Annotated in this window: 49 protein-coding genes and 1 pseudogene; 26 read left to right on the top strand and 24 right to left on the bottom strand. The window is 67.7% G+C overall.

The genetic code is table 11. The features are described from left to right. Positions 1–305, top strand: a pseudogene (locus DT074_RS11370) (DEAD/DEAH box helicase); the annotation flags it as partial. Between the two features lie 18 nt (positions 306–323). Here the strand turns inward: DT074_RS11370 and DT074_RS11365 are convergent. After that, positions 324–1,061: a sulfite exporter TauE/SafE family protein gene (locus DT074_RS11365; RefSeq protein WP_162914825.1), complete on the bottom strand. Its 738-nt coding sequence runs from the start codon at positions 1,059–1,061 to the stop codon at positions 324–326. A gap of 126 nt (positions 1,062–1,187) precedes the next feature. Between DT074_RS11365 and DT074_RS11360 the strand changes: the two genes are divergently transcribed. The 9 genes from DT074_RS11360 (at position 1,188) to lepA (ending at position 9,087) form a co-directional block, all read left to right on the top strand. Beyond that, positions 1,188–1,838 (top strand): hypothetical protein, encoded by a 651-nt coding sequence (locus DT074_RS11360; protein ID WP_119419964.1) that lies wholly within the window; start codon positions 1,188–1,190, stop codon positions 1,836–1,838. 203 nt (positions 1,839–2,041) lie between these two features. After that, positions 2,042–2,284: an Lrp/AsnC ligand binding domain-containing protein gene (locus tag DT074_RS11355; protein WP_119419963.1), complete on the top strand. Its 243-nt coding sequence runs from the start codon at positions 2,042–2,044 to the stop codon at positions 2,282–2,284. A 135-nt stretch (positions 2,285–2,419) separates the two neighbouring features. Continuing rightward, positions 2,420–4,009 (top strand): GMC family oxidoreductase, encoded by a 1,590-nt coding sequence (locus DT074_RS11350; RefSeq protein ID WP_119419962.1) that lies wholly within the window; start codon positions 2,420–2,422, stop codon positions 4,007–4,009. Next, the gene (gene radC, locus DT074_RS11345; RefSeq protein ID WP_119419961.1) at positions 4,006–4,698 is read left to right on the top strand and encodes a RadC family protein; all 693 of its coding nucleotides are present in this window, start codon (positions 4,006–4,008) and stop codon (positions 4,696–4,698) included. The genes DT074_RS11350 and radC overlap by 4 nt, the downstream gene beginning before the upstream one ends. Positions 4,699–4,724: 26 nt before the next feature. Continuing rightward, entirely contained in the window at positions 4,725–5,477 is a 753-nt protein-coding gene (locus tag DT074_RS11340; RefSeq protein ID WP_119419960.1) for a dienelactone hydrolase family protein, read from the top strand. Positions 5,478–5,488: 11 nt separating this feature from the next. Beyond that, positions 5,489–5,794: a DUF6295 family protein gene (locus DT074_RS11335; protein WP_119419959.1), complete on the top strand. Its 306-nt coding sequence runs from the start codon at positions 5,489–5,491 to the stop codon at positions 5,792–5,794. Between the two features lie 30 nt (positions 5,795–5,824). Beyond that, a complete protein-coding gene (locus DT074_RS11330) occupies positions 5,825–6,787 on the top strand; it encodes a D-2-hydroxyacid dehydrogenase (protein ID WP_119419958.1) in 963 nt (320 codons plus the stop codon). 43 nt (positions 6,788–6,830) lie between these two features. Then, positions 6,831–7,238, top strand: a complete 408-nt coding sequence (locus tag DT074_RS28045; protein ID WP_162914824.1) for a PaaI family thioesterase — start codon at positions 6,831–6,833, stop codon at positions 7,236–7,238. A 46-nt stretch (positions 7,239–7,284) separates the two neighbouring features. Beyond that, positions 7,285–9,087 carry a translation elongation factor 4 gene (gene lepA, locus DT074_RS11320; protein ID WP_119419956.1) on the top strand — a complete coding sequence of 601 codons (1,803 nt, stop codon included), beginning with the start codon at positions 7,285–7,287 and terminating at the stop codon, positions 9,085–9,087. Here lepA and DT074_RS11315 read toward each other — a convergent pair. The 5 genes from DT074_RS11315 to DT074_RS11295 form a co-directional block, all read right to left on the bottom strand. Then, positions 9,068–9,370 carry a hypothetical protein gene (locus DT074_RS11315; protein ID WP_119419955.1) on the bottom strand — a complete coding sequence of 101 codons (303 nt, stop codon included), beginning with the start codon at positions 9,368–9,370 and terminating at the stop codon, positions 9,068–9,070. The genes lepA and DT074_RS11315 overlap by 20 nt on opposite strands. 6 nt (positions 9,371–9,376) lie before the next feature. Beyond that, positions 9,377–10,366 carry a glutathione S-transferase family protein gene (locus DT074_RS11310; protein WP_119419954.1) on the bottom strand — a complete coding sequence of 330 codons (990 nt, stop codon included), beginning with the start codon at positions 10,364–10,366 and terminating at the stop codon, positions 9,377–9,379. Next, positions 10,363–11,394, bottom strand: coding sequence for a glutathione S-transferase family protein (locus DT074_RS11305; RefSeq protein ID WP_368744612.1), 1,032 nt, complete (start codon positions 11,392–11,394; stop codon positions 10,363–10,365). Before DT074_RS11305 ends, DT074_RS11310 begins: the two co-directional genes overlap by 4 nt. Positions 11,395–11,398: 4 nt before the next feature. Further along, positions 11,399–11,839 carry an SPOR domain-containing protein gene (locus tag DT074_RS11300; protein WP_119419953.1) on the bottom strand — a complete coding sequence of 147 codons (441 nt, stop codon included), beginning with the start codon at positions 11,837–11,839 and terminating at the stop codon, positions 11,399–11,401. Positions 11,840–11,900: 61 nt separating this feature from the next. Then, positions 11,901–12,680 carry an enoyl-CoA hydratase gene (locus tag DT074_RS11295; protein WP_119419970.1) on the bottom strand — a complete coding sequence of 260 codons (780 nt, stop codon included), beginning with the start codon at positions 12,678–12,680 and terminating at the stop codon, positions 11,901–11,903. A gap of 220 nt (positions 12,681–12,900) precedes the next feature. Here DT074_RS11295 and DT074_RS28490 point away from each other — a divergent pair, with 220 nt between their 5' ends. Then, a complete protein-coding gene (locus tag DT074_RS28490) occupies positions 12,901–13,035 on the top strand; it encodes a hypothetical protein (RefSeq protein ID WP_368744611.1) in 135 nt (44 codons plus the stop codon). A 53-nt stretch (positions 13,036–13,088) separates the two neighbouring features. On the opposite strand, the gene DT074_RS11290 is transcribed toward DT074_RS28490, so the two are convergent. Continuing rightward, entirely contained in the window at positions 13,089–13,346 is a 258-nt protein-coding gene (locus DT074_RS11290) for an usg protein (RefSeq protein ID WP_119419952.1), read from the bottom strand. Between the two features lie 266 nt (positions 13,347–13,612). Here DT074_RS11290 and DT074_RS11285 point away from each other — a divergent pair, with 266 nt between their 5' ends. From DT074_RS11285 to DT074_RS11275, 3 genes are all read left to right on the top strand, one after another. Then, positions 13,613–13,930 carry a co-chaperone GroES gene (locus tag DT074_RS11285; RefSeq protein ID WP_119419951.1) on the top strand — a complete coding sequence of 106 codons (318 nt, stop codon included), beginning with the start codon at positions 13,613–13,615 and terminating at the stop codon, positions 13,928–13,930. A 39-nt stretch (positions 13,931–13,969) separates the two neighbouring features. Beyond that, positions 13,970–15,610 carry a chaperonin GroEL gene (gene groL, locus DT074_RS11280; protein WP_119419950.1) on the top strand — a complete coding sequence of 547 codons (1,641 nt, stop codon included), beginning with the start codon at positions 13,970–13,972 and terminating at the stop codon, positions 15,608–15,610. A gap of 90 nt (positions 15,611–15,700) precedes the next feature. After that, positions 15,701–16,912, top strand: coding sequence for an adenylate/guanylate cyclase domain-containing protein (locus DT074_RS11275; protein WP_162914823.1), 1,212 nt, complete (start codon positions 15,701–15,703; stop codon positions 16,910–16,912). A 16-nt stretch (positions 16,913–16,928) separates the two neighbouring features. Here the strand turns inward: DT074_RS11275 and DT074_RS11270 are convergent, their stop codons facing one another. Further along, positions 16,929–17,645, bottom strand: a complete 717-nt coding sequence (locus DT074_RS11270; protein ID WP_119419948.1) for a GGDEF domain-containing protein — start codon at positions 17,643–17,645, stop codon at positions 16,929–16,931. Positions 17,646–17,859: 214 nt separating this feature from the next. On the opposite strand from DT074_RS11270, the gene DT074_RS11265 reads away from it, so the two are divergent. Then, positions 17,860–18,666 (top strand): cell envelope integrity EipB family protein, encoded by an 807-nt coding sequence (locus tag DT074_RS11265; RefSeq protein WP_119419947.1) that lies wholly within the window; start codon positions 17,860–17,862, stop codon positions 18,664–18,666. Here DT074_RS11265 and DT074_RS11260 read toward each other — a convergent pair. Together DT074_RS11260 and DT074_RS11255 are read right to left on the bottom strand one after the other, a co-directional pair. Then, positions 18,581–19,945: a DNA polymerase IV gene (locus tag DT074_RS11260; RefSeq protein ID WP_119419946.1), complete on the bottom strand. Its 1,365-nt coding sequence runs from the start codon at positions 19,943–19,945 to the stop codon at positions 18,581–18,583. The two genes, DT074_RS11265 and DT074_RS11260, sit on opposite strands and share 86 nt — an antisense overlap. Next, positions 19,921–20,826 carry an ROK family protein gene (locus DT074_RS11255; RefSeq protein ID WP_119419969.1) on the bottom strand — a complete coding sequence of 302 codons (906 nt, stop codon included), beginning with the start codon at positions 20,824–20,826 and terminating at the stop codon, positions 19,921–19,923. The genes DT074_RS11260 and DT074_RS11255 overlap by 25 nt, the downstream gene beginning before the upstream one ends. A 136-nt stretch (positions 20,827–20,962) precedes the next feature. Here DT074_RS11255 and DT074_RS11250 point away from each other — a divergent pair, with 136 nt between their 5' ends. The 5 genes from DT074_RS11250 to DT074_RS11230 all read left to right on the top strand — a co-directional run bounded on the left by DT074_RS11250 (position 20,963) and on the right by DT074_RS11230 (position 25,810). Next, positions 20,963–22,501, top strand: coding sequence for a DegQ family serine endoprotease (locus DT074_RS11250; RefSeq protein WP_119419945.1), 1,539 nt, complete (start codon positions 20,963–20,965; stop codon positions 22,499–22,501). 79 nt (positions 22,502–22,580) lie between these two features. After that, on the top strand, positions 22,581–23,255 hold the full coding sequence (locus DT074_RS11245) for a response regulator transcription factor (RefSeq protein WP_119419944.1): 675 nt from the start codon (positions 22,581–22,583) through the stop codon (positions 23,253–23,255). Beyond that, complete coding sequence (locus DT074_RS11240) at positions 23,252–24,679, top strand: sensor histidine kinase (RefSeq protein ID WP_119419943.1); 1,428 nt, start codon at positions 23,252–23,254, stop codon at positions 24,677–24,679. The genes DT074_RS11245 and DT074_RS11240 overlap by 4 nt, the downstream gene beginning before the upstream one ends. Positions 24,680–24,755: 76 nt before the next feature. Next, positions 24,756–25,211 (top strand): FecR family protein, encoded by a 456-nt coding sequence (locus DT074_RS11235; RefSeq protein WP_162914822.1) that lies wholly within the window; start codon positions 24,756–24,758, stop codon positions 25,209–25,211. Further along, the gene (locus DT074_RS11230; protein WP_119419941.1) at positions 25,208–25,810 is read left to right on the top strand and encodes an OmpA family protein; all 603 of its coding nucleotides are present in this window, start codon (positions 25,208–25,210) and stop codon (positions 25,808–25,810) included. The genes DT074_RS11235 and DT074_RS11230 overlap by 4 nt, the downstream gene beginning before the upstream one ends. On the opposite strand, the gene DT074_RS11225 is transcribed toward DT074_RS11230, so the two are convergent. From DT074_RS11225 to DT074_RS11210, 4 genes are read right to left on the bottom strand one after another with little or no spacing between them, the layout of a single operon-like run. After that, entirely contained in the window at positions 25,797–27,896 is a 2,100-nt protein-coding gene (locus DT074_RS11225) for a SpoIIE family protein phosphatase (RefSeq protein ID WP_119419940.1), read from the bottom strand. The two genes, DT074_RS11230 and DT074_RS11225, sit on opposite strands and share 14 nt — an antisense overlap. A gap of 6 nt (positions 27,897–27,902) precedes the next feature. Beyond that, complete coding sequence (locus tag DT074_RS11220; RefSeq protein WP_119419939.1) at positions 27,903–28,865, bottom strand: MBL fold metallo-hydrolase; 963 nt, start codon at positions 28,863–28,865, stop codon at positions 27,903–27,905. A 10-nt stretch (positions 28,866–28,875) separates the two neighbouring features. Then, positions 28,876–29,235, bottom strand: a complete 360-nt coding sequence (locus DT074_RS11215) for an STAS domain-containing protein (protein WP_119419938.1) — start codon at positions 29,233–29,235, stop codon at positions 28,876–28,878. A gap of 3 nt (positions 29,236–29,238) precedes the next feature. Then, positions 29,239–29,724, bottom strand: a complete 486-nt coding sequence (locus DT074_RS11210; RefSeq protein WP_162914821.1) for an ATP-binding protein — start codon at positions 29,722–29,724, stop codon at positions 29,239–29,241. A 99-nt stretch (positions 29,725–29,823) separates the two neighbouring features. On the opposite strand from DT074_RS11210, the gene DT074_RS11205 reads away from it, so the two are divergent. After that, entirely contained in the window at positions 29,824–30,042 is a 219-nt protein-coding gene (locus DT074_RS11205) for a hypothetical protein (protein WP_162914820.1), read from the top strand. Positions 30,043–30,057: 15 nt separating this feature from the next. On the opposite strand, the gene DT074_RS11200 is transcribed toward DT074_RS11205, so the two are convergent. The 3 genes from DT074_RS11200 to DT074_RS11190 form a co-directional block, all read right to left on the bottom strand. Beyond that, the gene (locus DT074_RS11200) at positions 30,058–30,663 is read right to left on the bottom strand and encodes a PAS domain-containing protein (RefSeq protein WP_119419935.1); all 606 of its coding nucleotides are present in this window, start codon (positions 30,661–30,663) and stop codon (positions 30,058–30,060) included. Between the two features lie 135 nt (positions 30,664–30,798). Then, complete coding sequence (locus DT074_RS11195; protein WP_119419934.1) at positions 30,799–31,677, bottom strand: prephenate dehydratase; 879 nt, start codon at positions 31,675–31,677, stop codon at positions 30,799–30,801. Next, positions 31,661–32,416, bottom strand: a complete 756-nt coding sequence (locus DT074_RS11190; RefSeq protein WP_119419933.1) for a 3-deoxy-manno-octulosonate cytidylyltransferase — start codon at positions 32,414–32,416, stop codon at positions 31,661–31,663. Before DT074_RS11190 ends, DT074_RS11195 begins: the two co-directional genes overlap by 17 nt. Positions 32,417–32,610: 194 nt before the next feature. Between DT074_RS11190 and DT074_RS11185 the strand changes: the two genes are divergently transcribed. Genes DT074_RS11185 through DT074_RS11175 form a run of 3 tightly spaced genes read left to right on the top strand, consistent with a single transcriptional unit; the run spans position 32,611 to position 35,834 of the window. After that, positions 32,611–33,159 carry a c-type cytochrome gene (locus tag DT074_RS11185; RefSeq protein ID WP_119419932.1) on the top strand — a complete coding sequence of 183 codons (549 nt, stop codon included), beginning with the start codon at positions 32,611–32,613 and terminating at the stop codon, positions 33,157–33,159. 3 nt (positions 33,160–33,162) lie between these two features. Continuing rightward, positions 33,163–33,945 (top strand): histidinol-phosphatase, encoded by a 783-nt coding sequence (hisN, locus tag DT074_RS11180; protein ID WP_119419931.1) that lies wholly within the window; start codon positions 33,163–33,165, stop codon positions 33,943–33,945. Between the two features lie 56 nt (positions 33,946–34,001). Then, positions 34,002–35,834: an extracellular solute-binding protein gene (locus tag DT074_RS11175; RefSeq protein WP_119419930.1), complete on the top strand. Its 1,833-nt coding sequence runs from the start codon at positions 34,002–34,004 to the stop codon at positions 35,832–35,834. A 6-nt stretch (positions 35,835–35,840) separates the two neighbouring features. Here DT074_RS11175 and DT074_RS11170 read toward each other — a convergent pair whose 3' ends face one another. The 4 genes from DT074_RS11170 to sfsA all read right to left on the bottom strand — a co-directional run bounded on the left by DT074_RS11170 (position 35,841) and on the right by sfsA (position 40,205). Then, a complete protein-coding gene (locus tag DT074_RS11170; protein ID WP_368744609.1) occupies positions 35,841–37,124 on the bottom strand; it encodes a M16 family metallopeptidase in 1,284 nt (427 codons plus the stop codon). A 44-nt stretch (positions 37,125–37,168) separates the two neighbouring features. Further along, positions 37,169–38,527 carry a M16 family metallopeptidase gene (locus DT074_RS11165; RefSeq protein WP_119419928.1) on the bottom strand — a complete coding sequence of 453 codons (1,359 nt, stop codon included), beginning with the start codon at positions 38,525–38,527 and terminating at the stop codon, positions 37,169–37,171. A gap of 69 nt (positions 38,528–38,596) precedes the next feature. Then, positions 38,597–39,448, bottom strand: a complete 852-nt coding sequence (gene map / locus DT074_RS11160; RefSeq protein WP_119419927.1) for a type I methionyl aminopeptidase — start codon at positions 39,446–39,448, stop codon at positions 38,597–38,599. 13 nt (positions 39,449–39,461) lie between these two features. Then, positions 39,462–40,205: a DNA/RNA nuclease SfsA gene (sfsA, locus tag DT074_RS11155; protein ID WP_119419926.1), complete on the bottom strand. Its 744-nt coding sequence runs from the start codon at positions 40,203–40,205 to the stop codon at positions 39,462–39,464. A 119-nt stretch (positions 40,206–40,324) separates the two neighbouring features. Between sfsA and DT074_RS11150 the strand changes: the two genes are divergently transcribed. Continuing rightward, positions 40,325–41,116: a competence/damage-inducible protein A gene (locus DT074_RS11150; protein WP_119419925.1), complete on the top strand. Its 792-nt coding sequence runs from the start codon at positions 40,325–40,327 to the stop codon at positions 41,114–41,116. 74 nt (positions 41,117–41,190) lie between these two features. After that, on the top strand, positions 41,191–41,445 hold the full coding sequence (locus tag DT074_RS11145; RefSeq protein WP_119419924.1) for a Rap1a/Tai family immunity protein: 255 nt from the start codon (positions 41,191–41,193) through the stop codon (positions 41,443–41,445). Here the strand turns inward: DT074_RS11145 and DT074_RS28040 are convergent. The 3 genes from DT074_RS28040 to DT074_RS11130 form a co-directional block, all read right to left on the bottom strand. After that, positions 41,417–42,088: a TetR/AcrR family transcriptional regulator gene (locus tag DT074_RS28040; RefSeq protein WP_162914819.1), complete on the bottom strand. Its 672-nt coding sequence runs from the start codon at positions 42,086–42,088 to the stop codon at positions 41,417–41,419. The genes DT074_RS11145 and DT074_RS28040 overlap by 29 nt on opposite strands. After that, entirely contained in the window at positions 42,085–42,750 is a 666-nt protein-coding gene (locus DT074_RS11135) for a TetR/AcrR family transcriptional regulator (RefSeq protein WP_162914818.1), read from the bottom strand. Before DT074_RS11135 ends, DT074_RS28040 begins: the two co-directional genes overlap by 4 nt. Before the next feature lie 160 nt (positions 42,751–42,910). Further along, positions 42,911–43,576, bottom strand: a complete 666-nt coding sequence (locus DT074_RS11130) for a dienelactone hydrolase family protein (RefSeq protein WP_119419922.1) — start codon at positions 43,574–43,576, stop codon at positions 42,911–42,913. Positions 43,577–43,634 lie beyond the last annotated feature (58 nt).

Raw genomic sequence — 43,634 nt, 5'->3', positions numbered from 1 at the left:
AGCCCGAGCAGGTCGAAGCGCCGCCGCCGCCGGCCGTCGTCGAGGCTGCGCCGCGCAGCGAACGTCCGCGCCGCGAACGGCCGCGCAAGGAGCACCGCGAGCCGGCCGCCGCCGCGCCGGAACCGATCCGCCAGCATCCGCCGCAGCAAGGGGCCGAGCCGATTCCGCTCCGCCCGCGCCAGAACCAGCCGGACGCTCGCCCCGAGCATCGCAGCCGCCGCGACGAGGCCCGCGAGCCGCGTGTCGTCGGCCTCGGCGACCACGTGCCGGCCTTCCTGCTCCGCCCGGTGCGCGCGGCCGGCTGAGCCGCCGCGCATTCCGCGTCAGCCGAGCAGGCTGCCGATCGCCACCGCCACCAGGATGCCGAGCGCCACCTTCCGATAGAGCGCGTCATGCGCATGCCCGAAGGCGCGCGCACCGAGCCAGGCGGCAAGCAGATAGATCGGCGCCAGCACCAGCACGTCGTAGGCGAGGTCCCAGCCCATCGCGCCGGCAATGCCCAGCGCAATCAACGCGCCGGCATCGACGATGGCGAAGAACACGACCGTGCTCGCCCGCACTTCCGCCGCCGCATAGGGACCGGACAGCAGAAAGAACACGACCGGCGGCCCCGCCATGCCGACCACGCCGTTGAGGAAGCCGGAGAGCAGGCCGGTGCCTGCCGTCGCCAGATCGGTCGGCTTGCCGGTATAGCGCCAGCCGAAGGCCAGCACGGCGACGAAACTCAGTATCAACGCCGACATGGCGATGCGGATCGGCAGCGGCGGCACCAGCAGCAGCGCCGCGACGCCGAGCGGCAGGGCCGCGAGACCGGCCACGGAGAGCAGCGCCATGCGCCGCCAATCCACCTGGTGGCGTACCGCCGGCACGAAGGGCAAGGACAGCACGATCTCCAGCAGCAGGCCGAGCGGCACCGCCCGCGTCGGACCATAGAGGACGGCCAAAGCCGGGATCATGATCATCGCCGATCCGAAGCCGGCGAAGCCGCGCACCAGCCCGGCCAGACCCACCGCGCCGGCCGCCAGCCAGAACCCCTCGCCGATTTCCCCCAATCCAGACACGCCCTGCTCCGCCGCCGCTCCTTCATGCCGAAGTCGCGCGCCCAGGGGAAGCGCTCGCAATTTGCGAGCATTGCAATTTTTGCTGATTTGCGCTAAACTAGAAGACTTTCATCAAGGGATGTCGCGATGACCCTTCTCAACACCACCGGAAACGCCCACACAGGCGATACCGGCCCGGCCGAAGCCGAAGACGGCAGGCTCGAAGCCGCCAGCCGGCGGCCAGACCTCGCCATGATGACGGAGGCCGAGCTGACACGTCACCTCGAAGCCGCCCTCGCCGCGGAAGTCGCCGCCGAGGCCGCACGACAGCCTACGGTCCTAGCGCTTGATACAAATATTTCGGCAGATCCCAAAGCACCGCCCGCCCCGGCCGGCATCACCCGGCGCGGCACGCCGCGCATCCGCCGGCGCGATGTGAAATGGCGGCACGCCGCTGTCATGATCGCCCGCGGCGTCGGCGTCACCGAGATCTCCTATGAATACGGCGTCTGCGAAAGCCAGATCCTGCGCAATCTGCGCCGGTCGGCCCGGTTTCGGCAATGGATCCGCGAAGCCGAGGCCGCGGTCGAGGCCGATGCGGCACGGCACGCCGCCTGGCTCCGCCTCCGCGCGGCAGCAAGCCTCGCCGACAAGGCCGAGGGCCGCGACCCGAAGACGCTGGAGCTCATCGCCCGGCAAATCGCCGAACTCGCCCGCAACCGAATCGGCGAGGCCGAAACGCGCCCCGAAGCGGCCTATGCACGGCTATCTGGTTTCACCAAAAAGGATTTCCGCTGAGCGGGCCCGGCGCGCCATAGGATGCCATAGGATTCCATAGGCAATCATTGGCTCCCATAGGCTCCCATTGGCAATCATAGGCCCCCATAGGACGCCATAGGCAGCCATAGGCAGCCATAGGCCGCAAACAGGCGCCGCGGCGGTTTGCTTCCGTGCCCGAAACGCCGCATCCTCCGCCGCCAAACGGCCCTCGGGGAGCGGCGATGCAGACGATTTTCGTGATGGTGAAGTGCGATCTCGGCAAGGCCTACGATGTGGCCGCCGAGGCGGTCGAGACCATGGAGCAGGTCTCCGAGGTGCACTCGACCTCCGGCCAGTATGACCTTCTGATGAAATGCTATCTCAACGACGGCCAGGACATCGGCCATTTCGTGGTGAGCAAGCTGCAGACCATCCCCGGCGTGAAGGACACCTTCACCCTGATCACCTTCAAAGCCTTCACCTGAGGCCAACGTCGGACTCACCGCCAAGAACGCAAAGAGCGCGAAGGAACGCGAAGCGAAGAAAGAAATCCTTGGCGCGCCTTGGCGCTCTTTGCGCCCTTCGCAGTAAGGAAGAGAACACAGCATGGGGGAAGCTGAATGCCAGGCTATGACTACGTGATCGTCGGCGCGGGGTCGGCGGGCTGTGTTCTGGCCAACCGGCTGAGCGCGGACGCGGCCGCCAAGGTGCTGTTGATCGAGGCCGGCCCGCCCGACAAGTCGCCCTTCATCCACATGCCGGCCGGCATCACCAAGCTCCGCGATATCGGCGTTACGTGGCAGTTCGAGACGGCGCCGCAGGCGGCGCTGAACAACCGCCGGCTCTACTGGCCGCGCGGCAGGACGCTCGGCGGGTCCAGCTCGATCAACGCCATGATCTATATCCGCGGCGTGCCGCAGGATTACGACCACTGGCGCCAGCTCGGCAATACGGGCTGGGGCTTCGACGACCTGCTGCCCTATTTCAAAAAGGCGGAAGCCAACGAACGCGGCGCCGATGCGCTGCACGGCGCGGGCGGCCCGCTCAACGTCGCCGACCTGATCTCGGCCAATCCGCTGTCGAAGCTGTTCGTCGAAGCGGCCAAGCAGGCGACCGGGCTCGGCGACAATCGCGACTTCAACGGCCCGGCCCAGGAAGGCTTCGGCCTCTACCAGGTGACGCAGCGCGGGGGCAAGCGCTGGAGCGCCGCGACCGCCTATCTGAAGCCGGCCATGAGGCGGCCCAACCTCACCATCGTCACCGATGCCTATACCAACCGCGTCATCGTCGAGAGTGGCCGCGCCCGCGCGGTGGAGTACCGCAAGGGCAGCGAGACCGTGACGGCCGAGGCGGCGCGCGAGGTGATCCTGTGCGGCGGCGCCGTCAACTCGCCGCAGATCCTGCTGCTCTCCGGCATCGGCCCGGCCGACGAGCTGCGCCAGGCCGGCGTCCGCGTGACGCACGATCTGCCCGGCGTCGGCAAGAACCTGCAGGACCACCTCAACATCAATCTCATCACGAAATGCACGCAGCCGATCACCTATGACGGTCTCGACAAGCCCCTGCCCTCGATCAAGGTCGGCCTGCAATACCTGCTGTTCAAGAAGGGCCCAGGAACGACCAATGTCGCCGAGGCCGGCGGCTTCTGGAAATCGGATGCCGCCGCGGCGACGCCGGACCTGCAGTTCCATTTCATCCCGGCCTATGTGGTCGATCATGCACGGACCAAGATGGAGGGGCACGGCCTGACGCTCGATACCTGCCTGCTCCGCCCGCGATCGACCGGCGAGATCAGGCTCGCCTCCGCCGATCCGGCGGCGGCGCCGCATATCGATCCGCGTTATCTCTCGGACCCCGCCGACCTCAAGCCGCTGGTCGAAGGCTTCAAGATGGCGCGCGAGATCTTCGCCTCGAGCCCGCTCAAGCCTTATGTCGGCGCCGAGTACACGCCGGCGAGCAACCCTCGCAGCGACGCCGAAATCGGCGACTTCGTGCGCGGCTGCGCGGAGACGATCTATCACCCGGTCGGCACCTGCAAAATGGGCGTCGACGCCATGGCCGTGGTCGATCCGACGTTGAGAGTACGTGGGCTGGAGGGGCTGCGCGTGGTCGACGCCTCGATCATGCCGGCCGTGGTCTCCGGCAACACCAACGCGCCCACCATCATGATCGCGGAGAAGGCGGCCGACTTGATCCGACGCGTGGCATGAACGACGCGGCGCCGCCGGAGAAGCCGCACCACACGGGCCACCGGGCCCGTCTGCGCGCGCGCTTCCTGGAGGCGCCGAGCGCCGTGCCGGACTACGAGATCCTGGAGATGATGCTGTTCGCCGCCAATCCGCGCGGCGACATGAAGACGGAGGCAAAGCGCCTGCTCGGCCTGTTCGGCAACAGCTTCGCGCGCCTGCTCAATGCCGACCGCGCGGCGTTGCGCGCGGCCGGGCTCACGGAAGCGCAGATCGGGCCGATCGTGCTGGCACGCGAGGCGGCGACACGTCTCACGCGCGCCGACCTGGCGGAGAAGCCGATCCTGTCCAACTGGCAGGCGCTGCTCGACTACGTCCAGGTGGCCCAGGGCGAAGCGCCGGTCGAGCAGTTCCGCGTGCTCTTCCTCGATCGCAAGAACGCCCTGCTCAAGGACGAGCTGCAGCAGCAAGGCACCATCGACCAGACGCCGGTCTTCCCGCGCGAGGTGGTGAAGCGCGCGCTGGAGCTCGGCGCCTCCGCGCTGATCCTGGTCCACAACCATCCGAGCGGCGACGTGAAGCCCTCCCGCGCCGATATCGAGATGACCAAACAGGTGCGCGACGCCGCCAAGGCGCTCGGCATCAACCTGCACGACCATGTCATCGTCGGCCGCGGCAGGCACGCCAGCTTGAAGTCGATGGGGTTGATCTGATGCCCCCGCCACATGGAGGATGACCGATGCCTTTCTATCGCGATATGACTTGCGAGAACGTGACCATCAAGGGCGACAAGGGAACCCCGATCACCGCCTATGTGGCCAGGCCGTCCGGCGCCGGCCCTTTTCCCGGCGTCGTGCTGATCCACCATCTGCCCGGCTGGAGCGAGCTCTACATCGAGACGACGCGGCGCTTCGCGCATCACGGCTATATGGCGATCTGCGCCAATCTCTATGAGCGCGAGGGCGGCCAGGCCAATCCCGACGACGTCGCCGCCAAGGTGCGGGCCGAGGGCGGCATCGCGGATGCCCAGATGGTCGGCGATACCGAGGCGGCGGTGAGATGGATGCGCGCGCAGCCGAACCACAACGGCAAGGTCGGCCTGTTCGGCTCCTGCTCCGGCGGCCGGCACGCCGTCATCTACGCCTGCCAGCGGAACGACGTCGATGCCTGCGTCGACCTCTGGGGCGGCCGCGTGGTGATGGGCCCGGAGGAGCTCAATGCCAAGACGCCCGCTGCCCCGATCACGATGACCAAGGATCTCTCCTGCCCGCTGCTCGGCCTGTTCGGCAACGACGATCGCGCGCCGAGCCCCGAGCAGGTGAACCAGCACGAAGCCGAGCTGAAGAAGCACGGCAAGGCTTATGAGTTCCATCGCTATGACGGCGCCGGCCACGGTTTCTTCTACTGGCACCGGCCGCTCTATCGGCCCGAGCAGGCGATGGACGGCTGGAGCAAGGTGTTCGCTTTCTTCGGCAAGCATCTCGCGAAGTAGGAGGCAAGCGCATGTGCACCTCGATCATCGAGATCGCGCCCGCCGAGGGCATGGCGAAGCGCGGCGATGCCTGGTTCCCGCTGTCGCAGGCGGTGGTCGCTTATGACCATGCCCGCCATGCCCCGCACGGCGACGTCGTCACGCTGGACTTCATCAACGCCGCTCTCGACCCCGGGGCCCGGGCCGGAATCGAGATGACGCTCGCAACGGCCAAGGAGCTCCGCGCCGCGCTCGATCGCGTGATCGCCGCCGCCGAGTTCGAGGAAGCGGAAGTGAGAGGCCGCGGCGCCCCGCTCAGGATTGTCCGGAGCGCCTGACATGCGTGGAAGTCAGTTGAGAGTTCAGAAATGGAATTGCTGATCTACGAGAACGCCCATCGGCGCATCGGCAGCCTGCTCGGAGACGTCAGGCTGGTGCGCGTGCAGTCGGACGGGCGCCTCGTCCGCGACGGCACGGCGGTCGAGGCCGAAGCACTCAGCCTCGATGCCGCCTATGCCAGCCCCGACATCTTCCGCATCCCCGAAGCCGCGCGCGGCTTCTTCCGGGCGGTGCTGAAATCGTCGACGGTGCGCTGGCTGCAATCCGGCGCCGCCGGCCTCGACGACGCGGCGTTCCAGCGTGTCGCGGCGAAGGGCGTCGCCATCACGGCAAACGACGCGGCCTCGGTCCCGATCGCCGAATACGTGTTCGCCGAGGTGCTGTCGGTGTTCCAGAACCAGGCGGCCCGCCGCAAGGCGCAGGCCGAGCACCGCTGGGACCGCCTCGCCTTCCGCGAGATCGCCGGCACGACCTGGCTGATCGTCGGCCTCGGCGCCATCGGCAATGCGGTGGCGAAGCGTGCCAAGGCCTTCGAGGCTACGGTGCTCGGCATCCGGCAGGATCCGGCGAAAGGCGGCATGGCCGACGAGGTCGCCGGCATGGACGCCCTGCCCCGCTTCCTGCCGCGCGCCGATGTGGTGGTGATCGCGACGCCGCTGACCGAGGCCACCGCGCACCTCGTCGATGCTGCCTTTCTCGACCGCCTGAAACCGGGTGCCGTGCTGGTCAATATCGCTCGCGGCAAGGTCGTGGACGAGGCAGCGCTGCTGGCCGCACTCGACCGGGGCCGGCCGGCCCATGCCGTGCTCGATGTCTTCGTGGACGAGCCGCTGCCGCAGGAGAGCCCGTTCTGGGCGCATCCCGGGGTCACCGTCACCGCGCATGCCGCGGCGCGCGGCGACGGTTTCATCGCCCGCGGCGATCGGCTATTCCTCGACAACCTCGCCCGCTTCCGCGCCGGCGAGCCGCTCCGCAACCTCGCCCGGCTCTGACCCCGCCATGACCACCCTTCCCCCCGGTTTCCGGGAACTCCCGGTGACCGAAGACTTCCTTGCCGTCAACGGCCCGCTCTATGCCCGCCGGGACGGCAACCAGCTGGCACTCGGATTCCGGGTCGAGCAGCGCCATTGCAACCCGGCCCAGAGCTGCCATGGCGGCATGCTGATGACCTTCGCTGACATGCAGCTTGCGATCGGCGCCAATTTCGCCGGCGACCTCAAGCGCTTCCTGCCGACCGTGTCGCTGACCTCGGACTTTCTCGCCCCCGCGCCGCTCGGCAGCTGGGTCGAGGGCCGGGCCGAGATTGCCCGGCAGGCCCGCACCCTGGTCTTCGCCCATGCGCTGATCAGCGCCGACGGAAACCCCGTGGTGCGCGCCAACGGCATCTTCCAGATCAGGGGCGAGCCGGACCCGCGTTTCGACATCCGGGCGCTTTTCGCATGAGCCGCAGGCTTTCAACTCCAGCCGCAGGCGTGTAGAAGCCCCCGCCATGACGCCGCTTTCGCGCCTCCGCAACTTTTCGATCATTGCCCATATCGATCACGGCAAGTCGACGCTCGCCGACCGCCTGATCGAGCGCTGCGGCGGGCTGGAAAAGCGCGAGATGCAGGCCCAGGTGCTCGACAGCATGGATATCGAGCGCGAGCGCGGCATCACCATCAAGGCCCAGACGGTCCGCCTCGAATACAAGGCGCGCGACGGCGAGACCTATGTGCTGAACATGATCGACACCCCGGGCCATGTCGATTTCGCCTACGAGGTGAGCCGCTCGCTCGCCGCCTGCGAGGGCTCGCTGCTGGTGGTGGACGCCAGCCAGGGCGTCGAGGCGCAGACCCTCGCCAACGTCTACCAGGCGATCGACAACAACCACGAGGTCGTGCCGGTCCTCAACAAGATCGACCTGCCGGCGGCGGAGCCCGAGCGCATCCGGGCGCAGATCGAGGAGGTGATCGGCATCGACGCCTCCAACGCGGTGCTGATCTCGGCCAAGACGGGTCTCGGCATCGACGAGGTGCTGGAGGCGCTGGTGACGCGCCTGCCGGCGCCCAAAGGCGATGCCGAAGCGCCGCTCAAGGCGCTGCTGATCGACAGCTGGTACGACGCCTATCTCGGCGTCGTCGTGCTGTTCCGCATCATGGACGGCAGCATGAAGCGGGGTCAGAAGATCCGCTTCATGTCGACCAAGGCGCCCTATGTGGTGGAGCGGCTCGGCGTGTTCACGCCGAAGGGGGTTATGGTCGACGAGCTCGGCCCCGGCGAGATCGGCTTCATGACCGCCTCCATCAAGGAGGTGGCCGATACCAAGGTCGGCGACACCATCACCGACGACAGAAAGCCGGCCGAGGCTGCGCTGCCCGGCTTCAAGCCCTCGGTGCCGGTCGTGTTCTGCGGCCTGTTCCCGACCGACGCGGCGAATTTCATCGAGCTGCGCGAGAGCCTGGCCAAGCTCCGCCTGAACGACGCCAGCTTCCAGTTCGAGACCGAGAGCTCGGCCGCGCTCGGCTTCGGCTTCCGCTGCGGCTTCCTCGGCCTGCTGCATCTGGAGATCATCCAGGAGCGGCTGGAGCGCGAGTTCAACCTGGACCTGATCACCACGGCGCCGTCGGTGATCTACAAGGTGCACATGTCGAGCGGCGAGGTGATCGAGCTGCACAACCCGGCCGACATGCCGGATGCCTCGCGCATCGAGAAGATCGAGGAGCCCTGGATCAAGGCCACCATCATGGTGCCGGACGAGCATCTCGGCTCGATCCTCAAGCTCTGCGAGGAGAAGCGAGGGCAGCAGGTCGACCTCACCTATGCCGGTAACCGTGCCATGGTGGTCTACCACCTGCCGCTCAACGAGGTGGTGTTCGACTTCTACGACCGGCTGAAATCGGTCAGCCGCGGCTATGCCTCGTTCGACTACCAGATCGAGGAGTACCGCGAGGGCGACCTGGTGAAGATGTCGATCCTGGTCAACGGCGACCCGGTCGATGCGCTCGCCATGATCGTGCACAAGAGCCGGGCCGAGCAGCGCGGGCGCCAGCTCTGCGAGCGGTTGAAGGACCTGATCCCGCGCCAGCTGTTCAAGATCGCCGTCCAGGCGGCGATCGGCGCCAAGGTGATCGCGCGCGAGACGATCAGCGCGCTGCGCAAGGACGTGCTGGCCAAGTGCTATGGCGGCGATGTCAGCCGCAAGCGCAAGCTGCTCGACAAGCAGAAGGCCGGCAAGAAGCGCATGCGCCAGGTCGGCAATGTCGAGATCCCGCAGGAAGCCTTCTTGGCCGCCCTCAAGATCGGCGAGCAGTGAGGCCTGCGAGGATCAGCAGCACGAGGCCGAGTCCGCCGAGTACCCCCCAGGCGGGCCAGGTCAGCACGGTAACCACGCCCGGCTCCCAGATCTGCGGCGCGAGATAGCGCTGGATCAGTGCCTGGGTCAGGTTGAGGCTGCCGGGGCTCAGGTCGTACCAGAGCTTGCCGAGCGGAATCACCGCCCACTTGCCGGCCCCGAAGCTGCGCGCCATCTCGATGCCGGCAACGATCACGGCGGCCGCCACCAGCAGCAGGCCGACAATCCGGACGACGAACCGCATCGCTTGCTACCCCGCGAGCCAGCTGTGGCAACCCGTTCGCTCCGCCAGCCCGCGCGCAGCCGGGTCGGCGGCGGCGTAGCGCTGTCTGAGCGCCGCGAGCGAGCGGGCGTGGTACTTCTGCGGCACCTGCGCAAAGGGCTCGCCGCGCAGCAGCACCTCGAAGCGCTCGCCGCCGCCCTCGATCGCCCGTGCATTGGCGGAGCTCCAGGGCAGGAACACCTCCGCCACCTCGTCGGCGATCAGCGGCTCGAGCGTCGGGGCAAGGCTCTTCCAGGTCTCGAACGAGCCGTCGGCGCTCGGCGCCAGCATGCGCTCGCACCAGGCGAGCACGCGCGGCGCGCGGAAGCGAATCAGCGCGCCGGGCGTGGGATCGGTCGAAGCCTCGTAGACTTGCGCGAACAGGCCGAAATCGCCGAAGGCCGGACGCGCGCCGAACAGGAACGGCCGGCTCGCCAGATGCGCGTTCAGATGATCGAGCAGCCGGGCGAAGGACGCCTCGATGGCACCGCGCGTCTCCGGACCGGAGCCGACAAAGCCGAGCCGCGGCACCATCCGCTCACGCACGGCTGCTGCCGCCTTCTTCAGCGCTGGCCCTTCGGCGGCGAAGCGGCTCCTGGCGATGCGGGTCGCGGCCGAGACCTGGTCTGCCTCATAGGTCCAGCGGTAGTGGAACATCGGCTTGTTGACCCACTCGTCGCCGTATTCCTCCAGCAGCGCCGAGGCAAACGCCGCCGTCGGATCGGACGGGTGGATCGAAGGATCCGGGTGCCGCGCCTCCAGGGCCTCGATGATCGGCGTGGAATCCTGCAGCGCGGTGCCGTCGGGCGCGACGACAAGCGGGATCAGCGGCAGCTTGGCGTACTTGGCGAATTCCGCCTCGTTGGCAGGTCCCCGCACGATCCATTCATGCGGCAGCCGCTTGTAGCGGAACCAGGACCGCACCTTCACCGAATAGGGCGAAAGCTCGGAGCCGAATATGCGGTAGGTGTCGGTCATGCGGCAGCGCCCTGATGCAGCGGTTTGGAGAGTAAATTCAGACAGCCGGCGGCCGAAAGCAGCGGTTCCAGCCGCCGGCGCGCGTCGGTGGGAAGCGCAGCGAAACAATGCCGCAGCGTGTCGAGACACTTCACCTGGTAGCGGAAAGTGCCCTGCCGATACGGATGTCCGTCCAGCTCGACCTCGAACGCCTCGCGTCCTTCCGCGAAGGCCGCCGCATTGGCCGCCAGGAACGGCAGATAGCAGCGGCCGACGAGATCCAACAGATCGGTGGTCGCCCGCGACGGCGTCGGCAGCCACGCGCCGTCATGGCCCGAAAGATCGTCGAGCCTGAGCAGCCACGGAAGCAGCGACGGCGCCTCGGCTCGCATGACCGCCGCCGGGGTCGGATCGGTCGCCAGGATCATCAGCTGACCATACAGGGCGAAATCGGCAATCGATGGCCGGGTCCCGAACAGGAACGGCTGATCCTCGAAGCCGCGCTCCAGCACCGCCAGCAGCTGGCGATAGCCAGCCTCGATCAGCGGCCGGTTGCCGGCGGTGCAGCCGACCAGGGCCATCCGCCCGACCTGGCGATCGTTGAAGGCCGCGCCCGCCGCTTCGCGCTCGGCCCTGGGGGCGCCGAGCAGACGGTCGCCGATCACCCAGCCGGCGGCAAAGCGTCGATCCGCCTCGTACCACCAGCGATAATGGAACATCGCCTTGGTGACCCATTCGTCGGCAAAATCCTCGATCAGCAGCGCGAGGAAGGCCTGCGCGGGATCTTCGGGCAGGATCGACCGGTCGTTCACGACCCGCCGCTCGAGCTCGAGCGCCATCGGCGTCGAGTCCACCAGGTATTCCCCATCCGGCGTCTGCAGCACCGGGATGACGGCGGGCCGGATATGGGCGATCTCACGGCTTGCCGCCGCGTCGCGCCGCACCCACAGAAACGGGATGCGGCGATAGCGCAGCATTGCCCTTACCTTCACGGAATAGGGCGATGAGTTGATGCCGATCAGCCGGTAGCAGCCGCCCGCGTCGGACACGGCGTCAGATCGTCTTCAGCGGCGCACCCTGCAGCGGGAGCAGCACGCAATAAAGCTTCACCGACTTTGCCCAGTCGCAGAACCGCCGCGCTTCGTCGTCGCTGTCGAAGCCGGCGGCGAGCAGCCGGGTATAGGTGCGTCCGTTCACCTGCGTCTCGCTGGTCCGCGGCTCCAGCTTGGCGAACATGTCCTTGTATTGCAGCCGGAGCTTGGCCCAGCCGCGCATCGCATCGGCAAGCCTGCCGTAAGAGGCGACATGGGCCACCACCGGCGCCGGCTTCGGCTCCTGCTTTGGCATCGTGACCGGCGGCGGCATGGCGGCAACCGGACCGGCCGCAGGCGCGATCTCGCTCCCGGCCGCGGCATCCTCCTCCGCAGCGCAGGCCGCCAGCAGCGCAGCCGCAGCCAAGCCGAAGACCGGCAACGATCGACCGCATTTCGGCATGCCGCGCCTCCCTTGGCACCCTTCGAAGTTTCGCAAGTGTAGCCGAGCCGGTGGGCGGCGCCTAATGCCGGCGGCCGGCGGCGAAAGGCGCCGCCATCCGGTTCGGTTCGCCGGTCGCGAAGGAGGCCCGGAATGCGCCGATTCCCGCCCGGACCGCCTGGTCCAGGGTCAACGTCTCCCATTGCCGCATCAGCGATTTCTGCAACCGCACCGCTTCCGGCCCGGCCGCGAGAATCGAGCCAAGCCATGCCTCGACCGCGGCGTCGAGCGCTTCCGGCGCCACCACTTTCTCAACAAGTCCGATCCGGTGGGCTTCGGCAGCGTCGATATTCTCGCCCAGCAGCAGCATCTCGCTCGCCCGGCCCCAGCCGATCAGCCGCGGCAGCAGTGCCGCTTCGATCACCGAAGGCATGCCGATCTTCACTTCCGGCATGCCGAACACCGCATTGGCCGACGCGATGCGCAGGTCACAGCCGGCGGCCACTTCCAGGCCGGCGCCCAGGCAATAGCCGTTCACCCGTGCGATCACTGGGACCGGCAGCGCCCTGAGCGCCGCAATCGCCCGGTGGATCGAGGTGATGAAGGCTTCCGCTGCCGTCGGGTCGAGCCCGGCCATGACCTTGATATCGGCCCCGCCAATGAAGGCCTTGGGCCCGGCCCCCGTCAGCACCACGGCGCGCAGCCCGGCCTGGTCGCGCAGACCGCCGGCGGCCTCGGTCAGGGCAGCGATCGCCTCGGGGTCCATGGCATTCAGCTTCTCCGGCCGCTGAATGGTGAGCCACGCAACCTCTCCGTCATCCCGTTGCTGGATCCGGACCCCGACCCGAGAACTGATGGCCATGATTCCACTCCGCTTTTCCTGCCATGCCTTCGGCGCAGGTTTGTAGCGGAGCACGGTCATCCCTGCCATCGGCGATCCGCGGCGCCAATTCCGCACGGTTTTGTGACGAGGGTCACCGGAATCAGGCCACCCGCCGGCATTTACGTTGTTGACGTGCTAACGCCCCTATGACATATTCTCGTCCGTTATATGGCAATACGGAGTGAGCACGGAGAGGGCTATGACACGTGAGGCCGAATACCAATACGAACATCCGGATTATGCACCGCAGCACCTGTCGGCGGTGTCGGCCTTGGGTGGACTGAGCCTGTGGTTCGCTGGCCTGGTCGGCCTCGCCGTCTTATGGCTCGCCTGAGGCGGGCCGAACACGCGGCTTTCGGCGCCATCTCGGCTCAGCGCCATCTCGGCTCAGTGCAGCCGGAGCTCCGTCGGCGTCCGGACATTGCCGGGATGGACGATGCCGCAGCTCGCCACCCGGACCGAATGCAGGCGCCCCTCCAGGCTGCTGTGCCAGAAATCCAGGAACTTCCGCAGCACCGGGAATTCGGGTGACAGGTCAAGATCCTGCCAGATGTAGCTCTGCAGCAGCTGGGGATGATCGGGCATGTGATACAGGATCTCCGCCGTGGTCAGGCGGTAGCTCTTGAGTTGACGCACAAGCTCCATGGACAGGCTCCACGCATGCACTGGCGACTCAGGTAACTATTCGAGCTTGCCGTTGGCTCCTTAAAAGTCAATGAAATCAGACTGTTAGCACTCACAAGCAGCGAGTGCTGCCACACCTCTTGAACTCCCCCTTTTGCCTTCCCACATCGCGGGCGGTTTCGGGGGGCGGCGTCGCGCGCCGTATCGCCGCTCCCGGGCTACCGCCGGCAGCGGAGAAGGCTTCCTGCCGGCCCGTCGAACGAAGATGGACAGCTTGGAGGAAGACCATGAGGTTCAAGCCATTGCATGACCGCGTGCTGGTCCGCCGCCTGGAGGAGGAAGAGAAGACCAGGGGCGGGATCATCATCCCCGACACCGCCAAGGAGAAGCCGATGCAGGGCGAAGTGATCGCGGCCGGCCCCGGCGCGGTGGACGAAAAGACCGGAAAGCGCATCGCGCTCGATGTCCGGGTCGGCGATCGGATCCTGTTCGGCAAGTGGTCCAGCACGGAAGTGAAGATCGACGGGCAGGAGCTCGTGATCATGAAGGAATCCGACATCATGGGCGTCATTGAGGACGCCGCGGTGACGCGGAAGGCCGCCTAACCCATCAAACCCAGACAGCAGAATTCGGAGGTCGTAGATATGGCTGCGAAGGAAGTCCGCTTCAGCGCCGATGCCCGCCAGCGCATGCTGCGCGGCGTCGACATCCTGGCCGACGCGGTGAAGGTGACCCTGGGCCCGAAGGGCCGCAACGTGGTGCTCGACAAGTCGTTCGGCGCGCCGCGCATCACCAAGGACGGCGTGACGGTCGCCAAGGAGATCGAGCTCGCCGACAAGTTCGAGAACATGGGCGCCCAGATGGTGCGCGAAGTGGCCTCGAAGACCAACGACACCGCCGGTGACGGCACCACGACGGCCACGGTTCTCGCCCAGGCGATCGTGCGCGAGGGCGCCAAGGCGGTGGCCGCCGGCATGAACCCGATGGACCTGAAGCGCGGCGTCGACAAGGCCGTGGAGGTCATCGTCGAGGACCTCAAGAAGCGCTCGAAGAAGGTGACGTCGAACGACGAAATCGCCCAGGTCGGCACCATCTCGGCCAACGGCGAGAGCGAGATCGGCGCCATGATCGCCAAGGCGATGCAGAAGGTCGGCAACGAGGGCGTGATCACGGTCGAGGAGGCGAAGAGCCTGGAGACCGAGCTCGACATCGTCGAGGGCATGCAGTTCGACCGCGGCTATATCTCCCCCTACTTCGTCACCAATGTCGACAAGATGCGGACCGAGCTCGAGGATCCCTACATCCTGATCCACGAGAAGAAGCTCTCCGGGCTGCAGCCGATGCTGCCGCTGCTGGAATCCGTCGTGCAGACCGGCAAGCCGCTGCTGATCATCGCCGAGGATATCGAGGGCGAGGCGCTGGCGACCCTGGTGGTGAACAAGCTGCGCGGCGGCCTGAAGGTCGCGGCGGTGAAGGCGCCGGGCTTCGGTGATCGCCGCAAGGCGATGCTGGAAGACATCGCCACGCTCACCGCCGGCCAGGTGATCTCCGAAGATCTCGGCATCAAGCTCGAGAACGTCAGCCTGCAGATGCTCGGTCGCGCCAAGAAGGTCACCATCGACAAGGAGAACACCACCATCGTCGACGGCGTCGGCAAGAAGAAGGACATCGAGGCGCGCTGCGGGCAGATCCGCCAGCAGATCGAGGAGACGACGTCGGACTACGACCGCGAGAAGCTGCAGGAGCGGCTGGCGAAGCTCGCCGGCGGCGTGGCGGTGATCAAGGTCGGCGGCGCCACCGAGGTCGAGGTGAAGGAGCGCAAGGACCGCGTCGACGACGCGCTCCACGCGACCCGCGCCGCGGTCGAGGAAGGCCTGCTGCCGGGCGGCGGCGCCGCGCTCTACTACGCGACCCGCGCGCTCGCCAACCTCAAGGGCGACAACCACGACCAGCAGGTCGGCATCGATATCGTGCGCAAGGCCCTGCAAGCCCCGGCGCGGCAGATCGCCGAGAATGCCGGCACCGACGGCTCGGTCGTGATCGGCAAGCTCGCCGATTCCAAGTCGACGACCTGGGGCTTCGATGCCCAGGCCGGCGAGTACACCGACCTGGTGAAGGCCGGCATCATCGACCCGACCAAGGTGGTGCGCAGCGCGCTGCAGGATGCCGCATCCGTCGCCGGTCTCCTGATCACCACCGAGGCGATGGTTGCCGAGAAGCCGGAGAAGAAGGCCGCGATGCCGGCCATGCCGCCGGGCGGCGGCATGGGCGACATGGACTTCTGATCCGTCCATCGCGTTACCCCGGGGAAGGGCCGCCTTGCGCGGCCCTTTCTTTTTCCGCCGCTCTGGCCGAACGAGGCAGAGCGGCGCTATATGCCGGGGATGCCACTGACCGACATCGACCGCCTGGGACCGATCCGCGACTGGCTCATCGCCACCAGTCTGAGCGGGCTGCCGATCGAGGAGCTAGTGACCGGCCTCGCCCGCCAGCTTAACGCCCTCGACCTGCATGTCGGGCGGATCAACATCGCGACGCGCGTGCTCAATCCTCTGATCCGCGCCGAGAACTGGATTTACGAGCGGCGCACCGACCGGACCATCGCCGAGCGCTTCGCCCATGCCCCGGATGCGCCGGAAGTGTTCCGCGCCAGCCCGTTCAGCTACATGGTCGAGCATCAGGCGCTGCGCATGCATCGCTATCTGCAAGGGCCGGAGGCCCAGCTCGACTTTCCGGTGCTCGCCGAATTCGCCCGGCGCGGCTACACCGAATGGAAGGCCTGCCTGATCGGGTTTCGCGTGCTGCCCGACGAGCAGCCCGGTGACACTCTGGGCTTCGTCGCCTCGCTCTGTTCCGACGCGCCGGCCCCCTGGACCGCGGCGGAGCACGCGGCACTGGACTCGCTCCTGCCCATGCTCGCCAATGCCGTGCAGGGCCGGCTGTTCGCCAGCCTGGCTCAGGGTCTGCTCGGCACCTATCTCGGCACGGACGCCGCCAGCCGCGTGCTGCGCGGATCGATCCTGCGCGGCGACGTCACCAGCATCCGCGCCGTGCTCCTCTACGCCGACCTGCGCGGCTTCTCCGGCCTTTCGGAGACCTTGCCGCCGGAACGCCTGGTCGAAGCGCTCGACCGCCATCTCGAATGCGTGGTGGAGCCGGTGGAAGCCGGCGGCGGCCAGGTGCTGAAGTTCCTCGGCGACGGATTGCTCGCCACCTTTCCGACCGAGCGCTTCGGCGAACGCGATGCCTGCCGCAAGGCGATCGCGGCGGCGCGCGAGGCGCTGGCACGAATCGCCGCCCTTTTATCGGAGAGCGGCCCGGTGCTGCCGATCGACATCGCCGTGCATCTCGGCGACGTGCTGTACGGCAATGTCGGCAGCGGCGCCCGGCTCGACTTCACCGTGATCGGACCGGCGGTCAACGAAGCGGCGCGGATGGAGCTGCTGTGCAAGGCGGTCGGCGTTCCGATCACCATCTCGCGCGCGGTCGCCGATCTGCTGCACGGCGACGGCATGGCGCTCCGCTCGCTCGGCCGGCATGCCCTCCCGGGCCATAGCGGCTTGCGCGAGATCTACACCCTGTCCTGAGCGGCGATGCTGCCGGTCAGGCGGTCTTGAGCGTTGCCGGCCGCGCCTCGCGGCGGACCTGCTTGGCCTCGTACATGGCGTGGTCGGCGCTGGCGAGGATGTCTTCCACGGTGACGCCGCTGCCATAGCAGGTTGCACCGAGGCTCGCCGAAACCTTGAGGCGCCGGTTGCCGTGGCGGAAGCTCACGCTGTCGAGCTGGGCGCGCAGCCGCGCGACCAGCTGGCTGATGCGGCGCGGATCGGAGCGGGCCAGCAGCACCGCGAACTCGTCGCCATGCAGGCGCGCCACCAGATCGGTCGTACGCACCGTCGCCTGCAGCGCCCGCGCGACCGCTTCGATGGCGGCATTGCCGGCGGCGTGGCCATGCGCGTCGTTGATCCCCTTCAATCCGTCCAGATCGACGAACACCACCACGCCGGCATCGCCATAGCGCCCGGCCTCGGCGACCGAGCGGCGGATGGCGTCGACGAAGGCGCGGCGGTTCGGCAGTCCGGTCAACTCGTCGGTGGCCGACAGCTCCTCGAGCTCGGCAATGCGCCGCTTCTGATCCGCAATGGTCTGTTCGGCCTCGGCGGCGAGGGTGAGAAGACGGGCCAGCAGGCTCGCGCTCTCGCGATCGAGCGCCCGGCCGGTGAACCGCCGCCGCAAGCCGCTGGCGATGGTGTTGAGAAGCGCACTGGCCTCCGCTCCGGCCAATGCAGGCTGCTGTTGTGCCAATGCCGCGTGTGCCATGTCCGTCCTGCCCACCCGCTTCGGGGGATCTGGACGGCTCCTCAGCAATTCACGCGCCAATCGTTAAACCACTGATTTATCTGATAATTATCGGCAATGGCATCGGCAATTCCTGCCCTGTGCGGCAGGAATTGCCGGCAACCTCCCGGCCGCGTCACGGCTCGTGTAGCATCGGCCGGCGCAGTCATGCGCACTCCAGGAGCCCGTTCAGTCGATGCCCATCCGGTTACGCGTTGCGTTCGTGCTTGCCCTGATATCGCTGCCGGCCGCCGTGTCGCGTGCGGCGGATTCCCAAATCGTGCTGGCGCCGCATCGTGCCGTCTATGAGCTGACGCAGAGCCGCGGCGATGCCAGTGCCGCCGTCGCGGTGCGCGGCCGCCTGGCCATCGAGGTGCAAGACACCTGCGAAGGGCACACCACCAACCAGCGGTTCTGGACCGAGATGCAGAACGCCGAGGGCACCACCTCGATCAGCGACTTCAGCTTGAGTTCCTGGGAATCCAAGGACGGCAAGCGCTTCCGCTTCCAGATGCGCAACGAAGTCGATGGCGAGACGATCGAGGAATATACCGGCACGGCGGAGCGAAGGCCGGACGGCACCGGCGCCATCGAGATGAGCAAGCCGGCGACCGCCACGATGGAACTGCCCGAAGGCACCGTATTTCCCAATCATCATCTGATCGAGCTGATCCGGCACGCCATCGCCGGCGACCGTTTCGTGTCCATCCGCGTGTTCGACGGCTCCGGCGAGGATGGGCTGTTCGAGACCGGCGGCAGCATCGGCAAGGCCCTGCCGCCGGAAGAGGGCAGCGGCCCGATCCTGGCGCCGCTCAAGGGACTGCGCTCCTGGCCGTTCCGCGTCGCCTTCTTCCCGCTGCTGACCAAGGCGGAGGAGCCGCAATATGAGATCGGTTTCCGCATGTACGAAAACGGCGTCAGCGCCGATCTCGTGCTGGACTATTCCTCGTATGCGCTGAAGGGCGAGCTGGTTCGGCTGGAGATGTTGCCGGGCGGCTGCTGACCGGCGGACCCAGCTCGAGGCCGCGGCCCTTCCCGATCGATGCCTCGCCGAACTTGGCCCGCACCTTGTCGATAGCCGTTTCGATGGCGCGGACCTGGCCGGGCCGGCGGTCCAGCAGGTCGGGCGGATCGGCGAGCTCCGGCGGATCGAAATGCGACAGGCCGACGCCGATCAGGCGGAAGGCGGTGCCATCGGCCTCCCGGGCCAGCAGCTCGCGGGCATCGCGGTAGATCACCTCGGCGAGCTGGGTCGGGTGCGGCAGGCTTTCGGCCCGCGTCCGGATGTGAAAGTCGTCGGTCTTCAATTTGAGCGTCACCGTGCGTCCGGCCAGCCCGGCCGCCTTGAGGCGGCGCGAGACCTTTTCGCAGAGCGGCCAGAGCTCGTGCTCCAGCTCGTCCAGCCGGCGCAGATCCTCGTTGAACGTCGTCTCGGCAGAAACGCTCTTGGTCTCGCCTTCCGGATCGACCGGGCGGTCGTCGTCGCCGACCGCAAGCCGCGCCAGCCGCGCGCCCATGGCGCCGAAACGGCGCATCAGATCCTCCGGCGCCTCGCGCTGCAGGTCGCCGATGGTCTGCAGCCCGGCATCGGCCAGCTTCGCCTGCATCGCCTTGCCGACGCCGAGGATGGTGGCAACCGGCCGCGGCGCCAGGAACTCACGGATGCCGGCGCGGCCGATCACCGCGAAGCCGCGCGGCTTGTCCAGTTCGGAAGCCTGCTTGGCCAGGAACTTGTTGAACGAGAGGCCGACCGAAACGGTGATGCCGATCTCGCGTTCGATCCGCGCGGCAAGGCGCGCCAGCGTCAGCGCCGGGCTTGCATGCATCAGGCGTTCGGTGCCGGAGAGGTCGAGATAGGCCTCGTCGAGCGAGACCGGCTCGACCAGCGGCGTCAGCGACCGCATCATCTCCCGCACCTCGCGGGCGACGCCGGCATAGATCGACATGCGGGGGCGGATCACCACCGCCTGCGGGCAGGCGCGCAGCGCCTTGAACATCGGCATGGCCGAGCGCACGCCATAGAGCCGGGCGACGTAGCAGCAGGTCGAAACGACGCCGCGCCGGCCGCCGCCGACGATGACCGGCTTGTCGCGCAGGCTCGGATCGTCGCGCTTCTCGACCGCCGCATAGAAGGCATCGCAGTCGATATGCGCGATGCTGAGCCGGTCGAGCTCGGCATGGCGCAACATGCGCGGCGATCCACAGGCGCCGCATCGGGCCGCTTCGCCCGGTGCGAAGCACTCGCGGCAGAAACCGCTCACCCCCCGGCCTCCTCGGGCCACAGCCAGGCGGCGCCGCGCACACCCGAGCTATCGCCATGAAGCGGCGGCACCAGGCGCGTCGCCACCGCATCGGAGAACACGTACTCGCCCCAGATCGCCGGCACGTCGGCATAGAGGCGCTCGATGCGCGACAGGCCGCCGCCCAGCACGATCACCTCGGGATCGAGCAGGTTGATCACATGCGCCAGCGCCTTGGCGAGCCGCCGTTCGTAACGCCGGAGCGTGGCTTCGGCGGCCGCCTCGTTGCTGGCCGCCGCGACAATGACTTCGGCACTCTTCCGCCCGGCGCCTGACCGCGCATGATCGGCGGCAAGGCCGGGACCGCTGAGGAAGGTCTCGATGCAACCCTGCTTGCCGCAATAGCAGGCCGGACCCGGCCGCTCCTCGGCGTCGGGCCAGGGCAGCGGGTTGTGGCCCCACTCGCCGGCAATGGCGTTCGGCCCGGTCAGAACCTGCCCGCCGACGACGACCCCGCCGCCAACGCCGGTGCCGAGGATGACGCCGAACACCACGTCGGCACCGGCCGCGGCGCCGTCGGCGGCCTCCGACAGGGCGAAGCAATTGGCGTCGTTGGCAAGCCGGACCGGGCGGCCGAGCGCCGCCTCCAGGTCGCGGTGGAGCGGACGGCCATTGAGGCAGGTGCTGTTGGCGTTCTTGATCAGGCCGGTGGCCGGCGAGATCGCCCCGGGCGTCCCGATGCCGACCCGGCCGCGGCGGCCGATTCCAGCCTCGATCGCCGCGACCAGGGCCGCGACGGCCCGGACCGTGCCCTCGTAGTCCCCCTGCGGCGTCGGCACGCGGCGGCGGGCAAGCTCGGCCCCGCCAGTGTCCAACGCCACGGCTTCGATCTTGCTGCCGCCGAGGTCGATCCCGATCCGCATCGCGTCCTGTTCGGCCTCCGGCACATCCGACCCGGCAGATGAAGGGAATTTCATTCACCGGCAAGGCCGGCGGAACCGCCGCTCGCCTACATCATTCCCGAACATTGCGACCTTCAGACGCAACGGAGCAAGCACCATGAACGCCGAGAATCCCACGCCCCGCCGCCAACCGAGCTGGCACCGGCGCCTCGCGCTGGGCCTCGCCACCACGACCGTGCTCGCCGGCATGGGCGGCTACTATCTGGGCGGCGGGGCGCGACCGGACAATCCCTTCGTGTCCCCCGCTTTTGCCGCCCCCTCGATCTCCTCGGAGATCCAGGGCGGCAACAGGGCGATGCCGGCCTCGTTCGCGGATCTGGTGGAGCGCGTCGAACCGGCTGTGGTGCAGATCGTCGCGACCCAGGTCGAGAAGGCCGAGAGCAATCCGGTACCGCCCGAATTGCGAGGCACGCCTTTCGAGGAATTCTTCCGACGGTTCGGCGCGCCCCAGGGGCCTTCGACCCGGCGCGGGCACAGCCTGGGCTCGGGCTTCATCGTCGACCCGGCGGGCTACATCGTGACCAACAATCACGTGGTCGGAAACTCCGACGAGGTCAAAGTCAGCCTCACCAACGGGCAGAGCTATGACGCCAAGCTGATCGGACGGGACGACAAGACCGATCTCGCCTTGCTCAAGGTCGAGCCACGCGGCGAGCTGCCCTACGTCACCTTCGGCGGCGACGACCAGATCCGCGTCGGCGACTGGGTAATGGCGGTCGGCAATCCGTTCGGACTGTCGGGCACGGTGACAGTGGGCGTTTTGTCGGCGCGCGGCCGCAATATCGGCGCCGGGCCGTACGACGACTTCCTGCAGATCGACGCTCCGATCAATCGTGGCAATTCCGGCGGCCCCACTTTCGACCTGCAAGGTCGGGTGATCGGCGTCAACACCGCGATCTTCAGCCCGAGCGGCGGCAATGTCGGAATCGGGTTCGCCGTTCCCGCCTCGCTCGCCAAGCCCGTGATCGAGCAGCTGAAGACCAAGGGCGTGGTCGAGCGCGGCTGGCTTGGCGTGCGCATGCAGCCGCTGACCGATGAACTCGCCAAGGCCATGAAGCTGAGCCAAGCGGAAGGGGCCTTGATTGCCGGCGTCGATCCGGATTCGCCGGCCGCCAAGGGCAACCTTAGGCAAGGCGATGTCATCGTCGAGTTTGCCGGCCACAAGATCGGGGAGCCCCGCGACCTGGCACGCGCCGTCGCCGAAGCGCCGATCGGCAAGCCGGCCAAGGTGGTGGTCCAGAGGGAAGGCGAGAGAACGACACTCGAAGTGCGTCCCGGCCAAGCGTCCAGGCAACAGCAGGCAAGTGCCGGCGGCGAAAGCGGCGCCGAGCAATCCGGCGCAACCCTCGGCCTCGCCCTGGCACCGCTCGACAGCTCCGCCAGGGCACGGTTCGGCCTGCAGGATGACGTGAAGGGGGCGGTCATCACGGGCATCAAAGACGACAGCCCTGCCGCGGAGGCCGGCCTGCGGCCCGGTGACGTCATCACGAAGGTCGGGTCGACCGCCGTCGCGTCGCCCTCCGACGTGGCCGACGCGGTGCAGCAGCATAAGAAATCCGACAACAAGGCAATCGCCCTGCTGGTGCTGCGGAGGGGCGTCTCCCAGTACGTCGCCTTGCCCCTCGACGATGCGTGAGCCAAGCATATCCGTGGACACACGGGGCCGGGAGGCCTACGGGCTCCCCGGCCCCCTCGACTCTGACTAAGCTCGACACATGCGCATCCTGCTGATCGAGGACGACAAAGAGGTCGCCCAGTTCGTCCGCAAGGGCCTGACCGAGGCGGGCCATGCGGTGGACCATGCCGGCACCGGGCGGGACGGCCTGTTCCTCGCTGCCGGCGAGCCCTATGACGTGGTCGTGGTCGACCGCATGCTGCCGGGCGGCATCGACGGCCTCGGCATCGTGCGGGCCTTGCGCGAGAGCGGCAGCCGCGTGCCTGTGCTGTTCCTCACCGCGCTCGCCGATATCGACGAGCGGGTGCGCGGCTTCAAGTCGGGCGGCGACGACTACCTGACCAAGCCCTTCGCCTTCGCCGAGCTGCTGGCGCGGGTCGAGGCGCTGGGCCGCCGCGCCTCGCAGAGCACACGCGAGACGGTGCTCCGCGTTGGCGATCTCGAACTCGACCTGCTCGCCCAGAAGGCGGCACGCGCCGGCCAGCCCATCGACCTCAAGGCGCGCGAGTTCCGCATCCTGGAATACCTGATGCGCCATGCCGGCCAGGTGGTGACCCGCACCATGCTGCTGGAGGCGGTCTGGGACTATCATTTCGATCCGCAGACCAACGTGATCGACGTGCATATGAGCCGGCTCCGGAGCAAGATCGACAAGGGCTTCGACAAGCCGCTGATCCACACCGTGCGCAACGCCGGCTATATGATCCAGGCGTGACCGACGCCCTGCCCGACCGCGCGGAGGCTGCCGCTATCGACGATGCGCCGGCGCAACTTCGCCACCATCCCGGCCTCGCGCTGATCCGCTCGACAGGCTTCCGGCTTGCCGCGCTGTTTGCCGCATTGCTGGCGATCTCCTCGCTCGTCGTGATCGGCTACATCCGCTTCGCCACGACCGAAAGCCTGACGCGGGCCACCGACGCGGCGGTCCGCGCCGATGTCGACAGCCTGGCCGAGCGCTACCGGAGCGAGGGCCTGCCGGGCCTGGTGCTCCTGATTCGTGCCCGGGTGCGCGACAACGAACGGATCGGCGCCGTCTACGCGGTGGCCGACCCGTCGGGCGAGATCCTCGCCGGCAACCTGTCGAGCTTCCCGCCGGTACAGGCGAGCGACGACGGCTTCCTGGAGTTCCCGGTGGCGCGCAACGGCCATCGCAGCGTGATCCGGCTGCGCCTCTATGCGCTGCCCGGTGGCTTCCGCTTGTTGGTCGGGCGCGACGCGGAGGAGCGGATCGAGCTGCGCAAGCTGATCAACGAGACATTGCTGACCAGCCTCATTCTGACCACCCTTCTCGCCGTCGCCGGCGGCTGGCTGCTGCGCCGCATGGTGCTGCGTCGCGTCGACGCGATCCGCCGAACGACCGAAGCCATCGTCGCCGGCGACATGTCGCGGCGCCTCGCCCATCGTGACACGCCGGACGAATTCGATCTTCTGGCCGAAACCATCAACGACATGCTCAACCGGATCGAGCGGCTGATGGACGGCGTGCGCGATGTGTCCAACGCCATCGCCCATGACCTGCGCACCCCCCTCGCCCGCATTCGCGGCCGGCTGGAAGAGATGGCGCGCGTCTCCGCCCCATCAGAATCCGACACGACCCCGTTCGATCCGGTGCTCGACGATATCGACGAGCTGTTGCGGACGTTCAACGCGCTGCTGCGCATCGCCGAGGTCGATGCCGGTGTCAGGCGCAAGACGTTCGAGACCCTGGACCTGGCCACCGTGCTCGAGGATGTCGTGGACCTCTACCGGGCCGTCGCGGAGGAAGACGGTGTCGAGCTCACGTTGCAGCCGCCTTCCGAAACCCGGGTGCGGGGCGATGGCCAGCTATTGGCCCAGGCCATAGGCAACCTGATCGACAACGCCATCAAATACGCCAGGGACGGCAAGGTGGTCACGGTCGGCGTCGCGCGCGAAGGCGAGCATGGTGTTGTCACAGTCGCCGATCGCGGCCCCGGCATTCCCGTGCCCGAACGGGGCCGCGTGACCGAGCGCTTCTACCGCGGCGAGCGCAGCCGGTCGCGCCCCGGCAGCGGCCTTGGCTTGTCACTGGCCGCGGCGGTCGCCCGCCAGCATGGCGGCCGGCTCGAACTGCGCGACAACGAACCCGGCCTGCGCGCGGTGCTGCTGCTGCCGGCGTGACGGCCGTCAATGGACGGCGATGCCTGTACGGGCCTACCCTGTCGCGGGACGGTCCACGCCGAGGGAAGGAATCCACATGCGGCTCGCATCGCTGGGAGTGGGGCTGGCACTGCTGCTGGCGCCGTCGGTCGCGCAGGCGCAGGATGCGGTGCCGGCGGACGCGATCGGCTGGATGAAGACCGTGCAGGGCAGTGTCACCGTGCGACGCGGCGCGACGGCGCTGCCGGCCTCGGTCGGCATGGCTCTCGCCCGCGGCGACATCATCGCCACCGGTCACGACGGCACTGCCGGCGTGACCCTCGCCGACAACTCGCTGCTGTCGGCCGGTCCGGGCAGCGAGCTTGCGCTCGACGAGTTCATCTACGATTCGGCCCAACTGCAGGGCAGCTCGCTCGCCACCCTGCGCAAGGGCACACTCAGCGCCACCAGCGGCGATATCGCCCGCGGCACGCCCGGCGCCATGCGGGTCCGCACGCCGACCGCGGTGCTGGCCGTGCGCGGGACGACCTTTCTCGTGCGGGTCGAGGAATGAGCCGGTCCCTGCTGCGCGTCCTCGCGCTCGTCGGATTGGCACTGCTCGGCGCCTGCGACAAGTACCGCCAGGAGCTGTTTGTGCTGCAGCCCGACAGCACCGGCAAAGTCGGTTCGATCGTCGTGCAATCGGCTTCGGGAGAGCTCGTTCTCGACGAAACCCGCATGGCCGCGCATCGCAATCCCCGCGGTGCCACGGAAGCCGTGACGGTCGAACCGAGCGACGTGGAGAAGATTTTCGGCGCTGCCCTTGCCGCCCGGCCCCGGCCGCCACGGCAATTCCGGCTCTATTTCGTGTTCGATTCCGAACTTCTGACGGCGGCGTCGCGGGCCGAGTTCGAGGCCGTGTTCGCCGATATCCGCGAGCGGGGACATTACGACGTGGAGGTCGTCGGCCATACCGACCGGCAGGGCGCCGACGACTACAATGCGCGCCTATCCTTGCAGCGCGCCTGGGCGATGCGACAGACCTTGATCGATCGCGGCCTCGATGGCGACCGGATCATCGCCACCGGACGCGGCGAGGTCGATCCGCTGATGCCGACCGCCGACAACATCGACGAGCCGCGCAACCGACGGGTCGAGATCACCGTCCGCTAGCCGCGCCCAGCCAGCGGATCGCCAGCACGCTGATGTCGTCATGCGGCTCCGCCCCGGCGGCGAAGCGATGCACATCGTCAAAAACGGCGTCGACCGCTGTTCGTGCCGGCTGTCCTGCCAAGCTTCGCGCGACATGCAGCAAGCGTTCGCTGCCGTAGAACTCATCGGCCTTCGAACGGGCATCGGCAACCCCGTCGGTCACCACCAGCAGCGTCGCGCCGGGCTGCAGCCGGAAAGTCACCGACGGGTAAGCAAAGGTCTCGTCGGCGCAGAGCGGCGGACCGCCCGTATCGTCGATGGGTGACGGCTCCCGTCCCGGCAGCAGGCAAAGCGGCGCCTCATGCCCGGCACTGACCATGGCAATTTCGCCGCTGACGGGATCGACGATACCGGCCAGCAGGGTCACGAACATCATCGCCGGGTTCTCCGCCGCGAGCTCCGCGTTCGCAGCGGTGACCATGACATCGACCGGGACGGCCCGGCGCGCGCCGGCGCGCGCCAATGCTTTGGCCAAGGCCATGAACAGCGCGGCCGGAACGCCCTTGCCGGAGACGTCGCCGACGGCAAAGTAGATACGCCCATCGGGCAACGCCGCCACGTCGTAGAAATCGCCGCCGACCGCCTTGGCCGGCTCCAGCCTGGCGTGGATCTCGATCTCCGGGCGGACGGGGAAGGATTGCGGCAGCATCCCCATCTGGATCTGTCGCGCCGCCGCCAGCTCGCCCTCGTGGCGCGCCGCCAGCTCGCGCTCACGCTGCAAGGCTTCCGCCATGCGGCGCCGCTCGCGATCGGTGGTGACGAGCTGCGCCGACAGCATCTGGCCGAACACGACAAATCCGGCGGCGGCCGGTGTCAGACCGTCGACCAGCAGGCGGAGGCCGGCGAAAGCCGCGAAACTCATCGCCAGCAGCGCACCCACCGCGCCCGCCAGCATGGCGGCCGCAAGCACGGGGCGCCGATACGGCAGCGCCAGCGCCACCAGAGCCGCGAACAGCCCGACGACCGCCGCCTCCACCAGATGCTCGCGCGGTGGGCGGCGCAGCAGCTCACCCTCCAGCGCCGCCTCGATCACCTGTGCCTGGATCTCCGGACCGGACATTCGCGGCGCGATCGCCGTCGCATGAAAATCTCCCAGCGCCGTCGCGGTGCTGCCGAGGATGACGACGCGCCCGGCCAGCGCCGGCAGCGCCCTCGTGGCCTGGAAGATCGCGAGCGCCGAAACGAAGCGCTCCGGCCGGTGCGGCGTCAGCCGCGGCCATACGCGCCCATCCGGCAGAGTGGGCATCACGAAATCGGCAAAGCGAACCGCAACGATTCCGGCCTCGTCCCCGACGATGCCGAGCGCGCCGGCCCCGGCGGCGAGGCGCAGCGCATCGACCGCCAGCAGAGGGACTGGATGCGCGCCGATCCAGACGACGGCGGGCACGCGACGCACGATGTTGTCCCGTTCCGGCCGCACATTCACGGCGCCTTCGCCGCGCGCAGCCCTACGGATAGCCTGCTGGCTGCCAATGCGGCCGGGGAAGCCTGACGCCGATGCGTCCGGAACGGCACCGATCAGACGGGTCGGCGTACGAAATGAGAGAGGTGTGGAACCGGCGAGATCGGTGCCGGCCACCGCCAGGGTGACCGGCCCCTTCGCGATCGCCCGGCCCAGCTGCTCGTCGTTCGACGGCAGCGTGAACAGCATTTCCCGGGCCGCCGTGGGCAGGCCCGGCATCTCGGTCGCGACCCGCTCGGGCGACAGGCGGTCGGGCTCGGCGAACAGCACATCGATCGCCAGGGCGGCTGGCTCGGCCGCCAGGATCCGCTCGACCAGCGCCGCGACACGCCAGCGCGGCCAGGGCCACTGCCCCAGCTCCGCCAGGCTCTCTTCGTCGATGTCGACGATCAATGCCGGCGGGTGTTCGGGAAACTGCCGTGGAAGGACGCGCTGAAAGACGTCGAATCCGGCCAGCCGCAAGGCCTCGATCGGCGCGAGATCGCCGTAGCGGAACAGCGCGCAGAGCACCGCGAGCAGGACGGCCGCCGGCACGCCGGACCAGGGCCGCCGCCATCCGAGACGCGGCGCGATCGCCTCGCTCATGCGCCGCTACAGGTCGAGTTCGAGGCCGTCATAGGCGGCCACGACCTCCAGCGGTGCCGCGCTGTCCCGGCTCAGCGCTTCGTACTTCACCGTGTCGCTCAACAGCGCTTCGATGGCCCCATCGTCCGCATTGGGGTCATGATGGAAGAGACAGAGCCGCCTGGCGCCGGCGCGGTGGCAGAGCTCCACCGCGACGAGGTTGCTCGAATGTCCCCAATCCTCCTTGATCGTGTAGGCCTCGGCGAGCGAGTACATCGCGTCGAAGATCACGAGATCGGCGCCGCGGAAGAAATCAACAAAGGGATAGGCATCGGCCGCCGCTTCGATCTTGTGTTCGGAATCCGTCGAGTAGATCAGCGAGCGACCGTTCTGCGTGATCCGGTAGCCGTAGGAATCACCGGAATGATGCTGCCGCATCAGGCCAATATCGGCACCGGCGATCCGGTGGCTGCGCGCCGGATCCAGCGCTACGAACTCCACGCGCGCACCGAGTTGGTCGAACTCGACCGGAAAATTCGGCGCGGCATGCTGGCGCCGCAGCGCATGTTCGAGATCGGTGTGGCCGCCAAAAATGCGAATCCTGTGCCCCGGAATATAGGCCGGCGCAAAAAATGGCAGTCCCATGATGTGATCCCAATGGGGATGCGACAGCAACACGTTGTAGACCGCGCGCTTGCCCGGGCGACCACCGGCCATGATGCAATTGCCGAGCGCGCGCGCGCCGGAACCGAGATCGAGAATCAGGTGTTCGTCGGCGCCGGTATCCACCTCCACGCAGGCGGTGTTGCCGCCGAAGGTCGCGCGCTCCGCGAAGCCGAGAGACTGGTCGATGAAGCTTTCGATGGCGGCATCATCGGCCAGCGCGTGCCCGCGCGCACGCGCCAAGACCGTTTTCAGCTTCGCGCGCACGCCGGCCGCGTCGAGCGGTGCCGGCAATGATCCCCGGGTGCCCCAGAAGCGGACGTGCATCACCGTCCGGTCATCCGTGGCGATAGGCCGCCGCCGCCGAGGACGACAGCGCAGCCAATGCAGCCGCCAGATCGTTCTGCACTTCGACGACGAGGTGGAATCGGCTGATGCGGAAAATCTCAGCCACGGCCGGGTTAAGGCAGCAGACGACAAGGCGACCCTGCGCCGCCCTGGCCGCCTTCGCCCCCAACATCAGTGCACGCAGGCCGGAACTGGAGATGTAGCTGACACCGGCAAAGTCGACGACGACCTTGGCGCTGGCCACCTGGGTCAGCGGCAGCAGGCAGTCCTGCAACGGCGGGGTGGTATCCAGATCGATGCGGCCGGTCGGACTCAGCACCGTCACGTCCGCTATGGACCGCTGATCCATCGGCTAAGCCCCCGTATCGTCGGCGCCATCTTCACCTCGTGGCGCGCCGGCCGCAAGGGCCGCGGTTCGATACTTGCTGAGCGTCAGGCGGTTGACGTCGCCTTCCCGCCGATAGTCGATCCGATCGACCAGCGTGCGCATGAGGTGAATTCCCAGCCCGCCGACCGGGCGGTCGGCCGCGCCGCCCTCCAGGCGTGGCGGCGACCGGTCGAGCGGGCTGAACGGCCGGCCCCGGTCGGCCAGCACGACTTCGATGCCCTCCCCGTCCGCCGCGGCGTCGATGGTCACCGCGGAATCGACCGGCGCGTCATAGGCGTGGCGCAGGATATTGCTGACCGCCTCGTCGACCGCCAGGGCCAGCGCATCGCAGGATTCCGGTGGCAATCCGGCGGCCAGCGCAAACCGCCGCACCGTATCGACCGCCGGGCCGATTTCGGCCGCTTGGCCGACCAATCGGAGCCGCGGCATGTGAATGGGCTTTCCCGTCACGCCCCTGCCTCTCCGGTCACTCCCGGATTGATCGACCGCAATGCCAATACATACACCCTCGGCAGGCTGGCCGTCGTGTCAGGCACAACGAGGTCCGCGATGTCGGATATCTGGTCAATCGTGCATCCCCATGTCGAAGCGGCAATGGCCGATGCCGCCAGGGCCGGCCATCCGGCCGACACCGTGGGCCGGGCGCTGCTCGGCATGTCGATCGAGCTGTTCCGGCGCACGCGCGGTGCCGGCGACATCCGGCGGGAGCTGGAGGCGGCGCTGGAGAATCTCGATCCGGACGAAGACTACAACTTCATGCGCCCATAGGCGCCGCCACCGACCTCAATCGACGGAGCGCGGCGAATAGGGCGGAATGTCCGGTGTGCCGGCACCGATATCGAAGAAGCGCAGCTGTCGTCCGGTGGGCAGCTGACGCGCCACCTCCGCGGCCAGGGGCTCCGCGAAACCGGTCGGTGCAAGCTCCGTCAGCAACGCGAAGACCAGCGGCGGACCGCTCGGCGCATCGCCGACCACAGGGACCGAGATCACCTCCACCGGCGCCGCCCGCCCCGATGCATATTGCATCGGATAGATCATCACCGCACCGCAAGGCTGCGCCACTTCCGCGAACAGCAGTGCGGCCCGCTCCTGTCGATCGGCCGGATCGCCCAGCTCCAGATAGTTCCGCCCGGTCAGTTCGATGCCCAGAACCCGGGTGATCCAGGTGCCAGCGAGCCGGAAGGTCGCCTCGGTCGGCGAGCGGATTTCCAGCAGGATGACACGCGGCAGCAATCGCTTGATCGACCCCAGGTCGAAGTCGCTGCGGCTTGGCAGCACGCGATCGCCACGCCAGCGATTCCAGGCCTGAATGAATACGGCGCTGTCCGGCGAGCGAAGGTCGTCCGGCAGCGCAAGGGTTCCGATCGGCGGTTTCTGGATCGCGACCATCTTAAAATGCGGCACTCAAAATGGCGTTCCGTGGCGCCGGATAGTTCTGCGGCGATGGTGAAGTGTTTGCTAACGATGCGGCCGGCCGCGCGGAGGGCAAATCCCCTTCCATGCGCAGGCCGGCGCCGACGAAGGTCAGCTGCGCCGCGCGGGCGACTGATGGTAGACGCCGAGCACCTTGAGCCGGGTCGAGAAGAACTGCAGCTCCTCGAAGGCACGCTCCATGTTCTTGTGCGCCGGGTGTCCCTCCGCCTCGGCGTAGAACAATGTCGCGGTGAAGCTGTGATCGGTCATGTAGCTTTCCAGCTTCACCATGTTGATGCCGTTGGTGGCGAAGCCGCCCATCGCCTTGTAGAGCGCGCCGGGCACGTTGCGCACGTTGAAGACGAAGCTGGTGAGATAGGGGTCCGATGCGCGCGGATCCGGCTCGATCGGCCGCCTCGCCATGACGACGAAACGCGTGGTGTTGCCGATCACGTCCTCGATATGGGTGCGCAGCGCATTGAGGCCGTAGATCTCGCCGGCGAGGCTCGAGGCGATCGCCGCCTCCTCCTTGTCGCCGCGGGCCGCAACGTCGCGTGCGGCACCGGCAGTATCGCCGGCATCGACGGCCTGCCAGCCCATGTCCCGGGTCAGGTTGCGGCACTGCGCCAGGGCCTGCTGATGGCTGTAGACCCGCTTGATCGACTGCATGCTGGCGCCGGCCGGTGCCAGCAGGTGATGCCGCACGCGCAGGAAGTGCTCGCCGACGATGTAGAGGCCGGAATCGGGCAGCAGGCGGTAGACGTCGGCGACCCGGCCCGCGACCGAATTCTCGATCGGGATCATGCCCAGATCGGCCTTGCCCTCGGCAATGGCGTCGAACGCGTCCTGGAAGCCGGTGCAGGGCACCGGCTCGAAATCGTCGCCATACACCTCGCGCGCGGCGAGGTGCGAATAGGCGCCTGGCACGCCCTGGAACGCGACGCGGCGTGCCGGTTGCGCCGCCGGACCGGCTTTAACGCTTTGATTCATCGGAGAGAATTTGCCGAATTCGGGCGAGGTCCGCGGGAGTATCGACGCCCAGCGGTACGGTGTCAACGAGACCGGCATCGATCCGCATGCCGGCCTCCAGCGCGCGCAACTGCTCCAGCCGCTCGCGCCGTTCCAGCACGCCGGGCGGCAGCGCCACAAAGCGCTCCAGCGCGGTGCGCCGGTAACCGTAGATCCCGATATGGTGCCAATGCGGCCCCTCGCCCGCCGGAACCGGCGCGCGGCTGAAATAGAGCGCCCGGCCGATCGTGGCGCCGGGCGGGAGCGCGATCACCGCCTTGACGACGTTGGGATCAGCCAGCTCGGCCTCGTGGCGAATCACCGTCGCCAATGTGGCGATATCGACCTCGGCCGTCGCCAGGGGGGCGACCACGGCGCGGATGGCGGCCGGTTCCAGTGCCGGCAGGTCGCCCTGCAGGTTGATCACCGCGTCGTGGCGCCGATCCGGATCGTGCCGCATCACCGCCTCGTGCACCCGGTCGCTGCCGGAGGGGTGGGCCGGGTCGGTCAGCACGGCGATCCCGCCGGCCGCACGCACCGCATCGGCGATCGCCGCTTCCGCCACCGCCACGACGACCGGCCCGATATCGGCCTCGATGGCGCGGCGCCAGACATGCACGATCATCGGCTCGCCCCCGATATCGGCCAGCGGCTTGTCCGGCAGCCGCGTGGAGGCAAGCCGGGCGGGAATGGCGATCAGGGGTCGGCGCGGCGCGCTCATGCCTTCCAGATAGCGGTTTTGCCTTGCAAAAGCACCGACCGGACGGGCCGGCGGGCATTGCGACGCGCGGTCGCAGCCGCCCCCCAAGCCGGTTGCGCGCAGGGTCTTTTGCTTTATACGAAGGGGCGCTTCCGAGGGGAATCCCCGACGGATTCCAGGGGTTGGTGCCAGGATACGAGGCAGGGGTCGGGTCGATGGATTCCTTCGAGCTCAACAAGGTCGCCGCCGCGGTGCTGTTCAGCCTGCTGCTGGTGCTCGGCATCCAGAACCTCGCCGGTATCGTCTATGCGCCGAAGGTGCTGCACGAAGCCGCCTACAAGGTCCCGGGCGTCGAGGAGGCTTCCGCGCCGTCCACGCCCGGCGGCGCGCCGGCCGCGGCCGAGCCACCGATCGCCGACCTGCTCGCCTCGGCCGATCCCGGCAAGGGCCCGACCATCTTCAAGAAGTGCGTCACCTGTCACACCATCGAGAAGGGCGGCGCGAACAAGGTCGGTCCGAACCTCTATGGCGTGGTCGGCAACCCGAAGGGCACGCATGGCGGTTTCGCCTATTCGTCGGCCCTCACGGGCAAGGGCGGCGAATGGACGTATGAGGATCTGAGCGCCTTCCTGCATGCGCCAGCGAAGTTCGTGCCCGGCACCAAGATGGCGTTCGCCGGCATCAGCAAGCCGTCCGAGCGGGCCGATCTGATTGCCTGGCTGCGGACCCAGGATGACAGCCCGACGCCGCTGCCGGGGAAGTAAGCCCTGACCGGGCCGGCTCTCGCCGATCGCCACATCGCGCTCGCACACCGGCTGGCGGACGCCGCCGGCGCCGCCATCCGGCCGCACTTCCGCCAGCCGATTCCGATCGAGACCAAACCCGACCAGACGCCGGTGACGCTGGCCGATCGCGGTGCCGAACAGGCGATCCGCGATCTGCTGTCCCGCGAAGTGCCGGATCATGGCGTGATCGGCGAGGAGTTCGGCCGCGACCGATCGGATGCCAGCCATGTCTGGGTGATCGATCCGATCGACGGCACCAAGGCGTTCATCTCGGGCCTGCCGATCTTCGGCACGCTGATCGCCCTGCTGCGCGACGGCGTGCCGGTGCTCGGCGTGATGGACCAGCCGATCAGCGGCGAGCGCTGGATCGGGGCCATTGGCCAGCCGACCCTTTTCAACGGCCGGCCAACCCGCACTCGCGGCTGCGCTTCGATCGCGCAGGCGTCCGGCTTTGCCACCTCGCCCCTACAGTTCGGCCCGGCCGATACCGAGCGCTTCGACCGGCTGCGCCAAACCGCGCGGCTGCTGCGCTACGGCACCGATTGCTACGGCTGCGGCATGATGGTGCTCGGCTTCGCCGATTTCTGGATCGAGGCGCCGCTCAAGCTCTACGACTTCGCGGCCCTCGTCCCGATCGTCCAGGGCGCCGGCGGCCTGATCACCGATTGGCGTGGGCAGCCGCTCGGCATGCAGAGCGACGGCCGCGTGCTCGCCTCCGGCGATCCGGCGCTTCACCGTGCGGTGATCGGCCTGCTCGCCGCTTGACCACCGACGCCGCGCCGTCGATATCGCAAAAGATCGCAACTGCCGGGAGACCGACGATGCTGCGCCTTGCCGCCCTGATCCTGCTGGCGCTGACCGCCGCGGCCCAAGCCCCGCTAAACGCCCAGGAGCTCAAGCGCTTCGAGGCGCTGTCGCTGGTCGGCGAGCCGAAATACAAGCCAGGCTTCAAGCATCTCGACTACGTCAATCCGGATGCGCCGAAGGGGGGCGATCTGAGGCTCCATTCCATCGGTGGGTTCGACAATCTGAACGGATTCATCATCAAGGGCGATCCGGCGCCCGGGCTAGGTTTTGTCTATCAGAGCCTGATGGAGAGCTCGCTTGATGAGATGTCGACCGCGTATGGCGCGATTGCCGCCTCCGCCGAGGTCCCGGACGACCTGAGCTACGTCATCTACAACCTCCGGCCGGACGCGCGCTGGCATGACGGCAAGCCGATTACGGCCGAGGACGTGGTCTGGAGCTTCGACACTCTGAGATCCAAAGGACGTCCGATCTATCGCTTCTACTACGCCAACGTGGGCAAGGTGGAGGCACTCGATCCGCACAGGGTCAAGTTCACTCTGTCCGGCCCGCCAAACCGCGAGCTTCCGCAAATCCTTGGCCAGCTGACGGTGCTGCCCAAGCACTGGTGGGCGACGCGAGACTTCGAGTCCACCACCTTGGAGCCGCCACTCGGCAGTGGGCCGTATCGTATGGCGCAGGTCGACGCCAATCGCTCGGTGACGCTTGAACGTGTGAAGGATTGGTGGGCGAAGGATCTGCCGATCAACCGCGGCCGCCACAACTTCGATCGTATCCAAATCAGCATGTTCCGCGATGCGACGGTTGCCCTCGAGGCATTCAAAGCGCACCAGTACGACTTCCGGCTCGAGAATTCCGCGAAGGAATGGGCAACCGGATACGACTTCCCGGCCCGTCAGGCAGGCCTAGTCGTGACGGAAGCTGTCCCCCACAAGCGGCCAACGGGCATGCAGGCCTTCGCGTTCAATACGCGTCGCCCGCTGTTCACCGATCCGCGCGTGCGCGAGGCGATCAGCTATGCCTTCGATTTCGAATGGTCCAACCAGAACCTCTTCTATGGGCAATACACTCGCACTGAGAGCTATTTCTCGAACTCCGAATTCGCTGCCCGCGGTCTGCCGCAAGGTGCCGAGCTTGCCCTGCTTGCGAAGTACCGAGGCAAGATTCCGGAGGAGGTTTTCACCAAGCCTTTTCATGCACCGAAGACGGATGGTTCCGGCAACAACCGCGAGAACCTCCGCAAGGCGGTGCAGCTGCTTGCAAGCGCCGGATGGAAGATCAAGAACCGGAAACTCGTCAACGCCTCGGGTCAGGCGCTTGAGTTCGAGCTGCTACTGGTCAGTCCATTGTTCGAACGCATCGCCCAGCCTTTCGCCCGCAACCTCGAACGTCTCGGCATCACCATGCGCATTCGCACGGTGGATTCTTCCCAGTACACCGAGCGCGTTCGCACTTTCGACTTCGATATGGTGGTCGGAAATTGGGGACAATCGGATTCTCCAGGTAATGAGCAGCGCAACATGTGGGGGAGCGCGGCGGCATCCCGGCACGAAAGTCAAAATCTTGCGGGCATCCGCAATCCCGTGGTTGACGAGGTGATCGAAGAGATTGTGAAGGCGCATAGCCGCGAAGAGCTGACCGCGGCAACGCGCGCGCTCGACCGGGTGCTGCTGTGGAACCACTACGTTGTGCCGCAATGGCACGTCGCCGTCGACCGGGTTGCCTACTGGAACCGGTTCGAAAAGCCGAAGGTGAACCCAACCTATGGCGTCGACTTGCAGGCATGGTGGGTGGCGCCGGCCAAGGATGCAGAGGTACGTGCTAAGGAAGAAGCTCTGAAGCGTTGACGTGCCTCAGCCGCCGAGGCCGACCGGGCGACCGACAACCACGACCAGCAGCTTCGACGGATCGAGCAGGCGCTCGGCCACGCGGCGGACGTCATCGGCCGTGACGGCGTTGATCAGCTTCGGCCGCTCGTCGATATAGTCCGGGCCGAGATCGGCGAGCTGCATGCCGACCAGCGTGCCGGCGATGGCGCTGTTCGAGGAGAGCTGCAGCGGGAAGGACCCGTTGAGGAAGGTTTTCGCCTCGGCGAGCTCCTTCTCGCCCGGCCCTTTCTTGCGCATGCGGTCGAGCTCCGAGCGGATCACGCGAAGGCTTTCGGCCACCTGGTCGTTGCGCGTCGCGACGCCGCCCTGCCAGATGCCGCTTTCCCGCATCGGGATCAGATAGCTGTACACCGAATAGGCGAGCCCGCGCTTCTCCCGCACCTCGACGGTCAGCCGCGAATTGAACCCGCCGCCGCCCAGGATGTAGTTCATCACATAGGCGGCGTAGTAGTCGGGGTCATCCCGCCGAACGCCGTGGCCCATGAACTGCACAACGCTCTGCGGCAGGTCGCGGTCGACCACGATCGGCCGCTCGCGCAGCGCGGGCGGCTGCTCGGCCACGGCGACCGGATCCCCCTTCGCCTTGAGGGAGCCGAACAAGCGATCGAGCACCGGTCCGAGCTGCTCGGCCGTAATGTCGCCGACGACGCCGATGACCAGACGGTCGCGCGTCAGCTCGTTGGCGAGGAACGCCTTCAGATCCTCCCGGCCGAGCGCGCTCACACTTTCTGCCGTGCCGCGCTGCGGCCGGCCATAGGGGTGGCTCGGAAAGGCTGTCGCATACAGCGTGGTGGAGGCGATGGTGCCCGGCTGCTCCTGGTCGCGGATCAGCTGGGTCGCGATGCTGCGCTTCAAACGCTCGAGCGCCTCGTCGTCGAAACGGGGTCGGGTCAGCGCCAGCTCGGCAAGCTCGAAGGCGGTGCCGGCGCTGCGCGACAGGCTGCGCAAGCTGAGCGAGAAGTGGTCGCGGCCGGCACTGAAGCTCACCGAGATGCCGTTGTCCTGCTGGCGCTCGGCAAAGGCCTGCGAGTTGAGATCGCCGGCCCCCTCGTCCAGCATGGCGGCCAGGAGCCCGCCGATGCCCGCCTGGTTGGCCGGCGCGCGCTTCTCGCCGGCATCGCGCCAGACGACTTCCATGGCGATGATCGGGATCGACGGTTCGCGCACCAGCCAGGCTTCGATCCCGCCCGGGCTCTTCACCATCTCGATCTTTGGCCCTGCCGCCGCCGCCAGTGGCGCAAGAAGCAACAGGCCAAGAACTGCGAAAACGCGGACTACATGCGGCATCGGGCTCACGTGGTCGGTTTGGGCAGCAGATAGCCGGTCACCGACCGGCGCGGATCCAGCACCTTGCGCGCGGCGGCCAGCACCTCTGCCGCCGTCACCGCCTCGATGCGCTCGGGCCACACCTCAACTGCCTCGACCGTGCTGCCGGTGGTCAACGCGCTGCCGAAGATGCGCGCCGTGGTCGAGATGCTGTCACGGGCAAAGACTGCGCCGGCGAGCAGCCCGCTCTTGGCCCGCGCCAGCTCCTCTTCGGTGATGCCGTTCTCCAGGAGCTCGGCAATCACCTTGTCGATTGCCGTCTCCAGCGCGGCCAGATCGGTGCCATTGCGCGGCCGCCCGCCGATGCCGAAGCTGCCGAGATCCAGCGCCGTTCCCTGATACCAGGCGCTGACCGAGACCGCCGGCGCCCGCTCGCCCACCACCAGCGCCTTGTGCAGCCGGCCGGTGCGGCCGTCGCCCAGGATCTCCGCCAGCACGGTCAGCGCGTGCCCTTCCCGTCCCTCCGCCGTGCTGTAGCTCGGCGCCAGGTAGTATCGCGACAGGCTGGATTGCTTCACCCGCGCATCTTCCAGCGTGACCCGGCGGGCGGCGATGTGCGGCGGCTCCTGCAGGCGTTTCCGCGGCTTCAGCTCGCGCGCCGGGATCGGACCGAAATGCTTCTCCGCCAGCGCCCGCACCGCTTCCGGCTGAACGTCGCCGGCCACCACGAGGATGGCATTGTTGGGCGCGTAATGCGCCTGATGAAAGGCGACGGCATCAGCATGGGTCAGGCCCTGCATCTCGTGCATCCAGCCGATCACCGGGATGCGGTAGGGATGCGCGAGATAGAGCGCGGCAGTCATCTGCTCGGCCAGCAGAGCGCCGGGATTGTTGTCGGTGCGGCTGCGCCGCTCCTCCAGGATCACCTCGCGCTCGCGCTCGACCTCGTCCGGCGGGATGGCAAGGTTGGCCATGCGGTCGGCCTCCATCCCCATCACGAGGTCGAGCTTGTCGACCGCCACGGTCTGGAAATAGCCGGTGTAGTCCTGCGAGGTGAACGCGTTATCGCGACCGCCATTGCGGGCGACGATCTTGGAGAACTCCCCCGGACCGATCAGCTTGGTGCCCTTGAACATCAGGTGTTCGAGGAAATGCGCGATGCCGGACTTGCCCGGGGGCTCGTCGGCAGCACCGACCCGGTACCACACCATGTGATGCACGACCGGCGCGCGGTGGTCCTCGATCACCACGATGTCCAGCCCACTGGCGAGGCGGAAGGTCTTGGGATCGAAACTGGCGGCACCGGCCGGGCTTGCTAGCGCCACGGCCGCCAGCACCGCAGCCGCGGCTGCGAGCGCCGACATCATCCTTGCGTGAATCGACATGAAGGCCCTTCTAGCAGGACAGGCCGAACGGAATCTTACACATCGTGGTTACCCGCCGCCGGCAGGGTATCACGCCGCCTTCGGCGCCGTGCCGGGCAGGTCGTAGGGCGGCTTGTGCAGGCCGGCCGGCGAGAGCGTGAAGATCTCCACGCCCGTCTCGGTCACGCCGACCGAGTGCTCGAACTGGGCGGAGAGCGACCGGTCGCGGGTCACCGCGGTCCAGCCGTCGCCGAGCAGGCGCACCTCCCAGGTGCCGAGATTGATCATCGGCTCCACGGTGAAGAACATGCCGGGCTTGAGCTCCGGCCCGGTGCCGGCGGCGCCGTAATGCAGCACGTTCGGCTCGTCATGGAACACGCGGCCAAGACCGTGGCCGCAGAAGTCGCGCACCACGGCACAGCGCTGCTGGCGCGCGATGGTCTCGATGGCATGGCCGATATCGCCGAGCCGTGCGCCCGGCTTCACCTGGGCGATGCCCTGCATCATCGCCTCGTAGGTGACGTCGCAGAGCCGGCGCGCCTTCACGCCTACATCGCCGACCGCGAACATGCGGCTGGTATCGCCGTGCCAGCCGTCCAGAATCACGGTGACATCGATATTGAGGATGTCGCCCGCCTGCAGGCGCTTCTTGTCGTCGGGGATGCCGTGGCAGACGACATGATTGACCGAGGTGCAGATCGATCGCGGATAGCCGCGATAACCGAGCGGCGCCGGCACCGCGCCGCGCTCGACGATGAAATCGTGGCAGAGGCGGTCGAGCTCGCCCGTGCTGGCACCCGGAAGCACATGGGGCGCGATGAAATCCAGCGTCGCGGCAGCCAGATGTCCGGCACGGCGCATGCCCTCGAACCCGTCCGGTCCGTGCAGCTTGATGGCATTGGTGCGCCGGAGGCCGACGGCATCGGCAACGACGTAGTTCATCGGGCTGAAATCCTCATTCCGCAGCGGCCAGCCGGTCCGGACCAGAGAGGCCGACCAGAGGTAAAGGTCGCCTTAAATCAATATCTTCCCGGCTGATCGAGCAGTCGTAACATAGGATCTCGACCCCGGCAGTCAACCCGCGGGCGAGGCTCGTGGCATAGGCAGGGTCGATATCCGCGGCGATCGCCATGCGGTCGCAATCCTCGCGCTGCACCACGAAAAGAAGCACCCCGCGGCCTCCGCTCGCGACCACTTCGGACAAGGCGCGGATGTGGCGGGCGCCGCGCGCAGTGACGCAGTCGGGAAACTCGGCAAGGCCCGACCGGTGCCCGCTCCGCTCCAGATGCACGTTCTTGACTTCGACATAGCAGGCCGGCCGCCCGGGCGCGCTGAGGCGAAAATCGATGCGCGAATGGCCGCCCCAGGGGATCTCGCGCTCGATGCGCGCATATCCGGTGAGTTCGGGGATGCGGTCGGCGGCCAGCGCCTCGGCGACCAGCCCGTTCGGCCGGCCCGTGTGGATGCCGACCAGGCCGCCCGTCGTTTCCGTCAGCTCCCAGCCATAGGACAGCTTGCGCGCCGGGGCGGTGCTCGCCGCCAGCCAGATGCGCGCACCGGGTTCGGCGAGACCCGTCATCGCGCCCGGATTGGGGCAATGAACGGTGACCTCGCGCCCGTCGTCCAGCCGGGCATCGGCCAGGAACCGCTTGTAGCGCCGCAGCAGACGCGCCGGAATCAATGGGCCGGGAAGCCGCATCCCGGTCCTTTAGCGAGCGCATGAACCCGCCGCAAGGGTTCGGCCCATGCTACACGGCGTGTATATCCGTCGCGGAGAATGGCATGATCGCCGGCGCCGCGGTGGCAGGAGAAAGTTGAATGGCGGAGGCGCCGCAAAGCGTGGCCAATGAGAACGCGCCCAGGATCGTGACGGCGGCAATGCTGGTGATCGGCAATGAGATCCTGTCGGGCCGCACCAAGGACGCCAATCTCGCCTGGATCGCCGAGCAGCTGGCCGAGACCGGCATCCGGCTGATGGAAGCGCGCATCGTGCCCGACATCGAAGCGGCGATCATCAAGGCGGTGAACGAGCTCCGGGCTGCCTACGATTATGTCTTCACCTCGGGCGGCATCGGCCCGACCCACGACGACATCACCGCCGACAGCGTGGCGCGCGCCTTCGGCGTCGGCATCGATGTCGATCCGCGTGCGCATGCCATCCTGGACGCGCATTATCCGCCCGGCGAGCTAACCCCGGCCCGCCTGCGCATGGCGCGCGTTCCGTTCGGGGCCGAGCTGATCGAGAATCCGGTTTCCAAAGCCCCGGGATTCCGCATCGGCAACGTGCATGTCATGGCCGGCGTGCCGGTCATCTTCCGCGAGATGTTCAAGAGCCTGCGGCCCAGCCTGGTCGGGGGCGACCCGCTGCTGTCGCGCGCCGTCGGCTGCCCGTTGCCGGAGGGCAAGATCGCCGAACCGCTCGGCGCCCTGCAGCGGCGCTATGCCGGGATCGACATCGGGTCATACCCGTTCTTCCGGCCCGGCGGACGGCCCGGCACCACGATCGTGTTCCGCGGCGTGCAGCGCGCCGAGCTGGACCGGGCGGTGGACGAATTCAAGGCCCTCGTCCGCAGCTTCGGCGAGGAGCCCTTCGAGGCAGAAACTATATGAGGTCACAAGCTGTTATACGGCGAAGCTCGTTCGCAGTTTGCCTGATTTCGGGGTCCCTCGCGGCCGCCGCGACAGTGCCGTCCAATGGTGCCGAGCTCGCGCAGCTGTGTCGCCAGGCTGCCGAGCCCTGCACCGGCTTCATCACTCGCATCGCGCTCGCCAGCGGCGACGACAAATCGATCTGCCTGCCGAACGGCTATCGGCCGGAGCACTTGCGCCAAGCGTATATCGAATGGGCGGCCGCCTCGGATCAGGAGCTGCTCGGCCGCGAACCGGCAGAAAAGGCGGTATTGTCGGCCTTCAAGGAGCTGTATTCCTGCGACGAGTGACCGGGCCGGGCAATACGGTGCCGACACCCCCCAGCAAGGCATCAACCGCCGCCTGAACGACCGTTTCGGCGTGATCGCCGAAGGCGGTGCGGTGCACATACTTTCGCACCCCATAGAACACGATGCCGGAATGCCATTGCCGGACGGCCTCGATCTCGGCCGGCGCCGGCTGCATCGGGATTGCGCCCAAGGCGCGAGGGTCGCCCGCCGCCGCGGCCATCTCGACGCAGATCGGGCGCAGCACGCGCCGCTCCAGCATTTCCACATGCCGCCGGTTGAGGCAGCCATGTTCGAGCGCGGCATACAGGTAGATTCTGAGCCAACGCTCGGTCAGAAGCTCGGTCACATAGTGATGATAGAAGGCGATCAGGCGGGTGCGGATCGGCAACGAGCGATCGTGCAGCGCCTGCTCTCGCGCCGTGTCCCACCGGTTCAGGTAGACCTCGTCGTAGACGCGATCGATGAGTGCCTGCTTGGAAGGAAAGTAGCGATAGATCAGAGGCTGCGTGACCCCGAGCCGGGCGGCCAGCTCGCGGGTCTGGCCGTCCAGCCCGACTTCCGCGAAGAAGTCGGCTGCCGCTTCGACGATCTCGCGCTCGCGCGCGGCCGGTGTGAGGCGTCGGCGGACGATCGCTTCATTCATGCGACCGCCTCCACCGAGGCAACGGCGGCCCGGTACCCATGCAGATGCCGACGGACCAGCAGCTCGAGGGCGCGCTCCAGCGGCACCGGGCCGTCCGCCTCGTAGAGCTCGCGCCGTACGCCGGTGAAATAAGCCCCGCCGTGCAGGTTCCAAGCCGCCTCCCGCTCGGCCAGGGTCAGCGGCAGGTCGTCGGTCGCCGGTCCCCCGAAATGCTGGCGGGTGCCGCGACAGATCGGATCGATGATGTCGCGTTCGACGCGGTCGACATAGCTCAGGTTGCGCTCGCGCTCCTCTCCCGAGAGAGCGGTGAACAGAAAGATGCGGAGCCATTGCCGCCGGTACACGGTCTCCACATAGGATCGATAGAACGCTACCAGACGGCCGGGGAAATCGGGTGCCGGCCGCGCCAGCAGGTCGGTCCAATCGGCGCGCCAGCACTGCCGGTGCAGCTCGACATAGACCCGATCGAGCAGAACCTGCTTGGTCGGGAAGTAGCGGTAGAGCAGCGGCTGCGAGATGCCAATGCGGCGCGCCAGTTCGTGCGTCGTGCCGGCATGGCCAGCCAGCGAGAAATACTCGATCGCCGCGGCCAGGATCTCGGCCTCGCGCGCATCCGCAGCGAGGCGCCGCCGGCGCGGCGCGCGCACTGAAGACGACATCATCGGGTTACCCCGCATGCCGAAGCGGGCACGCGTCGCCCATCGACCCGTTGCATGGCATTGTCCGGCCTCCCTGAACCGGCGGCCCGGCGTCCACTGCGCCAAGCTCGTTCACATTTGTGATAATCGGCCGAGAACCGGCCGTCGTCAACGCCTTAGCTTGTCACATGACCGCAGTGAGGAAGCCGATCGAACGCGCTCGCGCCAGCGTGGCGGCGAAGGCATCATGGCTTTTGCGCTGATCGCAGTTGAAGCCGTGATCGGCTTCGTAGACATGGGCGATAATGGCCGGATGCAGCGTGCGCATTTCATCCGCCAAGGCGACCGGAATCATCGCGTCCTTGGCGCCGAAATGGAGCAGCGACGGACATTTCGGCGCCTCGGCCTTGAACTCGGTCCATGGTCCGCCGTAATAGCCGATGGTCGCCGCCAGTCCCGGGATGCGGGTGCCGGCGAGCCACGCGACGCCGCCGCCGAAACAATAGCCGATGACCGCGACCGGGCCGGCCGCACGGGCGGCCTGCACCGCCGCTGCCGTGTCGGCCATGACCTCCGGCCAGCCGAGCTTGCCGCGCAACGCGCGCCCGCGCTCGATGTCGGCCGGCGCATAGCCGACGTCGAAGCCCGGTTCGACGCGATCGTAAAGTGCCGGGGCGATGGCGAGAAAACCGTCGGCGGCATAGCCATCGCAGACGGCCTTGATATGGCTGTTCACGCCGAAGATCTCTTGCGCGATCACCACCGCGCCGCGCGGCGTGCCGCGCGGTGCCGCGCGGTAGGCGTCGAGCGTGAACCCATCGGCGGCTTGCAGCTTGATCGTCTCGCCCATCGCCCTCATCTCCCCGGCACGCAATTCATTGAGCGCGACGATAGCGGCGCTGCCCTTG

The organism is Desertibaculum subflavum, assembly GCA_003576705.1.
Lineage (GTDB): Bacteria > Pseudomonadota > Alphaproteobacteria > Ferrovibrionales > Ferrovibrionaceae > Desertibaculum > Desertibaculum subflavum.
Note: the sequence above shows the minus strand (reverse complement) of the source record. Positions and strands in the feature narration are given on the sequence as shown.

What these genes read in the sequence shown, in the direction of transcription:
- DT074_RS11360 (WP_119419964.1), top strand. Translation starts at nt 1,188, where the DNA reads ATGACCCTTCTCAACACCACCGGAAACGCCCACACAGGCGATACCGGC.
- DT074_RS11355 (WP_119419963.1), top strand. Translation starts at nt 2,042, where the DNA reads ATGCAGACGATTTTCGTGATGGTGAAGTGCGATCTCGGCAAGGCCTAC.
- DT074_RS11350 (WP_119419962.1), top strand. Translation starts at nt 2,420, where the DNA reads ATGCCAGGCTATGACTACGTGATCGTCGGCGCGGGGTCGGCGGGCTGT.
- radC (WP_119419961.1), top strand. Translation starts at nt 4,006, where the DNA reads ATGAACGACGCGGCGCCGCCGGAGAAGCCGCACCACACGGGCCACCGG.
- DT074_RS11340 (WP_119419960.1), top strand. Translation starts at nt 4,725, where the DNA reads ATGCCTTTCTATCGCGATATGACTTGCGAGAACGTGACCATCAAGGGC.
- DT074_RS11335 (WP_119419959.1), top strand. Translation starts at nt 5,489, where the DNA reads ATGTGCACCTCGATCATCGAGATCGCGCCCGCCGAGGGCATGGCGAAG.
- DT074_RS11330 (WP_119419958.1), top strand. Translation starts at nt 5,825, where the DNA reads ATGGAATTGCTGATCTACGAGAACGCCCATCGGCGCATCGGCAGCCTG.
- lepA (WP_119419956.1), top strand. Translation starts at nt 7,285, where the DNA reads ATGACGCCGCTTTCGCGCCTCCGCAACTTTTCGATCATTGCCCATATC.
- DT074_RS11315 (WP_119419955.1), bottom strand. Translation starts at nt 9,370, where the DNA reads ATGCGGTTCGTCGTCCGGATTGTCGGCCTGCTGCTGGTGGCGGCCGCC.
- DT074_RS11310 (WP_119419954.1), bottom strand. Translation starts at nt 10,366, where the DNA reads ATGACCGACACCTACCGCATATTCGGCTCCGAGCTTTCGCCCTATTCG.
- DT074_RS11300 (WP_119419953.1), bottom strand. Translation starts at nt 11,839, where the DNA reads ATGCCGAAATGCGGTCGATCGTTGCCGGTCTTCGGCTTGGCTGCGGCT.
- DT074_RS11295 (WP_119419970.1), bottom strand. Translation starts at nt 12,680, where the DNA reads ATGGCCATCAGTTCTCGGGTCGGGGTCCGGATCCAGCAACGGGATGAC.
- DT074_RS28490 (WP_368744611.1), top strand. Translation starts at nt 12,901, where the DNA reads ATGACACGTGAGGCCGAATACCAATACGAACATCCGGATTATGCACCG.
- DT074_RS11290 (WP_119419952.1), bottom strand. Translation starts at nt 13,346, where the DNA reads ATGGAGCTTGTGCGTCAACTCAAGAGCTACCGCCTGACCACGGCGGAG.
- DT074_RS11285 (WP_119419951.1), top strand. Translation starts at nt 13,613, where the DNA reads ATGAGGTTCAAGCCATTGCATGACCGCGTGCTGGTCCGCCGCCTGGAG.
- groL (WP_119419950.1), top strand. Translation starts at nt 13,970, where the DNA reads ATGGCTGCGAAGGAAGTCCGCTTCAGCGCCGATGCCCGCCAGCGCATG.
- DT074_RS11275 (WP_162914823.1), top strand. Translation starts at nt 15,701, where the DNA reads ATGCCGGGGATGCCACTGACCGACATCGACCGCCTGGGACCGATCCGC.
- DT074_RS11270 (WP_119419948.1), bottom strand. Translation starts at nt 17,645, where the DNA reads ATGGCACACGCGGCATTGGCACAACAGCAGCCTGCATTGGCCGGAGCG.
- DT074_RS11265 (WP_119419947.1), top strand. Translation starts at nt 17,860, where the DNA reads ATGCCCATCCGGTTACGCGTTGCGTTCGTGCTTGCCCTGATATCGCTG.
- DT074_RS11255 (WP_119419969.1), bottom strand. Translation starts at nt 20,826, where the DNA reads ATGCGGATCGGGATCGACCTCGGCGGCAGCAAGATCGAAGCCGTGGCG.
- DT074_RS11250 (WP_119419945.1), top strand. Translation starts at nt 20,963, where the DNA reads ATGAACGCCGAGAATCCCACGCCCCGCCGCCAACCGAGCTGGCACCGG.
- DT074_RS11245 (WP_119419944.1), top strand. Translation starts at nt 22,581, where the DNA reads ATGCGCATCCTGCTGATCGAGGACGACAAAGAGGTCGCCCAGTTCGTC.
- DT074_RS11235 (WP_162914822.1), top strand. Translation starts at nt 24,756, where the DNA reads ATGCGGCTCGCATCGCTGGGAGTGGGGCTGGCACTGCTGCTGGCGCCG.
- DT074_RS11230 (WP_119419941.1), top strand. Translation starts at nt 25,208, where the DNA reads ATGAGCCGGTCCCTGCTGCGCGTCCTCGCGCTCGTCGGATTGGCACTG.
- DT074_RS11225 (WP_119419940.1), bottom strand. Translation starts at nt 27,896, where the DNA reads ATGAGCGAGGCGATCGCGCCGCGTCTCGGATGGCGGCGGCCCTGGTCC.
- DT074_RS11220 (WP_119419939.1), bottom strand. Translation starts at nt 28,865, where the DNA reads ATGCACGTCCGCTTCTGGGGCACCCGGGGATCATTGCCGGCACCGCTC.
- DT074_RS11215 (WP_119419938.1), bottom strand. Translation starts at nt 29,235, where the DNA reads ATGGATCAGCGGTCCATAGCGGACGTGACGGTGCTGAGTCCGACCGGC.
- DT074_RS11205 (WP_162914820.1), top strand. Translation starts at nt 29,824, where the DNA reads ATGTCGGATATCTGGTCAATCGTGCATCCCCATGTCGAAGCGGCAATG.
- DT074_RS11200 (WP_119419935.1), bottom strand. Translation starts at nt 30,663, where the DNA reads ATGGTCGCGATCCAGAAACCGCCGATCGGAACCCTTGCGCTGCCGGAC.
- DT074_RS11195 (WP_119419934.1), bottom strand. Translation starts at nt 31,677, where the DNA reads ATGAATCAAAGCGTTAAAGCCGGTCCGGCGGCGCAACCGGCACGCCGC.
- DT074_RS11190 (WP_119419933.1), bottom strand. Translation starts at nt 32,416, where the DNA reads ATGAGCGCGCCGCGCCGACCCCTGATCGCCATTCCCGCCCGGCTTGCC.
- DT074_RS11185 (WP_119419932.1), top strand. Translation starts at nt 32,611, where the DNA reads ATGGATTCCTTCGAGCTCAACAAGGTCGCCGCCGCGGTGCTGTTCAGC.
- DT074_RS11175 (WP_119419930.1), top strand. Translation starts at nt 34,002, where the DNA reads ATGCTGCGCCTTGCCGCCCTGATCCTGCTGGCGCTGACCGCCGCGGCC.
- DT074_RS11165 (WP_119419928.1), bottom strand. Translation starts at nt 38,527, where the DNA reads ATGTCGATTCACGCAAGGATGATGTCGGCGCTCGCAGCCGCGGCTGCG.
- map (WP_119419927.1), bottom strand. Translation starts at nt 39,448, where the DNA reads ATGAACTACGTCGTTGCCGATGCCGTCGGCCTCCGGCGCACCAATGCC.
- sfsA (WP_119419926.1), bottom strand. Translation starts at nt 40,205, where the DNA reads ATGCGGCTTCCCGGCCCATTGATTCCGGCGCGTCTGCTGCGGCGCTAC.
- DT074_RS11150 (WP_119419925.1), top strand. Translation starts at nt 40,325, where the DNA reads ATGGCGGAGGCGCCGCAAAGCGTGGCCAATGAGAACGCGCCCAGGATC.
- DT074_RS28040 (WP_162914819.1), bottom strand. Translation starts at nt 42,088, where the DNA reads ATGAATGAAGCGATCGTCCGCCGACGCCTCACACCGGCCGCGCGCGAG.
- DT074_RS11135 (WP_162914818.1), bottom strand. Translation starts at nt 42,750, where the DNA reads ATGATGTCGTCTTCAGTGCGCGCGCCGCGCCGGCGGCGCCTCGCTGCG.
- DT074_RS11130 (WP_119419922.1), bottom strand. Translation starts at nt 43,576, where the DNA reads ATGGGCGAGACGATCAAGCTGCAAGCCGCCGATGGGTTCACGCTCGAC.